Origin of the sequence: Pseudomonas sp. PDM22 (genome assembly GCF_014851965.1) — a bacterium.
GTDB lineage: Bacteria > Pseudomonadota > Gammaproteobacteria > Pseudomonadales > Pseudomonadaceae > Pseudomonas.
Map to the genome: position 1 here is coordinate 561789 of NZ_JACVAR010000003.1, position 54717 is coordinate 616505.

58 protein-coding genes (2 of these 58 running past the window's edge) are annotated in these 54717 nt (G+C 67.1%); 31 read left to right on the plus strand and 27 right to left on the minus strand.

Annotated features, from left to right (window positions below):
- From IB255_RS13535 to IB255_RS13555, 5 genes are all read left to right on the plus strand, one after another.
- Window positions 1-101 carry the 3' portion of a DUF1127 domain-containing protein gene (locus tag IB255_RS13535; protein ID WP_081518913.1) on the plus strand. Its footprint begins 97 nt before the window's first position, so only the last 101 of its 198 coding nucleotides appear in the window; the start codon falls outside the window, past its left edge; it ends in the stop codon at window positions 99-101.
- Between the two features lie 94 nt (window positions 102-195).
- A complete protein-coding gene (locus IB255_RS13540; protein ID WP_081518914.1) occupies window positions 196-516 on the plus strand; it encodes a DUF2388 domain-containing protein in 321 nt (106 codons plus the stop codon).
- A 106-nt stretch (window positions 517-622) separates the two neighbouring features.
- Window positions 623-916, plus strand: a complete 294-nt coding sequence (locus IB255_RS13545; protein WP_081518915.1) for a DUF2388 domain-containing protein — start codon at window positions 623-625, stop codon at window positions 914-916.
- 37 nt (window positions 917-953) lie between these two features.
- On the plus strand, window positions 954-1289 hold the full coding sequence (locus tag IB255_RS13550) for a DUF2388 domain-containing protein (protein WP_017517696.1): 336 nt from the start codon (window positions 954-956) through the stop codon (window positions 1287-1289).
- Complete coding sequence (locus tag IB255_RS13555; protein ID WP_081518916.1) at window positions 1286-3244, plus strand: DUF4105 domain-containing protein; 1959 nt, start codon at window positions 1286-1288, stop codon at window positions 3242-3244. The genes IB255_RS13550 and IB255_RS13555 overlap by 4 nt, the downstream gene beginning before the upstream one ends.
- Window positions 3245-3374: 130 nt before the next feature.
- Here IB255_RS13555 and IB255_RS13560 read toward each other — a convergent pair whose 3' ends face one another.
- From IB255_RS13560 to IB255_RS13580, 5 genes are all read right to left on the minus strand, one after another.
- A complete protein-coding gene (locus IB255_RS13560) occupies window positions 3375-3776 on the minus strand; it encodes a GFA family protein (protein WP_081519183.1) in 402 nt (133 codons plus the stop codon).
- Between the two features lie 15 nt (window positions 3777-3791).
- Window positions 3792-4511 (minus strand): phytanoyl-CoA dioxygenase family protein, encoded by a 720-nt coding sequence (locus tag IB255_RS13565; protein WP_081518917.1) that lies wholly within the window; start codon window positions 4509-4511, stop codon window positions 3792-3794.
- The gene (locus IB255_RS13570) at window positions 4508-5431 is read right to left on the minus strand and encodes a LysR family transcriptional regulator (RefSeq protein WP_081518918.1); all 924 of its coding nucleotides are present in this window, start codon (window positions 5429-5431) and stop codon (window positions 4508-4510) included. The genes IB255_RS13565 and IB255_RS13570 overlap by 4 nt, the downstream gene beginning before the upstream one ends.
- A gap of 75 nt (window positions 5432-5506) precedes the next feature.
- Window positions 5507-6463: an agmatinase gene (gene speB / locus IB255_RS13575; RefSeq protein WP_081518919.1), complete on the minus strand. Its 957-nt coding sequence runs from the start codon at window positions 6461-6463 to the stop codon at window positions 5507-5509.
- A 25-nt stretch (window positions 6464-6488) separates the two neighbouring features.
- Window positions 6489-7874 (minus strand): sodium:solute symporter, encoded by a 1386-nt coding sequence (locus IB255_RS13580; protein WP_081518920.1) that lies wholly within the window; start codon window positions 7872-7874, stop codon window positions 6489-6491.
- A gap of 261 nt (window positions 7875-8135) precedes the next feature.
- Between IB255_RS13580 and IB255_RS13585 the strand changes: the two genes are divergently transcribed.
- Both IB255_RS13585 and IB255_RS13590 read left to right on the plus strand, forming a co-directional pair.
- Window positions 8136-8363 (plus strand): CopG family ribbon-helix-helix protein, encoded by a 228-nt coding sequence (locus IB255_RS13585; protein ID WP_045213580.1) that lies wholly within the window; start codon window positions 8136-8138, stop codon window positions 8361-8363.
- Window positions 8360-8641, plus strand: coding sequence for a type II toxin-antitoxin system RelE/ParE family toxin (locus IB255_RS13590; protein ID WP_081518921.1), 282 nt, complete (start codon window positions 8360-8362; stop codon window positions 8639-8641). The genes IB255_RS13585 and IB255_RS13590 overlap by 4 nt, the downstream gene beginning before the upstream one ends.
- Window positions 8642-8885: 244 nt before the next feature.
- Here IB255_RS13590 and IB255_RS13595 read toward each other — a convergent pair whose 3' ends face one another.
- Window positions 8886-9173: a DUF2218 domain-containing protein gene (locus tag IB255_RS13595; RefSeq protein WP_081518922.1), complete on the minus strand. Its 288-nt coding sequence runs from the start codon at window positions 9171-9173 to the stop codon at window positions 8886-8888.
- Between the two features lie 97 nt (window positions 9174-9270).
- Between IB255_RS13595 and IB255_RS13600 the strand changes: the two genes are divergently transcribed.
- Window positions 9271-10188, plus strand: coding sequence for a LysR family transcriptional regulator (locus IB255_RS13600; RefSeq protein WP_081518923.1), 918 nt, complete (start codon window positions 9271-9273; stop codon window positions 10186-10188).
- 56 nt (window positions 10189-10244) lie between these two features.
- Window positions 10245-10700, plus strand: coding sequence for a GNAT family N-acetyltransferase (locus IB255_RS13605; protein ID WP_081518924.1), 456 nt, complete (start codon window positions 10245-10247; stop codon window positions 10698-10700).
- A 1-nt stretch (window position 10701) separates the two neighbouring features.
- Here the strand turns inward: IB255_RS13605 and IB255_RS13610 are convergent, their stop codons facing one another.
- On the minus strand, window positions 10702-11652 hold the full coding sequence (locus IB255_RS13610; RefSeq protein WP_081518925.1) for an alpha/beta fold hydrolase: 951 nt from the start codon (window positions 11650-11652) through the stop codon (window positions 10702-10704).
- A gap of 180 nt (window positions 11653-11832) precedes the next feature.
- Between IB255_RS13610 and IB255_RS13615 the strand changes: the two genes are divergently transcribed.
- The 4 genes from IB255_RS13615 to IB255_RS13630 all read left to right on the plus strand — a co-directional run bounded on the left by IB255_RS13615 (window position 11833) and on the right by IB255_RS13630 (window position 16687).
- Entirely contained in the window at window positions 11833-12117 is a 285-nt protein-coding gene (locus tag IB255_RS13615; RefSeq protein ID WP_081518926.1) for a hypothetical protein, read from the plus strand.
- A gap of 135 nt (window positions 12118-12252) precedes the next feature.
- Entirely contained in the window at window positions 12253-14346 is a 2094-nt protein-coding gene (locus IB255_RS13620) for a 3-hydroxyacyl-CoA dehydrogenase NAD-binding domain-containing protein (protein WP_081518927.1), read from the plus strand.
- A 9-nt stretch (window positions 14347-14355) separates the two neighbouring features.
- Window positions 14356-15546, plus strand: a complete 1191-nt coding sequence (locus IB255_RS13625; RefSeq protein WP_081518928.1) for an acyl-CoA dehydrogenase family protein — start codon at window positions 14356-14358, stop codon at window positions 15544-15546.
- A gap of 10 nt (window positions 15547-15556) precedes the next feature.
- Window positions 15557-16687 (plus strand): acyl-CoA dehydrogenase family protein, encoded by a 1131-nt coding sequence (locus IB255_RS13630; RefSeq protein ID WP_081518929.1) that lies wholly within the window; start codon window positions 15557-15559, stop codon window positions 16685-16687.
- Window positions 16688-17157: 470 nt separating this feature from the next.
- Here IB255_RS13630 and IB255_RS13635 read toward each other — a convergent pair whose 3' ends face one another.
- A complete protein-coding gene (locus tag IB255_RS13635; RefSeq protein ID WP_081518930.1) occupies window positions 17158-17943 on the minus strand; it encodes an IclR family transcriptional regulator in 786 nt (261 codons plus the stop codon).
- Window positions 17944-18153: 210 nt separating this feature from the next.
- On the opposite strand from IB255_RS13635, the gene IB255_RS13640 reads away from it, so the two are divergent.
- On the plus strand, window positions 18154-19785 hold the full coding sequence (locus IB255_RS13640) for an AMP-binding protein (protein WP_081518931.1): 1632 nt from the start codon (window positions 18154-18156) through the stop codon (window positions 19783-19785).
- A 47-nt stretch (window positions 19786-19832) separates the two neighbouring features.
- The gene (locus IB255_RS13645; protein ID WP_081519184.1) at window positions 19833-21356 is read left to right on the plus strand and encodes a 3-hydroxyacyl-CoA dehydrogenase; all 1524 of its coding nucleotides are present in this window, start codon (window positions 19833-19835) and stop codon (window positions 21354-21356) included.
- Window positions 21357-21552: 196 nt separating this feature from the next.
- On the opposite strand, the gene IB255_RS13650 is transcribed toward IB255_RS13645, so the two are convergent.
- Entirely contained in the window at window positions 21553-22644 is a 1092-nt protein-coding gene (locus IB255_RS13650; RefSeq protein ID WP_081518932.1) for an aminopeptidase, read from the minus strand.
- A 65-nt stretch (window positions 22645-22709) separates the two neighbouring features.
- Between IB255_RS13650 and IB255_RS13655 the strand changes: the two genes are divergently transcribed.
- On the plus strand, window positions 22710-23126 hold the full coding sequence (locus tag IB255_RS13655) for a hypothetical protein (RefSeq protein WP_081518933.1): 417 nt from the start codon (window positions 22710-22712) through the stop codon (window positions 23124-23126).
- A gap of 43 nt (window positions 23127-23169) precedes the next feature.
- Entirely contained in the window at window positions 23170-23610 is a 441-nt protein-coding gene (locus tag IB255_RS13660) for a hypothetical protein (protein WP_081518934.1), read from the plus strand.
- 121 nt (window positions 23611-23731) lie between these two features.
- Here the strand turns inward: IB255_RS13660 and IB255_RS13665 are convergent, their stop codons facing one another.
- From IB255_RS13665 to IB255_RS13685, 5 genes are all read right to left on the minus strand, one after another.
- Window positions 23732-23968 (minus strand): DUF1161 domain-containing protein, encoded by a 237-nt coding sequence (locus IB255_RS13665; protein WP_045213615.1) that lies wholly within the window; start codon window positions 23966-23968, stop codon window positions 23732-23734.
- A 91-nt stretch (window positions 23969-24059) separates the two neighbouring features.
- On the minus strand, window positions 24060-24482 hold the full coding sequence (locus IB255_RS13670) for an OsmC family protein (protein ID WP_081518935.1): 423 nt from the start codon (window positions 24480-24482) through the stop codon (window positions 24060-24062).
- Window positions 24483-24611: 129 nt separating this feature from the next.
- The gene (locus tag IB255_RS13675) at window positions 24612-24833 is read right to left on the minus strand and encodes a DUF1161 domain-containing protein (protein WP_081518936.1); all 222 of its coding nucleotides are present in this window, start codon (window positions 24831-24833) and stop codon (window positions 24612-24614) included.
- A gap of 162 nt (window positions 24834-24995) precedes the next feature.
- Window positions 24996-25211 (minus strand): dodecin, encoded by a 216-nt coding sequence (locus IB255_RS13680; protein ID WP_017518905.1) that lies wholly within the window; start codon window positions 25209-25211, stop codon window positions 24996-24998.
- 100 nt (window positions 25212-25311) lie between these two features.
- Window positions 25312-26208 carry a LysR family transcriptional regulator gene (locus IB255_RS13685; protein ID WP_081518937.1) on the minus strand — a complete coding sequence of 299 codons (897 nt, stop codon included), beginning with the start codon at window positions 26206-26208 and terminating at the stop codon, window positions 25312-25314.
- A 219-nt stretch (window positions 26209-26427) separates the two neighbouring features.
- On the opposite strand from IB255_RS13685, the gene trpB reads away from it, so the two are divergent.
- Window positions 26428-27636, plus strand: a complete 1209-nt coding sequence (gene trpB / locus IB255_RS13690) for a tryptophan synthase subunit beta (RefSeq protein ID WP_081518938.1) — start codon at window positions 26428-26430, stop codon at window positions 27634-27636.
- Entirely contained in the window at window positions 27633-28439 is an 807-nt protein-coding gene (trpA, locus tag IB255_RS13695; protein WP_081518939.1) for a tryptophan synthase subunit alpha, read from the plus strand. The genes trpB and trpA overlap by 4 nt, the downstream gene beginning before the upstream one ends.
- Before the next feature lie 187 nt (window positions 28440-28626).
- Here trpA and IB255_RS13700 read toward each other — a convergent pair whose 3' ends face one another.
- Window positions 28627-30135: a YdgA family protein gene (locus tag IB255_RS13700; protein ID WP_081518940.1), complete on the minus strand. Its 1509-nt coding sequence runs from the start codon at window positions 30133-30135 to the stop codon at window positions 28627-28629.
- 191 nt (window positions 30136-30326) lie between these two features.
- Here IB255_RS13700 and IB255_RS13705 point away from each other — a divergent pair, with 191 nt between their 5' ends.
- The gene (locus IB255_RS13705; protein ID WP_081518941.1) at window positions 30327-30713 is read left to right on the plus strand and encodes a VOC family protein; all 387 of its coding nucleotides are present in this window, start codon (window positions 30327-30329) and stop codon (window positions 30711-30713) included.
- Between the two features lie 201 nt (window positions 30714-30914).
- Here IB255_RS13705 and IB255_RS13710 read toward each other — a convergent pair whose 3' ends face one another.
- Window positions 30915-31856 (minus strand): AraC family transcriptional regulator, encoded by a 942-nt coding sequence (locus tag IB255_RS13710; protein ID WP_081518942.1) that lies wholly within the window; start codon window positions 31854-31856, stop codon window positions 30915-30917.
- A gap of 322 nt (window positions 31857-32178) precedes the next feature.
- Here IB255_RS13710 and IB255_RS13715 point away from each other — a divergent pair, with 322 nt between their 5' ends.
- Window positions 32179-32496, plus strand: a complete 318-nt coding sequence (locus IB255_RS13715; protein ID WP_081518943.1) for an antibiotic biosynthesis monooxygenase family protein — start codon at window positions 32179-32181, stop codon at window positions 32494-32496.
- Between the two features lie 58 nt (window positions 32497-32554).
- On the opposite strand, the gene IB255_RS13720 is transcribed toward IB255_RS13715, so the two are convergent.
- From IB255_RS13720 to IB255_RS13740, 5 genes are all read right to left on the minus strand, one after another.
- Entirely contained in the window at window positions 32555-34939 is a 2385-nt protein-coding gene (locus IB255_RS13720; protein ID WP_081518944.1) for a TonB-dependent receptor, read from the minus strand.
- A 340-nt stretch (window positions 34940-35279) separates the two neighbouring features.
- Window positions 35280-36212, minus strand: a complete 933-nt coding sequence (locus IB255_RS13725; RefSeq protein ID WP_081518945.1) for a FecR family protein — start codon at window positions 36210-36212, stop codon at window positions 35280-35282.
- Window positions 36209-36730 carry a sigma-70 family RNA polymerase sigma factor gene (locus IB255_RS13730; RefSeq protein WP_081518946.1) on the minus strand — a complete coding sequence of 174 codons (522 nt, stop codon included), beginning with the start codon at window positions 36728-36730 and terminating at the stop codon, window positions 36209-36211. Before IB255_RS13730 ends, IB255_RS13725 begins: the two co-directional genes overlap by 4 nt.
- 103 nt (window positions 36731-36833) lie before the next feature.
- Window positions 36834-37166, minus strand: coding sequence for a DOPA 4,5-dioxygenase family protein (locus tag IB255_RS13735; protein ID WP_081518947.1), 333 nt, complete (start codon window positions 37164-37166; stop codon window positions 36834-36836).
- Window positions 37163-38059, minus strand: coding sequence for a choline sulfate utilization transcriptional regulator (locus IB255_RS13740; protein WP_081518948.1), 897 nt, complete (start codon window positions 38057-38059; stop codon window positions 37163-37165). The genes IB255_RS13735 and IB255_RS13740 overlap by 4 nt, the downstream gene beginning before the upstream one ends.
- A gap of 129 nt (window positions 38060-38188) precedes the next feature.
- Between IB255_RS13740 and betC the strand changes: the two genes are divergently transcribed.
- The 3 genes from betC to IB255_RS13755 are packed head-to-tail and all read left to right on the plus strand — an operon-like array spanning window position 38189 to window position 42242.
- Window positions 38189-39706, plus strand: coding sequence for a choline-sulfatase (gene betC / locus IB255_RS13745; RefSeq protein WP_081518949.1), 1518 nt, complete (start codon window positions 38189-38191; stop codon window positions 39704-39706).
- Window positions 39707-39736: 30 nt separating this feature from the next.
- Window positions 39737-40675 (plus strand): choline ABC transporter substrate-binding protein, encoded by a 939-nt coding sequence (locus tag IB255_RS13750; RefSeq protein WP_081518950.1) that lies wholly within the window; start codon window positions 39737-39739, stop codon window positions 40673-40675.
- A gap of 7 nt (window positions 40676-40682) precedes the next feature.
- Window positions 40683-42242 (plus strand): SulP family inorganic anion transporter, encoded by a 1560-nt coding sequence (locus IB255_RS13755; protein ID WP_081518951.1) that lies wholly within the window; start codon window positions 40683-40685, stop codon window positions 42240-42242.
- Window positions 42243-42346: 104 nt separating this feature from the next.
- On the opposite strand, the gene aroE is transcribed toward IB255_RS13755, so the two are convergent.
- Complete coding sequence (gene aroE, locus IB255_RS13760) at window positions 42347-43168, minus strand: shikimate dehydrogenase (protein ID WP_081518952.1); 822 nt, start codon at window positions 43166-43168, stop codon at window positions 42347-42349.
- Between the two features lie 116 nt (window positions 43169-43284).
- Complete coding sequence (hemF, locus tag IB255_RS13765) at window positions 43285-44199, minus strand: oxygen-dependent coproporphyrinogen oxidase (protein ID WP_081518953.1); 915 nt, start codon at window positions 44197-44199, stop codon at window positions 43285-43287.
- A 182-nt stretch (window positions 44200-44381) separates the two neighbouring features.
- Between hemF and IB255_RS13770 the strand changes: the two genes are divergently transcribed.
- A complete protein-coding gene (locus IB255_RS13770; protein ID WP_081518954.1) occupies window positions 44382-45359 on the plus strand; it encodes an NADPH:quinone reductase in 978 nt (325 codons plus the stop codon).
- 37 nt (window positions 45360-45396) lie between these two features.
- Here the strand turns inward: IB255_RS13770 and IB255_RS13775 are convergent, their stop codons facing one another.
- The 3 genes from IB255_RS13775 to IB255_RS13785 all read right to left on the minus strand — a co-directional run bounded on the left by IB255_RS13775 (window position 45397) and on the right by IB255_RS13785 (window position 48241).
- Window positions 45397-45954 carry an L-threonylcarbamoyladenylate synthase gene (locus tag IB255_RS13775; RefSeq protein WP_081518955.1) on the minus strand — a complete coding sequence of 186 codons (558 nt, stop codon included), beginning with the start codon at window positions 45952-45954 and terminating at the stop codon, window positions 45397-45399.
- A 41-nt stretch (window positions 45955-45995) separates the two neighbouring features.
- Window positions 45996-47084, minus strand: coding sequence for a DNA-processing protein DprA (gene dprA / locus IB255_RS13780; RefSeq protein ID WP_192210490.1), 1089 nt, complete (start codon window positions 47082-47084; stop codon window positions 45996-45998).
- 131 nt (window positions 47085-47215) lie between these two features.
- Window positions 47216-48241 (minus strand): LysM peptidoglycan-binding domain-containing protein, encoded by a 1026-nt coding sequence (locus IB255_RS13785; protein WP_081518957.1) that lies wholly within the window; start codon window positions 48239-48241, stop codon window positions 47216-47218.
- A 137-nt stretch (window positions 48242-48378) separates the two neighbouring features.
- On the opposite strand from IB255_RS13785, the gene def reads away from it, so the two are divergent.
- The 6 genes from def (at window position 48379) to IB255_RS13815 (ending at window position 54649) form a co-directional block, all read left to right on the plus strand.
- A complete protein-coding gene (def, locus tag IB255_RS13790) occupies window positions 48379-48885 on the plus strand; it encodes a peptide deformylase (protein ID WP_045213670.1) in 507 nt (168 codons plus the stop codon).
- 54 nt (window positions 48886-48939) lie between these two features.
- Window positions 48940-49884 carry a methionyl-tRNA formyltransferase gene (gene fmt, locus IB255_RS13795; protein ID WP_081518958.1) on the plus strand — a complete coding sequence of 315 codons (945 nt, stop codon included), beginning with the start codon at window positions 48940-48942 and terminating at the stop codon, window positions 49882-49884.
- The gene (rsmB, locus tag IB255_RS13800) at window positions 49881-51191 is read left to right on the plus strand and encodes a 16S rRNA (cytosine(967)-C(5))-methyltransferase RsmB (RefSeq protein ID WP_081518959.1); all 1311 of its coding nucleotides are present in this window, start codon (window positions 49881-49883) and stop codon (window positions 51189-51191) included. The genes fmt and rsmB overlap by 4 nt, the downstream gene beginning before the upstream one ends.
- A 150-nt stretch (window positions 51192-51341) precedes the next feature.
- The gene (gene trkA, locus IB255_RS13805) at window positions 51342-52715 is read left to right on the plus strand and encodes a Trk system potassium transporter TrkA (RefSeq protein ID WP_017518880.1); all 1374 of its coding nucleotides are present in this window, start codon (window positions 51342-51344) and stop codon (window positions 52713-52715) included.
- 127 nt (window positions 52716-52842) lie between these two features.
- On the plus strand, window positions 52843-54294 hold the full coding sequence (locus IB255_RS13810) for a TrkH family potassium uptake protein (RefSeq protein WP_081518960.1): 1452 nt from the start codon (window positions 52843-52845) through the stop codon (window positions 54292-54294).
- A gap of 37 nt (window positions 54295-54331) precedes the next feature.
- Window positions 54332-54649 carry a tetratricopeptide repeat protein gene (locus tag IB255_RS13815; RefSeq protein ID WP_081518961.1) on the plus strand — a complete coding sequence of 106 codons (318 nt, stop codon included), beginning with the start codon at window positions 54332-54334 and terminating at the stop codon, window positions 54647-54649.
- A 56-nt stretch (window positions 54650-54705) separates the two neighbouring features.
- Here the strand turns inward: IB255_RS13815 and IB255_RS13820 are convergent, their stop codons facing one another.
- Window positions 54706-54717: the 3' portion of an aspartate aminotransferase family protein gene (locus IB255_RS13820; RefSeq protein WP_081518962.1), read on the minus strand. It continues 1368 nt past the right edge of the window; only the last 12 of its 1380 coding nucleotides appear in the window; its start codon lies off the right edge, out of view — the gene reads right to left on this strand; it ends in the stop codon at window positions 54706-54708.

Consider the following 54717-nt stretch of genomic DNA (forward strand, 5'->3'; position numbering starts at 1 on the left):
CCCGCCGCCAGCTCGCCGAGCTGACCAGCCTGCAGCTGGCCGACCTGGGCATCAGCCCCAGCGAACGCGTGAGAGAAATCTCGAAACCATTCTGGCGCTGAATGCTGGTGACACCGGTCAGTCTTGGCTAGTCTGAGCACAGTTAGAGTGGCCGCCCCGGCCACCTTTGCTTGGTCTTATTCCGGAGCCACTCCAATGAAGAACAGCCTTCGCCTGATCGCTGCCGCCGCCCTGATCGGTTGCGCCACCGGTGCCTACGCCACCAGTTTCGTCTACACCACCGACCTGTCGGTGCGCGCCACCGGCGCCACCTCCGACGGCACCTCGGACCTGAGCAACTCCTTCAAGGACGACAAGATCGTCCTCGAAGCCCGTGACGACGCAGCCACCTTCGTCGCCAGCCAGGGCCAGATCCGCGGCGCACACCTGGAAGCCGCCCTCGCCCACATCCGCAGCAAACTGCCGACCCTGGCCGCCAATGACCAGCAGCTGGCCCAGGCCATCCTGACCATCTGATCGGCTGAACCCTCCGCGCCGGGCGCTCCGCCCGGCGCTCTGCGCTGGCTCTCGCCCGCGCATTCCGTTAGCCTTGGCGGCCGTGCTTTCTCGATTGTCCAAGCCCATGCGTACCCTGCTGTTCCTGCTGCCGCTGCTGACCTGTTCGCTGCCCGCCTGGGCATTCGACCAGACCACCCAGTTTCCGGTCGCGACCAGCTACGCCACCAGCCAGGTCACCAGCGCGCCCTTCGACAACAAACTGCTGCGCGGCGCCCGCGACGACGCGGCGCAGTTCGTTGCCACCGATGGAGCCCTGCGCGGTGCCCGCCTGGAGGCTGCGCTGCACTGGCTGCGTCAGCGGCATCCGGAGCTGGCGGCGAACGATCGGGAACTGGCCGAAGCAATTCTTGCCAAATAAGTCGTGAGCAGCTCCCGCTGCCCTTTCGGAGACATCCATGCGCCTCAGCTCGCTTTCCAAGAGCCCCCTGATCCTCGGCCTCCTGCTTGCCGCCTGCGCCTCCACCGCCCAGGCCCAATCGGTGGTCCGCGTGTTCAACATCACCACCAACGCCTTCGCCCGCAGCATCGACTTCACCTCGGACACCACCACCTCCGTGCGTGACATGAAAGTCGTCCGCGAAGCCCGTGACGATGCCGCCAGCTACGTTGGCAGCGACGGCGCGATCCGTGGTGCGCAACTGGAAGCCGCGTTCAAGGTACTGCGCGAGCAGGTGCCGCAGGCTCGCGAAGCCTCCGACCAGGACCTGGCCGAAGCCATCCTCGCTCTGTGAGACTCCGGGCTGGCCGCTGGCTGGCGGCCCTGGCACTGATAGTCGCCGCCAGCAGCCACGCCTCGCTCCGCCTGGAGCTGGAAGCCGACGGCCTGAACGCCGCCCAGCGCCAGGCCAGCCAGCAACTGCTGGACGAAGCCCTGCACACCCTGCCGGACAGCTTCGTGCAGCGCCTGGACCGCAGCGTCGAAGTGCAATGGCGCGACGACCTGCCCAGCAATGGCATGGGCCGCACCCTGCGCCCTGGCGCCATCGCCCTGAATACCCGCTATCTCGGCCCGCTCACCGACGGCAGCGCCGCCACCGAGCAGACCGGCCGCACCCACGGCACCCTGCGCCGCGAACTGCTGGCGACCCTGCTCCATGAGCTGACCCACCTCTACGACCGCGCGCGCCTCTGGGATACCGACGAAGGCCGGGTGATCCGTCGCTGCACGATGCGCGACAAGAGCCTGGGTCGCGTCGGCGCACCGGACGATTGCCGTGGCCAGACCGGCCGCCGCTTCAGCCTCTCGGACGACCCGCGCCTGCTCGACCTCGCCGGCTGGCCGCAATACGCCGGCAAACATGGCGAGCGCGAACAGCACAACCGTTTCCTGCTGCGCAGCCCGGACCGCTACGAGCTGACCAACCCGCGCGAGTATGTCGCGGTGAACATGGAGTACTTCCTCCTCGACCGCAGCTTCGCCTGCCGCCGACCGGCGCTGTACCGCTACTACGCGGAACGCTTCGGCGAGCGCCCGCACGACGAATGCTCGACGCAGTACGCCTACCTCAACGCCGGCCGCGACTTCGGCCGCCAGCCGTTGGGGTATCTCGACCCGGAGCGTGTCTACGAGGTCGACTACCTGATCGCCGAGGCCAACAACGAGATCGCCAGCCGCTGGGGCCACACCATGCTGCGCCTGGTGGTCTGCGCGCCAGGGCGCCCGCGCGGCCCGGCCTGCCGCCTGGACCTCGACCAGCACCTGGTGCTGTCCTACCGCGCCTTCGTCGGCGATCTGCAGCTCTCCAGCTGGGACGGCCTGACCGGCGCCTACCCCTCGCGCCTGTTCGTGCTGCCGCTGTCCCAGGTGATCGAGGAATACACCAAGGTCGAGCTGCGCAGCCTCGCCTCGATTCCGCTCAAGCTCAGCCGCGACGAGGTCGCCAGCCTGGTGGAGCGCTCGGCGCAGAGCCACTGGAGCTACGACGGCAACTACTACTTCCTGTCCAACAACTGCGCGGTGGAGACGCTCAAGCTGCTACGCAGCGGCATCCAGCGCCAGAGCCTGCAGAGCATGGACAGCATCACGCCCTACGGCGTACTCGGCCTGCTGGAGAACAAGGGTATCGCCGACGCCAGCGTGCTGGACAACCCCAAGGAAGCGCTGCGCCTGGGCTATCGCTTCGACTCCTTCCGCGACCGCTACCAGGCCATGTTCGATGTGCTGAAGCAGCGCATGAACGTCCCGCAGGACAAGGTCGAGGACTGGCTCGCCCTACCCGCCGTCGAGCGCCGCCCGTGGTTCGACAAGGCCGACCTGCGCTCGAGCGCCGCCCTGCTGCTGCTCGAACAGGCCTCGCTGCGCCGCCAGCTACTGCTGGCCCAGGACGAACTCAAGCGCCTGTACCTGAGCAACCCGGACGCCATGCAGAGCAAGCCGGACCTCGCCGCGGCCGGCAAGACCTTGCAGCAGATCCTCGACGACAGCGGCTTCCTCAGCCGCCCGGCCGAGCTGCTCGACGGCGGCTACGGCCTGCCCCAGGCGCCGGAGACGGCAACCCTGGAGAAACAGACGCAGCAGCGCCAGCAGCGCCTGCGCCAGCTCAGCGACAACCTCGACCGCGAAGTCCGCGCCTTGCTGACACCGGTACGCCGCGACGAACTGGCCGCGCTGGAAGCCAATACCAAGCAGATCGGCGCGCACCTGCGCGAGCTGCACAAGGCGTCGGGCGGACTGGAGCTGCCCTGAGACTCCGTGACTGCCCTTGTAGGATGGTGTGGAGCGCAGCGATACCCATCAATCCGCCGCGCCGACCGCATGGGTATCGCTGCGCTCCACCCATCCTACGAAGCGTCACCCTGACGTCGGTGCAGCAGCGTTAAAGCTTCTCTTCCCACTCCTCTTCCAACTGCTCGTCCAAGTGTATCCAGGGCAGCCGGCTCTTCACCCAGATATGCCGGTCCGGCAGCACCGTCGCCACCTCGTCCAGCGTCGCCGTCGTGAGGTCGAGGGTCTCCGGTGCCTGGTCGGTGAACAGCGCCAGCTGCGCGCCGCAGCGACTGCAGAAGTAGCGGATGCAGGACGCCGAGGAGCGATACTCGGCCGGCGTCCCGAGGGTCCAGCGGAAGCTGTCCAGAGGCACCGTGGCCCAGGTGGTGACGATACCGCCGGTGGTGCGCCGGCAGATCGAGCAATGGCAATGGGCGACGTCCGTCAGCGCGGCATCGCACTCGTAGCGCAGCTGGCCGCAATGGCAGCCGCCGGCATGTACAGCCTTCATCAGTGAGTCTCCCATTCAGTCGTACTCGGCCTCTTCGTGATCGCCCAGCAGCCGGCGTTGTCGCGGTGTGCAGGCGGCGAGCACCTCGGGGTTGAAGGTCCAGTCCAGGTAGGGTGAGAACTTCTGCGCAACCATCCGGCGCCCATAGTGCACCTGCAGCAGGTAGCGTGTGCGCTCGCTCAGGTTGCAGCTTCCGGCGTGCCACAAGTCGCTGCGAAACAGCAGGCAATCGCCCGCGCGGCAGAGCACCGGCTCGGCCGTCCTGCCCGCCCATTCGCGCTCGTCCGGTGCCGGCGCGCGGCCGGCGCGATGGCTGCCGGGGATCACCCAGGTGGGGCACAGCGCATCATCGATGTCATCGAGATAGATCTGCGCCGTGCAGATGAACATTGGCAGTTCCAGGTCCGCTCCCGGCAGCGCGACAGGCAGGTAGTCCTGGTGCATTTCCGCGCCGATGAAGCCGGGATGGCAGCGCCAGGCGGTCTGGCCGACCACATGGCAGTCCGCGCCCAGCGCGGCTTCCGCCAGCTCGATCAACCCCGGTGGATCGAGAAAGGGCAGCCAGCTCGGAGAGCGGTTGAACACGCACTTGTAGTGATCCACCAGCCCTTCGTAGTCCCAGTGCAGCGGGCGCAGGTCGTCGATCAGCGTACGCACTTCGGCCACCTGTTCGGCATCCAGCAGACCGTGCAGCAGGACGAAACCGTCCTCGCGCAATGCCTGCACGTCGCTCACGCCGGCGCCCCGCTACCCAGTTCGGCCTGGGCGCGCTCCAGAGCGTCGAGGAAGGCCCCCAGCACCTCGCCCGGCTCGGCCCCCTGGCGGGTCACGCAATGGAACTCCGAGACATAGGCCAGCTGCGCCGGGCGGATCGCCCGCAGGCGATCCTGTGCGACCCATTGCGCCGCGTAGTGCGTGGGCAGGTAGCCGATGAAGGTGCCACTGAACACCAGGTTGGCGATGGCCTCCATGCTGTAGGCGTTGGTGGCGCGGCTGAAGACCAGTCCGTGGGGCCGGCGGCTTTCGGTCATGTAGCCGCGGCCGACGTATTCGGCCGCGCAGATCTGCTCCAGGGAAGGCTCGTCCTGCGCACGCGCGAAGAACGGGTGCCCCTGCGCGCAATAGAGGTTCTGCTCCTCGCGGAACAGCAACTGGTAGCAAAGCCCCGACAAGCGATGATGGAAGGCGCCGATGGCCAGTTGCAGGCGCTCCTCCAGCACCGCGTTCTCTAGCTCGTCCGGGCGCTGGGTGTGCAGGTTCAGGCGCACTCGCGGATGCCCCTCGCGGAACAGCCGGAGCGCCAGCGGCAGCGGCCAGCAGTGCTGGCCGAGCACACCGTCGACGCAGCCCAGGTGCAGCACTTCGCGGTCGCGGCCGCCGAGGCCGGTCACCTGTTCGCGGAAGCGTTCGATATCGACGAACAACCCGAGCGCCGCCTCGTACAGCTGCTGCCCTTCCTCGGTAAGCTGGAAGCCGCTGCTGCCGCGTCGGCACAGCGAATAGCCCAGGCGCAGTTCAAGGTCGCGCACCAGCACGCTCAGCCGCGACAGGCTGGTGTTCAGGCGTACCTGGGCGGCGGTGAAGCCGCCCGCCTCGACGATGGTGCAGAAGGTGCGCAGCAGGCGCAGGTCGATATCGGAAAGATTGCCCAGCATGGGAGTTCTCGTGGCGGCGGGCGCAGGCCTTTCGTTATAGCGCCGAGCGCGCCGCCCCGTGAACCCCCAGGGTGGTCAACGGCGTGCGGCGACCGAATCTGCGAGCACGCAGAGCAGCTCGAACATCATGGTGGCGCCCACCAGCGCGGTCGCCCCGCCCTGGTCGAACGGCGGCGAAACCTCCACCACATCGGCGCCGATCAGGTTCAACCCCTGCAGACCGCGGATCATATGCTGCGCCTCCAGCGTGGTCATGCCACCGATCTCCGGCGTGCCGGTACCGGGCGCGTAGGCCGGGTCGAGCACGTCGACGTCGAAGGTCACGTAGGTCGGCCCCTGCCCCACCACCCGGCGCACTTCGGCCAGCGTGGCGGCAACGCCCAGGTCGGCGAACTCTTCCATGTGGATCACGCGAATGCCTTGTTCAAGGGCGAACGCTTCGTCGTCGGCGTCGTAGATCGAACCGCGAATACCGATCTGCACCGTGCGTTTCGGGTCCAGCAAGCCTTCCTCGATGGCACGGCGGAACGGCGTGCCGTGGGTGTAGGGGTTGTCGCCGAAGTAGCGGTCGTTGGTGTCGGAGTGGGCATCGAAGTGCACCATGCCGATGGGTCGCTCGGCGGCCAGCGCGCGGAAGATCGGCAGGGTCACCAGGTGATCGCCGCCCACCGACAGCGGAACGGTGCCGGCGGCATGGATGCGCCGGTAGAAGCCCTCGATCTGCTTGAGCGAATCGAGCAGGTCGATGGGGTTCACCGGAGCGTCGCCGATATCGCCGATGCGCAGCAGGTCATAGGGTGCGATATGGCTGACGTGGTGCACCTTGCGCATCAGGCTCGACTGGTTGCGCACCTCGCGCGGGCCGTGACGGGCGCCGGCGCGGTTGGTGGTGCCGCCATCCCAGGGCACGCCGAGCAGGGCGATATCCACCTGCGCCGGGTCCTCGAAGATCGGCAGGCGCATGAAGCTGGGGATGCCGGCGAAGCGTGGGATCTGCGCGGCATCCAGGGGTTGCGGGAAGTCATGGGGCATGGGGCGTCTCCTGTCTGATTGAGGTTCAGTCGGCCTGCGCCTGCAGGCTGGCGGCGGGTGCTCCGGCGAGGCTGACCACCACGAAGGTGACCAGGCTGGCGAGCAGGCCGTAGGCGATGGGGGTATTGGCGAGCACGCCGTCGATGGCCATGAAGGCGACCACCACCAGGCAGCCGACCACGATGCTGGCCATGGCTCCGCGTGCGGAAGCACGACGCCACAGCAGGGCGCCGAGGATGGGCACGAGCAGGCCGCCGACCAGCAGGTTGTAGGCGATGCTCAGGGCCCCGATGACGTCGTTCACCAGGCATGCCAGAGCCAGCATCACCACGCCCATCATCAAGGTGAACAGGCGGCTCTCACGCAGGCCGTTGGGCGCGCCAGGGCGCAGGAAGCGCGCATAGATGTCCTCCTGGAACACCGTGGCGGCCGCCAGCAGGCAGCCCGAGGCGGTGGACATGATGGCCGACAGCGCCGCCGCGACCACCAGCCCGCGCAGGCCTGGCTGGAGCACCTGGCGGGTGACTTCGGCGTAGGCGTTTTCCGGCACTGCCAGGTTGGGCAGCAGAACGTGGGCGGCGGCGCCGATCAGTGCACAGGCCAGGCCGTATAGCATGCAGTAGACGCCCGCGCCGAGGCCGGCGTAGCGCACCACCTTCTCGCTGCGCGCGGTGAACACGCGCTGCCAGATGTCCTGGCCGATGAGCGCGCCGAAGAAGTACAGCAGGAAGTAGGTCAGGATGGTGTCCAGGCCGATGTGGCCGAGTTCGAAGAAGCCCGCTGGCAGCACTTCCTGCATGCGCGACAGGCCGCCCGCCTCGTGGATCGACAGCGGCAGCAGCACGGCGAAGATGCCGAGGGTCTTGATCACGAACTGGATGATGTCGGTGAGGGTCAGCGACCACATGCCGCCGATCACCGAATAGACGATGACGATGCCGCCGCCGCAGAGGATCGCCGGGATGCGCGGGATTTCGAAGACCACCTCGGTCACCGAGCCGATGGCAATAGTCGCGGTGACCGCCACCATCAGGTCGTAGGCGACCATCACGATGCCGCCGATCAGCCGCGACGACGCCTGGTAGCGCTGCTCGAGGATCTGCGTGACGGTGTAGACCTTCAGCCTCGCGATCTGCCGCGAGAACACCAGGCTGAGGACGATGATCCCCAGGCCCAGCATGAACACCAGCCACAGGCCGGACAGCCCGTAGAGGTAACCCAGCTTCACGGTGCCGATGGTGGACGCGCCACCGAGCACCACCGCAGCCATGGTGCCCAGGTAGAGCCCCGGGCCGAGGCGACGCCCGGCGACAAGGAAGTCGTTCTGGTTGCGCGCCTTGCGCATTCCGTACCAGCCCAGGGCAAGCATGCCCAGGGCGTAGACCAGCATGATCAGGTAATCGAGCAGCATGGCGGGGGGCTCCTGTTGTTGTTGTGTGGGAATCAGGCCTTCGCCCCGCCAGCCTGATGCCCCTCGCCCCGCCGACAAATCCCCGAAGCCGGAAGCCAACTTTCGCCGCCACGAAAGTACTGCTCCAGCCCGCATCCACAGGCCTTCAGGCGCCCTTCCGGCGCCCGAAGCGAAAAACTTCTCCTTCCTCAAGTGCTTGATTCGTATACGTATGTTATCGTTGTAAACACTGTATACAGCGTAAACGGAGCTGTTCAAAAAGTGACCACCGTTGTCTCGTTCCGCGCCGATGATGCCCTCGTGGCGGCGCTGGACCAGCTGGCCCGCGCCACCCACCGGGATCGGCCCTACCACCTGCGCCAGGCGCTGGCGCAGTACCTGGAGCGCCAGAGCTGGCATGTGGCGGCCATCGATGAGGGAGTGGCGGACGCCGATGCCGGCCACCTGCTGGAGCACGCGGCCATCGAAGCCAAGTGGGGCTTGGCGTGAGCCTGCAGTGGACGCACAAGGCCGCCGCCGACCTGGATGCCATCTACGACCACTACGTCGTGCTGATCGGCCCGGAGAAGGCGCTGCGGGCCATCCAGGACATCGTCGAGCAGGTCAGCCCGCTGGCGAACCTGGAGCAAAGCAGCAGCGGTGTGCCCAGCGAGGTGCCCGGCGTGCGCGAATTGCTGGTCGAGCGCTGGCCGTACCAGGCCGCTTTCCGGGTAAAGGGGCGTTCTGTGCAGATTTTGCGCATCGACCGTGTGGATAACTCGGGGTAAAAGTGGCCACACGGTTACAAGATGTTTCAAAGTATTGACTTTGGAGTTTGGTTAAAAAGCATTCAAACGAACTAATGCCAATATCTCTGCCTATTTAGCGACCCTTCTTGAGTCCATGTATTTTCAGTGACCGACAACAGCGATCACGGTCACGAATCCTCAGCGACGCCTGGCTTTTTCCAAGCGACAAAAAACCCGGCCTTGGCCGGGTTTTTTCGTTTTTGCGCTTTTTTCGCCAGCGCTGTCAGGCGGCTTGCCAGTTCACCGGCAGCTGGCCTTCTTTCCAGGCGAAACGGTCGAGGTGGCTGACCACCACGTTCTGCAGGCGCTCGAGGCCTTCCGCATCGGCAGACTCGGCGTCCATCAGCAGCGCCTGCGGGGTCGCGTGCAGACGGCAGGTGCCGAAATCGAAGGGCAGCACGCCACGGTCGTCGGTCAGTTCGACCGGCAGCTTGTGGGCGAAGTGGTTGCACAGGCGCTTGAGGTAGCGCGCGGCATCGGGGGTAGGGACGGTGGCACGGCTCGAAGGCATCTTTTCTCTTCTCCATTTTGGGAGATGACATCCTAGGCGCCGGCAATCCAGGGAAAAACCCGCTATTTTGCCTTTCACTCTTTAGCGGAGCTTCACAATGGACAATCTTCGCGGCATGGCGGTGTTCGCCACCGTGGTCGCGCGCGGCTCCATGGCCGCCGCGGCCGAAGCGCTGGGCATGACGCCTTCGGCGGTCAGCCAGCAGATCCGCAAGCTCGAAGCCCACGCCCAGGTCACGTTGCTGCACCGCACCACGCGCAAGCTGACGCTGACCGAGGCCGGCGAAGCCTTTTACCGCAGTTGCGCGCAGATGCTCGCCATCGCCGAGGAGGCCGAGCAGCGCCTGGGCGAATGGCGCGAGGCACCGGTGGGCGAACTGCGCCTGGCCGCGCCGGTGGGCTTCTCCGGCAAACTGATCACCGAGGCGCTGCGTCCGCTGCTGGAGAATCATCGCCAGCTGCGCCTGCAGCTGTTCTTCCACGACGAACAGATCGACCTGATCGAGCAGCGCATCGACCTCGCCATCCGCGTCGGCACGCTGTCCGACTCCAGCCTGGTGGCAAGGCACCTGGCGGAGTGGAACAACGTCATCTGCGCCGCTCCCGCGTACCTGCGGCGCATGCCGGCCATCGACCATCCGCAGCAGCTGCAGGGCGTGGACTGGCTCTCGCTGAACACCGTGGCGCACCAGGCCTACCTGAACTTCAGCGGGCCGGACGGGGAGAGCTGCAAGCTGCGGCTGGAGGCGCGCGTGGCGGCCAACAGCATGATCGCCCTGCGCCAGTTCACCCTCGACGGCCTCGGGGTTTCCGCCCAGCCGGAGCCGGAGGTCCGCGAGGCGCTGGAGGAGGGCAGGCTGGTGCGGCTGCTGCCGGAGTGGACGCTGCCGCCGTTCGGCATCTATGCCGTCACTCCGCGCCGGGATGCCCAGCCGGCCAAGGTGAAGGTCGCCATCGAAGCGCTGCGCCGGCACCTCGGCGGCTCGACCACGCTGCGCTTCCACGCGCCGGTCTGAGGCGCGCTACCATGCCGCTCTGAAGACGCCACCTTGATGATCGGAGTGAACACCTCATGGCCCTGAACTGGACCTGCAAGCACCACCGCGACCTGACCAAGGAAGAGCTCTACGCCATCCTTCAGCTGCGCACCGAAGTCTTCGTGGTCGAACAGAAGTGCCCCTACCAGGAAGTGGATGGCCTGGACCTGCTTGGCGATACCTGCCACCTGATGGTGGAAGAGCAGGGCAAGCTGATCGGCTACCTGCGCCTGCTCGACCCGCAACGCCACGACGGCGACGTGGTGATCGGTCGCGTGGTGATCGCCCCGCAGGGCCGCGGCACTGGCCTGGGCCACCAGCTCATGGAGCAGGCGCTGCAGGCCATCGCCCAGCGCTGGCCGGGGCTGCCGGTATACCTCTCGGCCCAGGCGCACCTGCAGGGCTACTACGGTCGCTATGGCTTCACGCCGGTGACCGAGGTCTACCTGGAGGACGATATCCCGCACATCGGCATGCGCCGCGACGCCTGACTCAGGCCGGGTAATGCCGGCCGAGGAAGTCCCCCAGCAGCGCGTTCACCCGCTCCGGCTGCTGGCTCTGGATCCAGTGGCCGCAGTTCTCCAGCACATGCTGTTCGAGGTTGGGCACGTGCTCGGGCATGCGCTGCACGGTGTAGGCCTCGAAACGGCCGACCGGGTCACGGTCACCGATCAGGAACAGCGTCGGCTGCTCGACCTTGCGCCCGGCCAGCGGCTCGGTGCGTTGCCAGCTGCGCTCGAAGTTGCGGTACCAGTTCAGCGCGCCGTGGAAACCCCGGCCCTCGAAGGTCCGCACGTACCACTGGAAGTCCTCTTCGCTGCACCAGGCCGGGTGCGCCGGCGGCGGTGGCAGGCCGTCGAACAGGCGGCCGTCGGGGGACTGATCCGGCGCCAGGCGCACGTTGTCACCCAGGAAGTGGCGCAGGCTCAGCGCGATGTCCGCATCCAGCTCGGCCTCGGCGCGGCCGGGCTGCTGGAAGTAGAGGATGTAGAAGAACTTGCCAGCGAACACCTCGCGCATGATCTCCACGGGCGGGCGCTTCGCGCGGCCGGCGAAGGGCACCGAGAGCGTCGCCAGCACCTCCACGCGCTGCGGCTCCAGCAGCGCCAGGTGCCACGCCACCGGCGCGCCCCAGTCATGCCCGACCATTGCCACGCGCTCATGTCCCAGCGCATCCATGGCGCCCTGGATGTCCGCGCAGAGCGTCAGCACGTCGTAGGCGTCCACTTCTTGTGGCGCGCTGCTCTGGCCGTAGCCGCGCATTTCCGGGACGAACACGCGGTAGCCGGAAGCGGCGAGGGCGCGCATCTGGTGCTGCCAGGAATGCCAGCACTCGGGAAAGCCGTGCAGCATCCACACTGGCTTGCCGTCCGCCGGCCCACAGCTGTAGAGGCTGAGCTGGATGCCGTTGACCGCCAGCAACTGGTGTTCGAACTCGTTCATGGCGCGCTCTCCCGCAGATGATGAGCTTCACTATGCCAAGCCCGGCGTGCCAGCCGAACCCTATTCACCAGGCGAATGAAGGGGTCTTTCCAGCCGACAAAACGGCCACCCGGCGAAGCGGCGCTGGAAACCGCGGATAATGCCGGCGCTGCCACCGATCCCGCTCCAGGAAGGACTCCCATGAGAAGCCAGCCCACCGCCCAGCTCTGCCCGGAACTCGACGCCATCCTGCGGGCCGAACTGCGCGCCGGCAACCAGCTCGGCGAAGGTCCCGTACGCACCGACTGGCCGCAGCCCGGCTCGATCTACGCAGCCCTGCGCGACAGCCTGAGAACCCGCGCGCTGGGCCAATCCGGCCCCGTCCGCCACTCGATCTGCCGCGACCCGCACTACGGCTGGAACGATGAATGCTACTGCGAGGTGCACGGCGACCTGCTGGTCGCGGGAAGCACGCAGCGGCCCTGATTTTGCCTGCCGGGAAGCAACCGGGTGCTCAGCGGCCCCGCCGAAAAGGACTTGCAATCCGACAATAAAAAACAGCATCGTATTCTGCACAGCGAAACATCATTCCGTTAAAACAACGATAAAACGGAGTTCAGCATGTCAGAAGTGGTACAGCTCGAACGCCGGGGCGAGATAGCCCTGGTGACGGTCGACAACCCACCGGTGAACGCCCTCGGACACGCCGTCCGCGCCGGGCTGCTCGCCGCCTTCCAGCAGGCCGAGGCCGATCCGCAGGTACGCGCGGTGGTGCTGGTCTGCGCCGGGCGCACCTTCATGGCCGGCGCCGATATCCGTGAGTTCGGCAAGCCGCCGCAGGCGCCGTCCCTGCCCGAGGTGGTCGATATCCTTGAAGGCGCCAGCAAGCCCAGCGTTGCCGTGATCCACGGCACCGCCCTGGGCGGCGGCCTGGAAGTCGCCCTGGCCTGCCACTACCGCATCGCCCGCCGCGACGCCCAGGTCGGCCTGCCGGAAGTGAAGCTCGGCCTGCTGCCCGGCGCCGGAGGCACCCAGCGCCTGCCGCGTCTCGCGGGTGTGGAAAAAGCCCTCGAGATGATCGTCTCCGGCGCGCCGATCCGCGCGCCGCAGGCCCTCGAATTCAACGTCGTCGACGAACTGTTCGACGGCGAACTGATCGACGCCGGACTCGCCTTCGCCCAGCGCCTGCTGGCGGACGGCAAAGGGCCGCGCCGCACCGGCGAGCGCAACGAGCGCGTGCAGGAAAGCGGCCTCGCCGAGCTGATCGCCCACAAGCGCGGCGAAGTGCAGAAGCGCCTGCCCGGCCAGTTCTCACCGCAGCGCTGCATCGACGCGGTGGAAGCGGCGACGCAATTGCCGCTGCGCGAAGGCCTGGGGCGCGAGCGCGAGCTGTTCATGCAATGCATGGAATCCCCGCAGCGCGCCGCGCTGATCCACGCCTTCTTCGCCGAGCGCGAAGCCGCCAAGGTCGACGGGCTGGCCGCCGACGTGCAGCCACGGGACATCCGGCGCGCCGCGGTCATCGGTGGCGGCACCATGGGTGTCGGCATCGTGCTGTGCTTTGCCAACGCCGGCATCCCGGTGCAACTGCTGGAAGTGAATGACGAAGCCCTGCAACGCGGCCTCGACCGCGCCCGCAGCCTGTACGCCGCCAGTGTGGCGCGCGGCAGCCTGGGCGCTGAAGAGATGGAGCGGCGCCTGGGCCTGATCAGCGGCGTGCTCGACTACGCCGCGCTGGGCGATGCCGACGTGGTGGTCGAAGCCGTCTTCGAAAGCCTGGAGGTGAAGCGCCAGGTCTTCGAACAACTGGACGCCCACTGCAAGCCCGGCGCGATCCTCGCCAGCAACACCTCGTCGCTGGACCTCGACGAGATCGCCGCCTTCACGAAGCGTCCGCAGGACGTGGTCGGCCTGCACTTCTTCAGCCCGGCCAACGTCATGCGCCTGCTCGAAGTGGTGCGCGGCAAGGCCACCTCGGACACCGTGCTGGCCACCGCCATGCAGCTGGGCAAGCGCCTGAAGAAGGTTTCGGTGGTGGTCGGCGTGTGCGACGGTTTCGTCGGCAACCGCATGATCTTCCAGTACGGCCGCCAGGCCGAATTCCTCCTGGAGGAGGGCGCCACACCTGCGCAGGTGGACCGCGCACTGCGCAGCTTCGGCATGGCCATGGGGCCGCTGGCGGTACGCGACCTGTCCGGGCTCGACATCAGCCACGCGATCCGCTCGCGCCAGCGACCGAACCTCAGGCCCGGCCAGACACTGCCCACAGTGCTCGACCACCTGATCGCCGCTGGCATGCTTGGGCAGAAGACCGGCACCGGCTTCTACCAGTACGGCGAGGGCGGTCGCGCCGCTCAGGACAACCCGGCGCTGCCGGCCATGCTGGAACAGGCCGCCGCCGACCGTGGCATCACCCGCGCGTCGGTCGCTGATGAAGAAATACTCGAGCGCTGCCTCTACGCGCTGATCAACGAGGCCGCCAACATCCTCGACGAAGGCATCGCCCAGCGCGCCAGCGACGTCGATGTGATCTTCCTCAACGGCTACGGCTTCCCCGCCTGGCGCGGCGGCCCGCTGTTCTACGCCGACAGCGTCGGCCTTGCGCAAGTGCTCGAACGAATCCGCGAGTTCCACCAGCGCCTCGGCGCCTGGTGGCAACCCGCACCGCTGCTCGAACGCCTGGTGGCCGAAGGCCGCCGCTTTGCCGATCTTTGAGGACCCACCATGGACATCCACTTCACCCCCGACGAACTGGCGTTCCGCGATGAAGTCCGCCGCTTCCTCGACAGCCAGTTGCCCAAGGACATCGCCAGCAAGGTGCGCCTGGGCAAACACCTGAACAAGGGCGACCACCAGCGCTGGCAGCGCTTGCTCGCCGAGCAGGGCTGGTACGCCACGCACTGGCCGGAAGCCTTCGGCGGCACCGGCTGGAACGCCGTGCAGAAGCACATCTTCGAAGAGGAATGCGCCGCCTTCGGCGCGCCGCGCACCATCCCCTTCGGCGTCAACATGGTCGCCCCGGTGATCATCAGGTTCGGCACGCCCGAGCAGCAGGCGCACTACCTGCCGCGCATCCTCGACGGCACCGACTGGTGGTGCCAGGGCTACTCCGAGCCGGGCGCCGGCTCCGACCTCGCTTCGCTGAAGACCCGCGCCGTGCGCGACGGCGACCATTACGTGGTGAACGGCCAGAAGACCTGGACCACCCTCGGCCAGCACGCCGACTGGATCTTCTGCCTGGTGCGCACCGACCCCGAGGCGCAGCAGCAGCGCGGCATCAGCTTCCTGCTGATCGACATGCAGACCCCCGGCATCACCGTGTGCCCGATCATCACCCTGGACGGCGAGCACGAGGTCAACGAGGTGTTCTTCGACAACGTGCGCGTGCCGGTGGAGAACCTGGTCGGCCGCGAGAATGAAGGCTGGACCTGCGCCAAGTACCTGCTGACCTACGAGCGCACCGGGCTGGCCGGCATCGGCGCGTCGAAGGCGGTGCTCGCGCACCTGAAGCAGGTCGCCAGCCGCGAGCTGTGCGACGGCAAGCCGATGCTCGAAGACCCGCTGTTCCGCGCCCAGGTGGCGGAGGTGGAGATGCAGCTGATGGCCATCGAGATGAGCACCCTGCGCATCCTCGCCGCCGCCCGCGAAGGCGGCGTGCCGGGCGCGGAAAGCTCGATCCTGAAAGTGAAGGGCACCGAGATCCGCCAGGCGATCAGCCACCTGCTGCGCAAGGTGCTCGGCCCCTACGCGCTGCCCTTCATCGAGGACGAATTCGAACTGGGCAGCCAGGCGCTGCATGCGGATTACTCGGCCGCGCCGGCCAGCCAGTATTTCAACCTGCGCAAGCTGTCGATCTTCGGCGGCTCCAACGAAATCCAGAAGAACATCGTCTCCAAGATGATTCTCGAGCTGTGAGGCCAGGACCATGGACTTCAAACTGAGCGAAGAGCAGCAAATGCTGCAGGACACCGCGGCCCGCCTGGTCCGCGACGCTTACCCATTCGACAAGCGCGAAGGCTTCAGCAAAAGCACGCTGGGTTACAGCGCCGACTTCTGGCGCCAGCTCGGCGAGCTGGGGCTGATCTCGGTGTCGCTGCCGGAAAGCCATGGCGGCTTTGGCGGCGGCGTGGAAAGCATGCTGGTGCTCACCGAGCTGGGCCGTGGTCTGTGCCTGGAGCCTTACCTGCAATCGGTAGTGCACGGCGGTGGGCTGATCGCCCAGCTGGGCAGCGCCGCGCAGCAGGACCACTGGCTGCCGCGCGTCGCCAGCGGCGAAGCGCAGCTGGCGGTCGCGCTGGAAGAACCCCAGAGCCACTACCAGCTGCACGACGTGCAGACCCGTGCGGAGCAAACCGGTAACGGCTGGAAGCTGAGCGGACGCAAAGCGGTGGTGATCGGCGGGCAGAGCGCCACAGCGATCCTGGTCTCGGCGCGGGTGTCCGGTAATGCGCGGGACGAGGCGGGCATCGGCCTGTTCCTGATCAATCCGCAGCAGGCGGGCGTAAGCCGCCGCGACTACCCGACAGTGGACGGCCAGCGCGCCTGCGAGCTGTTCCTCGACGGCGCCATCGGCGAGGCCATTGGCACGCCGGGCGAGGCGCTACCGGCGCTGCGTTATCAACAGGGCCGCGCCATCGCCGCGCAGTGCGCCGAAGCCCTCGGCAGTCTGCAGGAAGCCTGCGCGCTGACCCTGGACTACCTGAAGACGCGCAAGCAGTTCGGCACCCCCATCGGCAAGTTCCAGGTGCTGCAGCACCGCATGGTGGACATGCGCAGCGAACTGGAACAGGCCACCAGCATGGCGATCCTCGCCGCCTGCGTCGCCGACCAGCCCGACAGCGCCGAGCGCAGCCGCACCCTGGCCGCCGCCAAGTTCATCGTTACCCGCGCGGCGCGCTTCGTGGCCGAGCAGGCGATCCAGCTGCACGGCGGCATCGGCATGACCTGGGAATACGTGCTGGCGCACCACGCCAAGCGCCTGGTGATGCTCAGCCACCAGCTGGGGGACGACGATCATCACCTGAAGGTTTATGCGAGGCTCATGGAAGTCGCGTGAGAGAAACCTCGAAGTGAACCGCCATTGCTCTTGAAGTCTTCCAGAGCGATATCCGAGCACTCCGGACCGCCCCTTTCAGGAGGCCTCGTTGAATTGGAGTTTCAGGGGTTGAGCGACATGGATGTCGCGAGAGCCACGATGGGCCAGGGATGGCCCTTCGTGGGGGGACGCCTAGTTCGTGCCCCTGAAACTTCGATTCAACGAGGGTATTTTTCGCCTAGGCGAAAAACCGGATGGAGGGGCAAGACCTTTGCCTACTTTGGGTCTTTCCAAAGTGGGTCGCCCGAGGGGGCGAAACAAAATGCTCGCGCGCACGCCGAAGCGACGCGGGAAACAAGGCGTGAGGCTGACACATCGCGGACGGAGTCCGCTCCTGCGTGAGCGCATGACGCCGTCATTCAGATAGAGCACCGAGTCAGCCGCGATGGATATCGCGGAGAAGCTCCGCTCCTACAAAAGCTTGCGGACGATCAGGCCCCGAGGCTCTCGATATCGCGCGCCAGAATCTCCAGCTCATGCGCCAACGACCCGCGCAGCGTTTCCTCGCTGAGCTGGAACGACGGCGCCCCGCAGGTCAGCGCCATCAGCCCGCCGTCGGCCAGGCGCAGCGGTACGCCGGCAGCGCGCACGTTGCGGTCCCAGTCGCCCAGGGACAGGCAGAAACCATGCTGGCGGAACTCCTCGAAGGACGCTTCCAGCGAGGCACGCATGACCGACCAATCGCCTTCGTGGCGCTCCTGCAGGGCCGACAGCAGGTGCTCACGCTCCTGCTCCGGGGTCGCGGCGAGGTACGCGCGGCCGGCAGCGGTGGTCGCCAGCGGCAGGCGCACGCCGGCGTCCATGCGCAGGGAGGTAGCTTCCGGAGGACGGCAGTTTTCCACGTAGATCATCGACAGCCAGTCGCGGCAGGTCAGGCCGACCGTGGTGTTGGTGCGACGGGCGAAGGCGTCCATGTACGGCTTCGCCAGCTGGCGTACGCGCAGGTTGGAGACATAGGCGTAACCCAGCGCCAGCACGCCGGAATCCAGCTGGTATTTCTCGTGCTGCTGCGAGTAGCAGAGGTAGCCGAGTTGGGTGAGGGTGTAGGTCATGCGCGACACCGTCGCCTTGGGCAGGCCGGTGATCCGCGAGATTTCCTGGTTGCCGAGCACCACCGAGCCATGGGTGAAGGCGCGCAGCACGTCCAGTCCGCGGGCGAGGGCCTCGACGTACTTGCGGTCCTTGGGGTTGCTGCTGTCTTCGACTTCGTCGCTCATGGGGCCTCGGCGGGGGATTGCAGTTGCGGCGCCACGCGCGGCGCGGGCGAACGATAGCAGATCGCCCAGGCGCCACGCAGCGGTCCGCGTGTGCTCGTTGCGCCGGGCTAGCCTATCGCATACCATCGATTTCGACACGATGTTTCGCTGTGCAGAACAACAATTCGAATCCAGAGCCACTACAGGCTCGAAAAAGAAACGGAGAAGTCGATGTCTGCTCAACCCTCCGGTCACGTGGCCCGCGAGCTCGCCCGTCACGCCTACCAGAATCTCCACGACCTGCTGCGCGATGCCTGCCGCCAATTCCCCCAGCGCCTGGCGTTCTCCTGCGGCGACAGCCACCTGAGCTTCGCCGAGCTGGAGCGCCAGGCCGACGCCTTCGCCCGCTACCTTCGCCACCACGCCGGCCTGCAAGCCGGCGACCGCCTGGCGCTGATGCTGCCCAACTCCCTGCAGTACCCCATTGCCACCTTCGGCGCGCTGAAGGCAGGCGTGGTGCTGGTGAACACCAACCCGCAATACACCGCCAGCGAGCTGCGCCATCAACTGGCCGACTCCGGCGCCAGCGCCGTGCTGCTGCTCGACCGCCTGCTGCCGCTGCTGCGCGGCGTGCAGGCTCACAGCGACATCCGCCAGGTGCTGCTGACCTCCATCGACGACATCGAGCGCCCACAGTTCGACAGCGACGAGGCCGACTGCACGCGCTTCCAGCAGGCCCTGCGCCTGGGTGCCGAGGCACCGCCGGTGGAGGCCGAGCCGGGCCTGGATCGCCTCGCGCTGCTGCAGTACACCGGCGGCACCACGGGCGTCTCCAAGGGCGCGATGCTCAGCCACCGCTGCCTGATCGCCAACGTCATCCAGACCCTGGAACTGTTCCTGCGCCCCGGCCTGCTGGAGCCGGCCACCGATGTGCGCATCGCGCCGCTGCCGCTCTACCACATCATGGCCTTCGCCACGAACTGCCTGTCCTCGGTGGGCATGGGCCTGCACACGGTGTTCATCCGCGACGGCCGCAACCTCGACGAGATCATCGGCGCGATGCGCCGCTATCCCTTCACCCTGATGAGCGGGATCAACACCCTGTTCGTCGGCCTGATGAACCACGCGGACTTCCCCAGCATCGACTTCAGCCACCTGAAGTGGGTGACCTCCGGCGGCGCGCCGCTGAACCGCGAAGTCGGCCGGCGCTGGGAAGCGCTGACCGGCGCGCCGGTGCGCGAAGGTTTCGGGCTCACCGAGGCCTCGCCGGTGGTCTCCACCGGCACGCTGCTGAGCCCGTACCGCGAGGGCTACGTCGGCCAGGCGCTGGTGGATACCGAGCTGCGCACCGTGGACGAGGAGGGCAACGACACCGGCCCCGACCAGCCCGGCGAACTCTGGCTGCGCGGCCCACAGGTCATGCAGGGCTACTGGCAACGCCCGGAGGAGAGCGCCCAGGTGCTCACCACCGACGGCTGGCTGAAGACCGGCGACATCGCCGAGCTGGACGCCGACGGCATGCTGAAGATCGTCGACCGCAAGAAGGACATGATCCTGGTCTCGGGCTTCAATGTGTTCCCCAACGAGGTGGAAGACGCGGTGATGCGCCACCCCGGCGTGCGCGAGTGCGTGGCCATCGGCGTGCCGGACGAACGCAAGGGCGAATCGGTGAAGCTGTTCGTCAGCCTCAAGGACGAGACGCTGGCGCCGGCGCAGATCATCGCCCACTGCCGCGAGCACCTCACCGGCTACAAGGTGCCGAGCTTCGTCGAGGTGCTCGACGAGCTGCCCAAGACCAGTGTCGGCAAGCTGCTGCGCCGACAACTGCGTGACCTGGAACTGGCCAAAAGGACCACCGCGTGAGCACAGCGTCTATGGTTGAAGCAGGTGCGCACGACGAGACCCGCAGCATGACCGAGTCCTTCCACCGTATTGGCGTGATCGGCGCCGGGGCCATGGGCCGCGGCATCGCCCAGCTGTTCGCCAGCGCAGGCAGGACGGTACGCCTGTACGACAGCAACCCGCAGACCGTGGAGCAGGCCCTGGCCTTCAACCGCGAGCTGCTGGAGCGCGCGGTGGCCAAGGGCAAGCTCGCCGCGGACGGCCTCGACGCGACGATGCAGCGTTTGCTGCCGACCCACAGCCTGGACGAGCTGGCCGACTGCGACCTGCTGATCGAGGCCATCATCGAGGACCTCGGCGCCAAGCAGGCGCTGCTCGCCGAGCTGGAAAAACGCGTGGCGCCGGATGCCGTGCTGGCGAGCAACACCTCGTCGCTCTCGGTCACCCGCATCGCCGCTCGCTGCCAGCACCCGGAGCGGGTCGCCGGCTTCCACTTCTTCAACCCGGTAACGCTGATGCGCATCGTCGAGGTGGTGCGCGGCCAACGCACCAGCGAGTCGGTGGTGCGCCGCCTGAGTCGGCTGGCGGAGCAGGCCGGGCACTACCCGGCGGTGTCGCCGGACAGCCCCGGCTTCATCGTCAATCACGCCGGCCGCGCCTTCAGCACCGAAGCCCTGCGCATCCTCGGCGAAGGCATCGCCAGCCCGGCACAGATCGACCGCATCCTGCGCGACGGCGTGGGCTTCCGCATGGGGCCCTTCGAGCTGCTCGACCTGACCGGCCTGGACGTGTCCCACGCGGTGATGGAGTCGCTCTACCAGCAGTTCTACCAGGACCCGCGCTACACGCCGTCGCCGCTGGCCGCGCAGCGCGTCGCCGGCGGCTTGCTGGGGCGCAAGAGCGGCGAGGGCTTCTACCGCTACCGCGACGGCCAGGCCGTGCGCGAGCCCGAGGAACAGCACGAAACCGTGTTGCTCAATCGCCCGTACTGGCTCGACAGCCAGGACCCGGAGCTACGCCACCGCGTGGCGGCGATCCTTACCTTGGGCGGCGTGGTGCTGGAGACCGGCGAAGCACCGTCGTCCCGCGCCATCTGCCTGGTCACCCCGCTGGGTGTGGATGCCAGCACGCGCATCGACGCCCTCGGCCTGCCGCCGGAGCGCAGCCTGGCGCTGGAGACCTTCACCGAACTGGACCGCCGCCGCGTGCTGATGCGCCAGCCGGCGCTCGACCCCAAGCTCGAAGCCCAGGCGCGCCAGGCGCTGGGCAGCGACGGCGTGCCGGTGGAAGTGATCAATGATTCGCCCGGCTTCATCAGCCAGCGGGTGGTCGCCGGTATCGTCAACCTCGGCGGCGAGATCGCCCAGCGCGGTATCGCCACACCAGTGACGCTGGACCGCGCGGTGCAACTGGCGCTGGGTTATCCCCTGGGGCCACTGGCCTTCGGCGAGCACTACGGCGCGGCGCGCATCCTCACCATTCTTCAGGGCCTGCAGGTCTGCTACGGCGAGGCGCGCTACCGGCCCAGCCCGTGGCTGCGCCGCCGCGTGCAGCTGGATTTGCCGCTGCACAGCCCGGACAGGGCGGAGTGACGTTCTTCAACCTGCCGGAGCGCGCCATGCGCGCGATCGCAGGCATGGGCTAGGCGCCTCCGCCCGTCCTACGCGGAGGCGCCGGCGCTGGGCGATTCGCGAGCAAGCTCGCTCTTACGAAAAGCTGCATCACGCTGGCCTGTAGGAGCGAGCTGGACGCCTGGTTACTGCTCGCGAACGAGCCCCGGCGAAGGACTCACCGGAAGCTGACGAACTCCCCGGCCTTCAGCTTCTCCAGCGCCGCCTTGCGCTCTGCCGGCGGCAACACCCCGAGCTTTTCCACCCGTGCATAGAACGCCGGCCAGTTGCCGCCGACCTGGGCGAACAGCGCGGCGAAGGCCGGCACCCACTGGTCGTAGAGGCCGAAGGGCAACAGCTTGGCGTTGTTCAGCGGAGCGTTGACCCAGGCGTCGAAGGGCGCCTTGCCGCCCCAGTCCTCATCGCGCATCCGCGCGTAGTCGCGGCGCAGGCGCTCGAATTCGGCCTGCTTGCCGGCGCGTTTCTCGGCGTCGCTGCGTGGGCTGGCGTAAAGCGCCTGCAGGCGCTCGCGGGTATCGAGCACCAGCTCGGTAAAGCGCTTGCGTTGCTCGGCCAGCAACGGCGCTTCATCCGGCAGATGGCGCGCCTCACGCCAGCGGCGACCGCCCTCGGCCTCGACGAAGGAGGCGTAGGACTCGTTGAACGCCGTATCGCCGGGCAGGTAGAACTTCTGGTGCGCCAGCTCGTGGAAGATCGTCTCGGCCAGACGCTGGTCGCCCCAGCGCAACATGCTGCTGAGGATCGGGTCGTCGAACCAGCCAAGGGTCGAATAGGCCTCCACGCCACCGACATAGACGTCCAGCCCCTGTTCCTTGAGGCGTTTGGCCTCGGCCTGCGCCCCCTGGTCGCCGTAGTAGCCGCGGTAGGCCACGCAGCCGGCGATGGGGAAGCAGTGGGTCAGCGGCTGCAGCGACAGCTCCGGCGTGGCAAACACGTTCCACACCACGTTGGGCCGGTGGATATCGGCATACAGGCGGTAGCTCTGGTTGTCCGGCAGGCCCAGTTCGGCGCTGGCGAAGGCGCGGGCTTCCTGGGACAGCTCGAGACGCTGGCGCAAGGCGGGGTCGCGGGTCGGGTCGGCGACCACTTCGGCCACAGGCTCGCGGGCGGCGAGCAGGCGCAACTGGCCGTCCGCCAGCTGGCCGTAATACCCCACGGTGGAACAACCGCTCAGCGCCCAGATGGCCAGGCAGGGAACCCAGCGGCACAGGCGGCTGTCGAGTGTCGGGATAAGAAGGCGGAAGGGCATGCGCGGAACATAGCACAGGGCCTGGTCCGCTCGCTGCCGCCCCCTCGACCCAGGAGCCACCCCCGATGCGCGCCCTCCTCATACCTGCCGGCCTGCTCGCCCTGAGCGGCTGTTCGATGCTGATGCCCCAGCCGGACCCGAACCGCGCCTGGGTCGACCTGGACACCAATAGCCAGAGCGACCTGGCGGCCATGGAAGTGGACAACAAGGAATGGGCCAGCACCCGTTACTTCGAGGTCGACCCGGGCTCGCACGAGTTGCGCGTGCGCTTCCAGTTCCAGGTCGAGCCGGTGGACATTGGCCCGGTGGACGAGGCGTTGTGGCGCGACTGCGAAATGACAGTGCAGTACAAGGAATTCAGCGCCGGCCAGCGCTATCGCCTGGAGACCGGCAGCATCGGCTTCCGCCCCTGGGCCAAGCTCTACGACGCCCAGGGCGGCGAAATCGCCCGCGGCCGCGAACGGGGCTGCGCCAAGGCCTGAGCGGGGTATGCTGTGGGGTGAATCCATCCCACGGTGAGCCTCCATGCGCCCGCGTCATCTCCCCGGTCTCCTACCCCTGGGCATCGCCCTGCTCGCCGGCTGCGCCAGCCCGCTGCCGGCCCACGACCCGCAGATGGCCTGGATCGACCTCTACACCACGCCGGGCAAGACGCTGATGGCCGAGCGCCTGGATGGCCAGTCGGTGAACGACGGCCGCTTCTACCAGGTGACGCCGGGACGCCACGAGCTGGTGGTGCGCTTCCAGTACGAAGTCTCCAGCGGCGGCGGCATGGGCCAGATGACCGACCCTTCGGAGCTGACCTGCCGGGTCAAGGTGACCTACGACGACTTCGCCGCCGGCCAGCGCTATCGACTGGAGCTGCGCCCGCAATTGCGCAGCGCACTGGCGCTGCTGACGGACGCCAATGGCAAGCTGGTGGCGAAGACGGATTTCCAGGGCGCGGTGCGCTGCGGGCCGTTCTAGATCAAAGGCATTCGCCGCCGCTCTGCTCGGGCTCTCCCTGTAGGACGGGCGGGGGCGCCTAGCCCATGCCCGCGATCGCGCGCATGGCGCGCTCCTGCAATCGAGCACCCGCGCGCAGGACTCAGCCGTCGTTCTTCTGGTAGATGATCCGCCGCTGTCCGTTGTCGCAGGTGCCGACCACCATGTTCGGGTCCTTCACCTCGGCCTTGTCCACGATCTCCAGGGTGTAGGAGGTCACCCCGGCGGCCTGGATCTTGGTCTCGATCTCGGCCTTGAGCTCCTCGCAGGGCTTCACCGCCGCCCAGCTCGCGCCGCTCGCCAGCAGTACCGCCACGCCCGTCGCCACGGCCCACTTCATCGTCGTCATCACAGTCCCTCGTCATAGCCCCACTGCGGGGCACCCTATCCTAACGGTGGACCGCAACCGCCGGACAGAGTGCCCCGCAGGCTCATTCGAGGCTGGCGTCGAGGGTGATGCGCGCGTTCAGCACCCGCGAGACCGGGCAGCCGGCCTTGGCCTTGTCGGCGATGGCCTGGAAGGTCTGCGCGTCGGTGCCCGGCACCTTCGCCTTCAGCGTCAGGTGCACAGCGGTGATGGTGAAGCCGTCGGCGAGCTTTTCCAGGCTGACCTCGGCCTTCGTATCGATACTCTCGGCCGTCAGGCCGGCCTCGCCGAGCATCATCGACAGCGCCATGGAAAAGCAGCCGGCGTGAGCTGCACCGATCAGTTCTTCCGGGTTGGTCCCCGGCGCGTCCTCGAAGCGGGTGTTGAAGCCATAAGGCTGGGACTTGAGCGCACCGCTCTCGGTGGAGATCGTGCCCTTGCCGTCCTTCAGACCGCCCTGCCAGTGGGCCGATGCCGATTTCTTCATGTCGCGTCCTCCGCGTGGGTTGCAGTCAGGACTTTCGAGGCCCGTCCGCACCAGCGGGTTCAGCTTTTTGCAAACCATGAAAAAGGCCGGGCCCCTCGCGGAGCCCGGCCTCGTTTCACATCCAGGCGTTTACTTGGAGTAGACGATTTCCTTGGTGCCGCCTTCGCAGGTGCCGACGACTTGCTTGCCGCCCGCGCTGCCCTTGTCGACGACCTCCAGGCTGTACGAAGCAACGCCCTTGGCCTTGAGCTTCGCATCGATTTCCGACTTCAGCTCTTCGCACGGCTTGCCGGCGGCAAAGACGTTGCCAGCCAGGGCGAAGACCCCCACAGCGATCAGGAACTTCTTCATCGGTAACGCTCCCTCGTCGTTCACAGAAAAGGCCCGAACGGGCCGGAAAACCGGGCTACCCCGGTACGCACGACCACGCGCCTCGCCAACATGGCAGCAGCACGTGACAGAAGAGCCGCGTGACAAACGGCCCTCGACAAACAGGCTCGAGCCGCAGGCGATCTAGCTGTTGGCGATGCGGAAGCCGACCTTGATGGTCACCTGGTAGTGCCCCACCGCGCCGTTCTCGATGTGCCCGCGAGTGTCCACCACCTCGAACCACTCCAGGAAGTCGATGCTCTTGGCCGCTTCGGCCAGCGCGTTGTTGATCGCATCCTCGATGCTGGTGCGCGAGGAGCCGACCAGCTCGATCTTCTTGTAGGTGTGGTGATTGGACATTGCCTCTCTCCTGGGTCTGGCGGCGCACAGGCAGAATGCCAGCGCGCCCAATGGACAGTAGTAGAGGGGTGGACCGACGGCAAACGGGGCGGTTCAGACTTTACGCCCGGCCGTTCAGCTCCGTCTGCAGCCAGCGCGCCAGGCGTTCGGCGCGCGGGTCTGCACGGCGCTCGGGGACCCACAGTGCCAGCCGCGCCGTGGTTTCAACGAAGCCCCAGGGTGCGGCGAGGCGGCCGGCGGCGAGGTCGTCGGCCACCAGTTGCTGCGGCGCGATGGCCACGCCAAGGCCAGCCACGGCGGCTTCGAGCAGGTAGTAGAGGTGCTCGAAACCCTGGCCGAGCTTCAGCCGCGTCGGCTCCAGGCCATGGCGAGCGGCCCACTCTGGCCAGGCCTGCGGGCGCGAGACGGTGTGCAGCAGCGACTCACCCAGCAGCGCCCCGGCGGGTGCCGCGCGCAGTTGCTCGAAGCGCGGGGAGCGCGGGCTGAGCACCGGGCCGATGCTTTCCACCGCCAGCTCCAGCACGCGCATGTCCGTCGGCCAGGGCGGCGTGGCGAAGCACAGAGTGGCGTCGAGGCCGCCACGGCGCGGGTCGAGGTCGCCGTCACTGGCGGAAAGTTGCAGCCGCAGGTCCGGCAGGTCACGGTTCAGACGGTCCAGGCGCGGGATGAACCAGCGCGCCAGCAGGCTGCCGGGGCAGCCGAGGACGAAGGGCGCATCGCCGCCGGCCTGGCGGCGCAGTTCGGCGCTGACGCTGCGCAGGCGCTCGAAGGAATCGCTGGCCACCTCGCTCAGGCGAACACCGGCATCGGTGAGTTTTACGCCGCGACCTTCCTTGATGAAAAGGGTCACGCCCAGCTCGTCTTCGAGCAGACGAATCTGCCGGCTGATCGCCCCGTGGGTGACGCTCAGCTCGTCAGCCGCTGCGCTCATGCCGCGCAGACGGGCTGCAGCCTCGAAGGCGCGCAGGGCGTTGAGCGGTGGAAGGTCTCGGCTCATGGCGCACTATCCGTGAGTTTTCCTGACAGGTTGCGGCGATCTTATCGCTTTTCCCCGTCATCACACAGCCGTATCCTGAGCAGCACTTGCAGGAGCATCAGCCAACTCGCTGCGCGGTCGACCCACCAGGGCGGATAACGCTGGCGCGTTAAGCGCCCTACGAAAATTCACGCGGCAGTGCCCAGTGCCTTGCCGCCAAGAGACCCAAGGAGCCTTCCCATGTCCACACTGCGCACCGGTCCAGACGCCAAGGGCCTGTTCGGCCACTTTGGCGGCCAGTACGTCGCCGAGACCCTGATGCCGCTGATCCACGACCTGGCCCGCGAGTACGAGAAGGCCAAGGAAGATCCGGAGTTCCAGAAAGAGCTCGCCTACTTCCAGAGCGACTACGTCGGCCGTCCGAGCCCGCTGTACTTCGCCGAGCGCCTGACCGAGCACTGCGGCGGCGCGAAGATCTACCTCAAGCGCGAAGAGCTGAACCACACCGGCGCGCACAAGATCAACAACTGCATCGGCCAGATCCTGCTGGCCAAGCGCATGGGCAAGAAACGCATCATCGCCGAGACCGGCGCCGGCATGCACGGCGTGGCGACCGCCACCGTGGCCGCACGCTTCGGCATGGAATGCGTGATCTTCATGGGCACCACCGACATCGATCGCCAGCAGGCCAACGTGTTCCGCATGAAACTGCTGGGCGCCGAGGTGATCCCGGTCACCGCCGGCACCGGCACCCTGAAGGACGCGATGAACGAAGCGCTGCGCGACTGGGTCACCAACGTGCACAACACCTTCTACCTGATCGGCACCGTGGCCGGCCCGCACCCGTACCCGGCGATGGTCCGCGATTTCCAGGCGGTAATCGGCAAGGAAACCCGTGAGCAGCTGGCCGCGAAGGAAGGCCGCCTGCCCGATTCGCTGGTCGCCTGCATCGGCGGCGGCTCCAACGCCATGGGCCTGTTCCACCCGTTCCTCGATGATGCCAGCGTGCAGATCATCGGCGTCGAAGCCGCCGGCCACGGCATCGAGACCGGCAAGCATGCGGCCAGCCTGAACGGTGGCGTGCCAGGCGTGCTGCACGGCAACCGCACCTTCCTGCTGCAGGACGAGGATGGCCAGATCATCGACGCGCACTCCATTTCCGCCGGCCTGGACTACCCCGGCATCGGCCCGGAACACGCCTGGTTGCATGACATCGGCCGCGTCGAGTACACCTCGATCACCGACCACGAGGCGCTGGAAGCCTTCCACCAGTGCTGCCGCCTGGAAGGCATCATCCCCGCACTGGAGTCCTCCCACGCGCTGGCCGAGGTCTTCAAGCGCGCGCCGAACCTGCCCAAGGACCACATCATGGTGGTGAACCTGTCCGGTCGTGGCGACAAGGACATGCAGACCGTCATGCACCACATGCAACAGGAGCCGCAAGCATGAGCCGCCTGCAGACCCGCTTCGCCGAACTCAAAGAGCAGAACCGCGCCGCCCTGGTGACCTTCATCACCGCTGGCGATCCGGGCTACTCGACCTCGCTGGACATCCTCAAGGGCCTGCCCGAAGCCGGCGCCGACGTGATCGAGCTGGGCATGCCGTTCACCGACCCGATGGCTGACGGCCCGGCGATCCAGCTGGCCAACATCCGCGCCCTGGGCAACGGCCAGAACCTGGTCAAGACGCTGAAGATGGTCCGCGAATTCCGCCAGGACAACAGCACCACGCCGCTGGTGCTGATGGGCTACTTCAACCCGATCCACTACTACGGCGTGGACAAGTTCATCGCCGATGCGAAAGAGGCCGGCGTCGACGGCCTGATCGTGGTGGACCTGCCGCCGGAGCACAACGAAGACCTCTGCGACCCGGCCCAGGCCGCCGGCCTGGACTTCATCCGCCTGACCACGCCGACCACCGACGACCAGCGCCTGCCGACCGTGCTCAACGGCAGCTCGGGCTTCGTCTACTACGTCTCGGTGGCCGGCGTGACCGGCGCCGGCGCGGCGACCCTGGACCATGTCGAAGAAGCCGTGGCGCGCCTGCGTCGCCACACCGACCTGCCGGTCTCCATCGGCTTCGGCATCCGCACCCCGGAACACGCGGCGAGCATCGCCCGCCTGGCCGATGGCGTGGTGGTGGGCTCGGCGCTGATCGACAAGATCGCCGAAGCCACCAGCTCCGCCGACGCGGTGCAGAGCGTGCTCGGCCTGTGCCGTCAGTTGGCCGAAGGCGTGCGCAACGCCCGCTGAGGGTTGCCATCAGGCTTTACGTAGGATGGCGTGGAGCGCAGCGATACCCATCGATTCCGTGCGAACACAGCATGGGTATCGCTGCGCTCCACCCATCCTACGAACTGCGTCACCTGGAATATCCGCTCCTGCAGGGAGCACAAAAAAGCCCGGCGAATGCCGGGCTTTTTTTCGTTTCGGGCGAAGCTTATTCCACGCCTTCTTCCTGCGGCTCTTCTTCCGCGCCAGCAGCGCCGCCGCCCAGGCCCAGGCCTTGCGCGGAGCCCATGGCGAAGGCCATGAATTCGGGCACACTCATGTCCTTGCCGTTGAACTTCACCTGGTCGTTGGCGTAGGCCAGCGAGCTGGACAGCGCGTTGCCGTCGAGCACCGCCCACTGCGAGTTCAGGGCCATGCCGCTGAACAGGTCGGTCATGGCATCGGACTGCTGCTTGAGCGCCACCGGATCGACGCTGCCGGCCGCCTCGCCACCCAGCGAACCCTGCAGGGCGACGATGTCGCCGATCACCGCCTTGTCCACTTTCAGGTCGGCCTTGAGCGCGGCCAGGATGCTGCGGGCCATCTCGTCAGGCGTGGCAGCCGCGGCGTCGGGCTTGCGCAGGTCGACCGACAGCGAAGCCTTGGCCACGCCATGGCTGGTCTGCAGCGACAGCTCGTCCAGCGACAGCACCGGCGAGCCTTCCAGCAGGGCCAGGCCGAGGCGCTTGAACTCCTCTTCCTGCTGCGGGGTCAGCTCGGTGCTTTCCAGGCTGTCCAGCGCCATCTTGTTGTAGGACTCCTTGAAGGTCTTGAGCACGCCTTCGTCGAGGTTGCGCAGGCTCAGGTCGAGCTTCACGCCGCCGATTTCCTGACCCTGCACCACGACCTTGCCGATGCGGTAGGAAACGCTCTGATCCAGACCCTTGCCGCCCTGCTTGAGGACTTCCTCGACCACGGCTTCGCGCAGTTCGACTTCCGGCGCGCCCGGCGACTTGATGTTCAGGCTCTTGATGGTGGCGGAGCTGGGACCCAGGGCGAAGCCATTGGCGTTTTCCTTCTTGTCGCCCTGCAGGCCCAGATCACGCAGCTGCACGCGCGCCGGCTGGCCGGTGTTCTCGTCGGTGAAGTCCAGGTCGACCTCGGCGAGGTTGCCCACGGCGCTCACGTCCTTCTTGTCGCCGGACACGCTGAAGGCCAGCTTGATCGGCGACAGGCGCAGCTTGTCGCTGTCCTTGGCGAATTCCAGGGGCGCGGTTTCGACGTTGCCTTCCTGCTTCTGGTCGTAGTGGATGGTCAGGTCGCCGGACAGCGGCGCCTTGCCGCCGGCGGCGGTGAACAGCGGGGCGGTGAGTTCGTTCTGCTCGAGGGCGAAGTGACTCTGCGCCATGACCGGCGCCAGCTTGCCGGCCGCCAGGCGCGAGGCCGGGAAGGGGCCGTGTTCCAGGTGGTCGGTGAAGACCAGGGTCTGCGGCTGCTCGCCTTCCTTGCCGGCGAAGGTCAGGTTGTAGCGCGCGGTGCTGGAGAACAGGCCGCGCTGGATGTCCACCAGGGTCAGGTAAGCGCCCAGGCCGGGGGCTTCCTGCTTGAACAGTTCGTTGGCTTCGGTGATGCCGCGGTTCACTTCCTGCTCGACGCGGCTGCCGGTGTACCAGGCGCCGGCAACGGCGGCGCCGACGATGGCAACGGGAATGGCGATGGCCAGGGCGGTCTTTTTCATGCTGAGTCCTTTCAGGTGCGGCCGTACGGGGGACATCCTGTCGACCGTTTATGGGAGTGGGCGGCGGGATGCTAGCAGGCGCACTGCCATCACTCCAGCTTGTCAGCTGGAACCTTTTCACAGCGCCAGCATTGACCGACGGGGCACGGCTGTCAGGATAGAACGCTCCGACTCACCGGAAAGAACTGCCCATGGCCCTGTTGCAAAGCCTCCATCACGTCGCCCTGATCTGCTCGGACTACCCCCGTTCCAAGCACTTCTACACCCAGGTGCTGGGCCTGAAGGTGGTGGCCGAGACCTACCGCACCGCCCGCGACTCCTGGAAGCTGGACCTGGAACTGGGCGACGCGCGGCTGGAGCTGTTTTCCTTCCCCGGCGCACCGACGCGACCGTCCTACCCGGAGGCGCAGGGGCTGCGCCACCTGGCGTTCGCCGTGGACGACCTGGAAAGCGCCGTGGCCCACCTGCAGAGCCACGGCATAGCCTGTGAGCCGATCCGCGACGACGAGCTGACCGGCAAGCGCTTCACCTTCTTCGCCGACCCGGATGACCTGCCGCTGGAGCTTTACGAGCGCTGATGCCTGGCTTCAGGTGCCTGGGCATGCCCTCACCCTAACCCTCTCCCAGAGGGAGAGGGGACTGTCCCGAGCGCTCTGAAAACTCGGTGCTCGCCGACTGACTCCGCCGTCTCGCTGCACGCCAAACGGCCCCCTCTCCCTGAGGGAGAGGGCTGGGGTGAGGGGGAAAACCAGCGCACCGATGCAGAACGGGACACGCACTCAGGCCGGTACCGCCTCGCTGCCCAGGGCCCCGCGCAGGCTCGCCAGATCGCGCAGCGGCGGCGCGCCGAACAGGCGGCTGTATTCGCGGCTGAACTGCGACGGACTTTCATAGCCGACACGGTGCCCGGCCACCGCCACCTCCAGTCCTTCCGACAGCATCAGCCGCCGGGCTTCCTGCAGGCGCAGCTGCTTCTGGTACTGCAGCGGGCTGAGCGCGGTCACTTCCTTGAAGCGGTGGTGCAGGGTGGACACGCTGAGGTTCACCTCGCGAGCCAGGTCCTCGATGCGCAGCGACTTGTCATAGTTGCGGTTGAGCCACTCGATGGCGCGGGTGACGCGGTGGGTCTGGCTGTCGGTCATCGCCAGGTCGTGCAGCAGGTGGCCCTGCGGGCCGCGCAGCAGGCGGTAGAGGATTTCGCGGACGAACAGCGGGGCCAGCATCTCGATGTCGCGCGGGGTGTCCAGCAGACGCATCAGGCGCAGCAAGGCATCGAGCACGGTGCAATCCAGGCGCTGCAGGTAGATGCCCCGGCTGGCCGGGCGCGGCGCGGTGCCGGCAAGGCCGGCCTCGGCGATCAGCCGGGTCAGCTCGCCGGGGTCGATGTCCAGGCGGATGGACAGGTAGGGCCTGTCCGGCGAGGCCTCGATGACCTGGCCGGAGACCGGCAGCGTCACCGACACCACCAGCAGGTTGAGTTCGTCGTAGCGATAGACCTCGCTGCCCAGGCGCACTTCCTTGCAGCCCTGAGCGATCACGCACAGGGCCGGGCGGTAGAGCGTCGGCATACGGCCTTCGTTGGGGCAGTCGCCGCGCGCGACCAGCAGCGAATCGATGGCGGTTTCGAAGAGACCTTCACCCTGGCAGTGACGCTGGATGATGTCGGCCAGCTCCTGGCGGCCGGCGGCGATGGGATCAAAGGCGGGAACGGACTGGGACATGCACAGGACCTCCAGTGGCGGCGCACGAAGCTTACGCCCACGACGCATGCGCGCGTGTGACAGTAAGGCAGCCGCTGGAGGATCAGGCAAGCAATCGGCAGGAATGGACAAGCGATCCCGGCATCGGGTCGCGCACCGTGGCGGTGCAAGGGCCGGAAATGGCGCGGAAACACCCGGTTTCAGACTGCGACGAATGTCCCGCAGGATCAGGCAAGAAGGTGACAGCATCCGGATAACGCCCGGTGCTGGCCGCGCCGTAAGCTTCCTGTCAGTCGTCCGAGGAGCCACCTCGGGCTTCTTCCTGGAACGCGGAGGACAGGACATGCACTGGCAAACCCCCATCGAACACGAATTGCAGATCCACCCCCGGCTCGGGCACGAGGCGGAACTGGGCGCATTGATCGACAACCTGGTCGACGGCGCCCGCCGCGCGCCGGGATGCCTGCGCTGCCAGTTGGTAGCCGGCGAGAACGGCCAGCCGTGGCTGCTACAGGGCAGCTGGAAGGACGAGGAAGCGCTGCTGGACTACTTCGCCACGCCCTCGTTGCAGCTGCTCGGCGAAGTGCTTTTATGCCACTGCCGAAGCCTCAGCGGCGGCATAGTGGAAACCCTCGATCAGGCCACCGGAAAGGTGGCCTGAGTCTTTTCAGGTAGAGAGATTTGGGTAGAGAGCTTTCTGGCTCTGAATTTCCAGGCCCTCAGTATTCCAGGCTCCAGCCCAGGGTGAAGGTACGCCCGCGACCCTGGTAGTCATACAGATAGGCCGGCCCGTAGGTCGGCGAATAGAACAGCGCGGCGCGCTGGCCCCAGACAGTGCTGTACTGCTTGTCCAGCAGGTTCTGGATACCGGCGCTGAAGGTGCCGAAACCGGTCTTCTGCTCGCCCATCAGGTCGAAGGTGGTGTAGCCGTCGATCTCGTGGTCCGCATCGTCCTTCAGGTTGAAGGCGTGCTGGCCCTGCAGGCGGGCACTGCGGGTGCCGTCGCTCCAGCCGACGAACGCGGTGGACTTGGACAGCGACGCATAGCGCGCATCGCGCTTGATCCAGTCACCGTCGGCATCCTCTTCCTCCGAGCGCACCAGGTGCAGCGTGGTGCCGCCCTGCCAGCCATTCTCGAAGTAGCGGGTGACCGCGCCCTCGAAGCCGAAGTCGCGGCTTTTCTGGTCCTGCACGTCGATGGTCAGGGTCGCCTGGTCGGTGGTGATGATCTTGTCCGACCAGATGTAATACACCGCCGCCTGGGTCTGCCACTGCATGTCGCTGTAGCGCCAGCCGGTCTCGACCTGGCGGCTCTTGATGCCGGCCAGCGGGTTGTCGTCCACCGACAGGCCGGCCTTGCCGTAGTACTTGGCCGGGTCAGGCAGGTCGAAGCCTTCGCTGTAGTTGGTCCAGACCTGATGGCCGTTCTTGAAGTCGTAGATCGCGCCGAGGTTGAACAGGTTGACCTGGTAGTCGTTGCTGCCGCCGGGCACGCCTTTGAAATCGTCCACCTCCACGTCCATCTTCTGGTGGCGGGCGCCGCCGGAAATGGTCAGGTTGTCGGTGGCCTTCCAGTCCAGCTGGCCGTATACCGACAGGCCGTCGACGATGTAGCTGGGGTAGCGCGGCGCACTGCTGGCGGTTTCCAGGTCCAGGCCGCCACTCTCGGAAGACAGGCGCTGGTCGAAGACCTTCTGCTCGGCGTTGAAGCGTTCGTGGTCGAAGTCCACGCCGTAGGTGAACTTCAGCGAATCCCACTGCTTGCTGAAGAGTCCCTTCAGGCCGCTGACCTCGAAGTTCTGCTGCGAGGCGGCGAAGTACACGCCCTTCGAGCCGGTAGGCTTGCCGGTGTTGTAGTAGGGGAAGGGATAGAAGTTGTCGTCTTCCTTGCGGTAGTACGCCTGCAGATAGAAGTCCTGGTCCAGCAGGTTGCTGTGGTGGTAGTTGGCGTTGAGCAGCACGCGGCGGGTGCGCGGCTCGAGGTCGGTGTCCATGCCGCTGCGGATCTGCGCATCTTCCAGGTCCGAGGGCGCCTGGTACTTCAGGTTGGGAAAGTAGATGCCGGTGCTGCCATCGTTGCCCGAGTCGTAGTACTGCGCCAGCAAGTCGAGGCTCTGCTCATCGGTGAACTGCGCGGTGAGGTTGCCCATCACGTCGACGGTGCGGTTGTACTGCAGGTCGGTCTGGGTGTTGTCGATGAAAATCTGGTTGCCGGCGCCGTCGTAGAAGGCTTCGTTCTTCTCCGCCGAGACGCCCAGGCGGCCGACCACGCTGTCATTGCCACCGCTGATGGATTGCGCGGCGCGGGTCGAGAGGTCGTCGCTGTTGTTGAAGCCACTGCTGGCGCCCAGTTGTGTTTCGAAGCGGGTATCGCCGGCCGCGCCCTTCTTGGTGATGATGTTGATGATGCCGCCGGTGGCGCCGCCGCCGTAGATGGCGCTGGCGCCGGAGAGCACTTCGATGCGCTCGACGTTGAACGGCGAGATGCTGTCGAACTGGCGCGACAGGCCGCGCGAGCTGTTCTGGCTGACGCCGTCGATCATCACCAGCACGTTGCGCCCGCGCATGTTCTGGCCGTAGTTGGTGCGGCCTTCCGGCGCCAGGTCAAGGCCGGGGACCAGCTTGCCGACGGCTTCCTTGAGGCTCACGCCGGTGTCCAGCTGCTCGCGCAGCTGGGTCTGGTCCACCACCCAGACGGTGCCGGGGATCGAGCTGATCTCGGTGGGCGTGCGCGCCGCCACGCTGATCTGCATCGGTGCCAGGCTCAGGGCCGCGGAATCGTCCTTCTCGCGCTTGAGCAGCACGGTGCGCTCGTCGGTGAAACGCCAGCTCACGCCGCTGCCGGACAGCAGCTGGTTCAGAGCCTCCTCGGTGCTGTAGGTACCGTCCAGCCCTTCGCTCTGCAGGCCCTGGATGTCCTCGGAATTGAACAGCAGGTGCAGCCCGGCCTGGTCGGCGAACTGGGTCAGCGCGCTGTCCAGGCTACGCGGTGCGATGTGCAACTCGACGGCGGCGGAGCCGGCCGCGTGGGCCAGGGGAGCGGCGGCGCCGAGCAGGGAAGCCAGCAACAGCGCGCGGTGCAGCGGGGAAGGACGGTAATGCATGCGGGTGAAATCCGTTCTTGTGTGGGCAGGGTCGCGTAGTGAGAATTTTTCGCGTTCCTGCCTACGACGAAACGGCCGGGCAAACCTTGCAGTGCTAAATGCAAAAAATTTTCATTTTCCTGTGTGAGCAGGCGGGAATCGCTCTCGCAGGGCGAATGAAGCGGCACGCTTCATTCGCCGATACCGCCGCGGGCACGGGCTAGGCGCCCCCGCCCGTCCTACAGGGTGCGGCCGAACTTTCCGGCGGACCGTAGGATGGCGTGGAGCGAAGCGATACCCATCAATCCCGTGCGCGACCAGCATGGGTATCGCTCCGCTCCACTCATCCTACGAAGAGCTATCAGGCCTTCGGGGCGGGGCGGATCAGTACCAGCCAGGGCAGGTGGGTAACGCTCACCGGCTGCAACCGCTCCAGGGTCTTGAGCAGGGCGCCGGGGTCCTGCAGGTCGAACACGCCGCTGACCTTGTGCTGGCGCAGCGCGCTGTCGGTCAGCACGATGCGGCCGGGCACGTAGCGCTCCAGTTCATCGAGCACCTCGCCCAGCGGGCGCTGGTTGAAGATCAGCTTGCCGCGCTGCCAGGCACTGGCGCTGGACAGGTCCAGCGGCTGCACCGGTTCGGGCGCGGCGCTGTCGCGGTAGCTCAGGCGCTCGCCAGCGGAAAGCCGCACCGGCTCGCTGCCGGCGCTGTTCACCTGGACCACCCCTTCGGTCACGTCCACGCGCACCTGCGGCCCGCGGCTGTCGACATCGAAGCGCGTACCCACGGCGCGCACTTCGCCGCCCCTGGCCTCGACGATGAATGGCCGCGACGGGTCCTTGGCCACCTCGAACAACGCCTCGCCGCCATGCAGGCGCAGGCGCCGCTGCTGCGGGCTGAAGTCGACGGACAACGCACTGTCGCTGTTCAGCCAGACGCGGCTGCCGTCGGCCAGCTCCAGCATCCGCCGCTCGCCGGTGCGGGTGGCGTAATCGGAGTACAACCCGGCCAGCGGCTCGGGCAGGGCGATGGTCAACGCAATGGCCGCAACGCACGCAGCTGTGGCCAGCGCCAGCAAACGACGGGGGCGCCGCGCACGCTGGCGATAGCGCTGGGCGCTACGGGTTTCCGGCAAGGCGCCCCACAGGGCTTCGGCCTCGCGGGCGGCGAGTTCGTGCTCCGCGCTCTGCCCGCGCCAGCGCAGGAAGTCCATGCGCTCAGCGGCCCCGGCGCTGCCCGAATGCAGCTGCACCAGGCGCTCGATGGCCTCGTCGGAAAGGTCCACGCGGCTCATGGCGTGCCCTCCTGACGCTGCGCCCAGTCGCGGCAATGACGCATGGCCTGAACGATGTACTTGCCCACCATGCTCTCGGAAACCCCCAGGCGCTGGGCGATCTGCGCGTGGGTGAGGCCGTCGAGGCGGTTCATCAGCAGCGCCTCGCGGGCGTTCGTCGGCAACTGGTCGAGGGCGGCGTCCAGATGTTCCAGCGCCTCATGGGCGAGCAGGCGGTGCTCCAGCCCGGACGCGGGATCGCTCAGGTCGTTGGCGGCGGTTTCGTCGACATGCAGCTCCGCCAGCCGGCCCTCGCGGCGCAGGTTGTCGATGGCGATGTTGCCGGCCACCCGGAACAGGTAGGCGCGCGGGTCCTGCACTTCGGTTTCGGCGGGGTGGTCGGCCAGGCGCAGCCAGGTGTCCTGGGCAACGTCGGCCGCGCGCTGGTTGTCCCCCAGCCTGCGGGCGAGGAAGCGCATCAGGTCCGCGTAGTGCGCCTGGAAGCTCTGCAGCAGGGAGGAGGAGGCGAAGCGCCGCATGATGGCCGAAATACCCTGGAAAATCGGCCAACGTCTGTCAGGCCGATACGAAGGGTGGGCAGCATACACCGAATCGAGAATTATTATCGAATGCAAAAAAGTGTCAGCTCGTGAACTGCGAGAGGTCCAGCGGCCGCACGGCGCCCAGCCACATGGCGTAGTCGCGGTGATCACGCAGGTCGTTGCCGGTATTGGGGTGGATCAGGATCACCAGACCCTCGCGGTTCAGCGCCAGCCACGGCACCAGGGTGGCGAAGGTGGCGTTGTCGAAAGCCAGCTGGCAGCTCCAGTCCGGGTGCGGGCCGACCGGCCGCTCGTGGACGCGGCCCATTTTCGCGCCGAAGCGCCGCGCGGCCTCCTCACACAGCGCGCGGGCGCGCTCGATGCTGCCGGCGTCGAAATAGACGTGGGCGTGGAAGTCCTGAATCTCGCTCATCGGTCCTGCTCCAGTTCCGCCTGCAGCCAGTCGACGAAACGCTGCACCAGGCGCATCCGCCGCTTGCGCTCGGGCAGCACGGCGTAATAGCCGAAGCGCGATTGCAGCGATCCGGCGATGGGTCGGCACAGTAACCCCTGTTCCAGCAGTTCGTCGACCAGATGCCGCCAGCCGATGGCCACGCCCTGCCCGGCGATGGCCGCCTGCACCAGCAGGGTGTAGTTGTCGAAACGCAGCCCGGCCGGGGCTGGTGCGCCGTCGATGCCCAGCGCGCGATAGACACCGCCCCAGTCGAACCAGCGGCTGGAGGCCTCGGGCTTGAGGTGCAGCAGCGGCAATTCGGTGAGTGCCTGGGGCGACAGCGGCAGCTCGCGGCCCTCGAGCAAGCGTGGACTGCACACCGGGAAGACCTCCTCGCTGAACAGGCGCAACGCCTCGCCATGCTTGAAGCGCCCGTCGCCGAAGGCGATGGCCACGTCGATGTCGCTGCGCAGGGCAATCGGGCTACGGTCGCTGCTGATCAGCCCGACGTCCAGCTCCGGATGCGCCTGGCGGAAGCGCGGCAGGCGCGGCATCAGCCAGTACGCGGCGAAGGCGAAATCGGTGGCGACCTGCAGTACCTCGTGGGGATGCTTCGCGGTGACCGCGGCGATACCGGCGTCGATGCTCTCCAACCCGACCTGAACGTGCTGCTGCAGCACCTGTCCGCTTTCGGTGAGGGCAATGCCCCGGTGAATGCGGTCGAACAGGCGCACGGCGAGGAGCTTCTCCAGGCGCTTGATCTGCTGGCTGACCGCCGGCTGGGTGGTGCCCAGCTCGCCGGCGGCGGCGGTGAAGCTGAGCAGCCGCGCGGCGGACTCGAACACGCGCAGCAGTTCCAGCGGCACGCTCATGGCTTGCTCTCGCATAAGCAGGTGTTATCCGAAGCATGCCGCGCCATGCGCTTTACCCCTAATCCAGCAGCCAACAGACTCGTACCGCACAGCATCCCATAACAGCGCCAACAGGATAAGCCCAACGCCATGAAGCGCCAGCGCCCGAACATCCTCTTCATCATGGCCGACCAGATGGCCGCGCCGCTCCTGCCCTTCTACGACGCCCAGTCGCCCATCAAGCTGCCCAACCTCTCGCGCCTCGCCGGTGAAGGCGTGGTCTTCGACTCGGCCTACTGCAACAGCCCGCTCTGCGCGCCCTCGCGCTTCACCCTGGTGAGCGGCCAACTGCCGACGAAGATCGGCGCCTGGGACAACGCCGCCGACTTTGCCGCCGACATCCCCACCTACGCGCACTACCTGCGCCGCCTCGGCTACCGCACCGCGCTGTCGGGCAAGATGCACTTCTGCGGTCCGGACCAGCTGCACGGCTACGAAGAACGCCTGACCAGCGACATCTACCCCGCCGACTACGGCTGGGCGGTGAACTGGGACGAGCCGGACGTGCGCCCGAGCTGGTACCACAACATGTCCTCGGTACTGCAGGCCGGCCCGTGCGTGCGCACCAACCAGCTCGACTTCGACGAGGAGGTGGTGTTCAAGGCGCGCCAGTACCTCTACGACCACGTGCGCGAACACCCCGAGCAGCCGTTCTGCCTCACCGTGTCCATGACCCACCCGCACGACCCCTACACCATCCCGCGCGAGTACTGGGACCTGTACCGCGACGAGGACATCCCGCTGCCCTCGGTACAGATCGCCCAGGACGAGCAGGACCCGCACTCCCGGCGCCTGCTCAAGGTGATCGACCTGTGGAGCCAGGAGATGCCCGAAGAGAAGGTGCGCGCCGCCCGCCGCGCCTACTTCGGCGCGTGCAGCTATGTCGACGCGCAGATCGGCGCGCTGCTGCGCACCCTGGAGGATTGCGGCTTGTCCGATGACACCCTGATCGTGTTCTCCGGCGACCACGGCGACATGCTTGGCGAGCGCGGCCTCTGGTACAAGATGCACTGGTTCGAGATGGCCGCCCGCGTGCCGCTGCTGGTGCATGCGCCCAAGCGTTTCGCCGCGCATCGGGTCAGCCAGTCGGTGTCCACCGTCGACCTGCTGCCGACCCTCGTCGAGCTGGCCGGCGGGCAGATCGAGCCCGGCGTCGATCTCGACGGCCGCTCACTGCTACCGCACTTGCAAGGCACTGGCGGCCACGACGAAGTGATCGGCGAATACACCGCCGAAGGCACCGTCAGCCCGCTGATGATGATCCGCCGCGGCGACTTCAAGTTCATCTACTCCGAGCAGGACCCTTGCCTGCTGTTCGACGTCGCCAACGATCCGCGCGAGCTGCAGAACCTCATGGATTCGCCGGCCCACGCCAACCTGGTACGCGACCTGCTGGGTGAAGCCCGCGCGCGCTGGGATGTGCCCGCCATCACCCGGCAGGTACTGGCCAGCCAGCGCCGCCGCCGGCTGGTGGCCGACGCGCTGACCCACGGCACGCTGAAAAGCTGGGATCACCAGCCCCTGGTCGACGCCAGCCAGCAGTACATGCGCAACCACATCGACCTCGACGATCTGGAGCGCCGCGCCCGCTATCCGCAACCGAAATAACAACCACAACACGCCGAAGGGGAAGGGAGCATGACCAAGCGCACCGTACGACAAGCATCCGCACTATTGCTGGCCAGCGCACTGGCGCTGGGCGGCCCGCTGGCCCGGGCCGAAGATGAAGCCTGCAGTACGGTGAAGCTGGCCGACCCGGGCTGGACCGACATCGCCGTCACCAATGGCATCGCCGCTTTCCTCCTCGAAGGACTGGGCTACAAGGTGAAGATCGACACCCTGTCGGTGCCCATCACCTACGGCGGCCTGCGCGACGGCCAGGTCGACGCCTTCCTCGGCAACTGGATGCCGGCGCAGCAGGGCTTCCACGACCAGTTCATCGCCAGCCAGCAGGTCACCCAGCTGGCGAAGAACCTGCAGGGCACCGAATTCACCCTGGCGGTGCCGACCTACGTGTGGAACGCCGGGGTGAAGACCTTCGACGACCTCGACAAGCACGCCGACCAGTTCAACAGGAAGGTCTACGGCATCGGCTCCGGCGCGCCGGCCAACCAGTCGATCCAGAAAATGATCAGCGGCGATGAGTTCGGCCTGGGCGACTGGAAGCTGGTGGAATCCAGCGAACAGGCGATGCTCGCCGAGGTCGGCCGCGCGGTGAAGCGCGAGCGCTGGGTGGTGTTCCTCGGCTGGACACCGCACCCGATGAACGTGAAGTACGACATGAAGTACCTCACCGGCGGCGAGAAATACTTCGGCAGCACCGGCAGCGTGTTCACCGTGACCCGCAACGGCTACACCGAGCAATGCCCGAACAGCGGCAAGCTGCTGGCCAACCTGTCCTTCGACCTGAAGATGGAGAACGCCATCATGGCCGAAGTGCTGGAGAAGAACGTGAAGAACCCCGACGCGGTGAAAGCCTGGATCAAGGCCAACCCGCAGAGCCTCGACACCTGGCTGCAGGGCGTGAAGACCCGCGACGGCGGCGACGCGCTGGCCGCCGTGAAGGCCAAGCTGTAGGCCGTCGATGGAGCGCCTGATCCGCCTGCTGCCGTTCCTCGCCTGGCTGCCCCAGGTCAGCGCGCGCGACCTGCGCCGCGACCTGGGAGTCGGACTCTCCGGCGCGGTGCTCGCCCTGCCGCAGTCCATGGCCTACGCACTGATCGCCGGACTGCCGGCGGAGTACGGGCTCTACGCGGCGATGCTGCCGGTGCTGATCGCCTGTCTATGGGGTTCGTCGAAACACATGGTCGGCGGGCCGACGGCGGCGATCTCGGTGGTGCTGTTCACCGCCATCACCCCGCTGGCGCCGCCGGGCAGCGCGCAGTTCATCCAGTACGCGCTGCTGCTGACCTTCCTCGCCGGGCTGTTCCAGTGGCTGCTGGGGATGCTGCGTTTCGGCGTGCTGGTGAACTTCGTCTCGCACTCGGTGCTGCTCGGCTTCACCTGTGGCGCCGCACTGGTGATCGTGATCGGCCAGTTGCCGTACCTGCTCGGCATCAGTGCAGCGGGGCAGGCCACCGCGCTGACCAGCGCCGCCGCGCTCTGGTGGAAGCTGTCGCAGTTCCACGGGCCATCGCTGCTGGTGGGACTGTTCAGCCTGGTGCTGAGCCTGATCGTCAAACGCCTGTGGCGGCGCGGGCCGGCATTGCTGGTCGGCCTGTTCGGCGCTGGCGCGCTGGTCTGGGCGATGCCGACGACCTTTGCCGAGGTGGCCAGGGTGGCAGCCTTCCGCAGCGCGCTGCCACCGTTCAGCGCATTGTCGTTCGACCTCTCCGCCATCGCCCAGTTGCTCCCCGCCGCCGTGGCCTGCGGTATGCTCGGGCTGGTCACCAGCCTGTCGATTGCCCGCGCCCTGGCGGCGCGCTCGCACCAGGCGCTGGACGCCAACCAGGAAGTGCGCGCGCAGGGGCTGTCCAACCTGATCGGGCCGTGGCTGTCCGGCACACTGTCCGCCGGCTCCTTCACCCGTTCCGGACTGAACCAGGATGCCGGGGCACGCACGCCGCTGGCCGGGGTCTTCTCGGCGCTGTGGGTCGCGCTGCTGGCAGTGGCCGGCGCCGGCCTGATCACCCATATCCCGCTGCCGGCGATGGCCGCCGGCATCCTGCTGATCTGCTGGAACCTGATCGATCGCCCCGCGCTGCGCGCACTGTGGAAAGGCAGCCGAGCGGAATCCCTGGTGATGCTGCTGACCCTCGCCGCCACCCTGCTGCTGCCGCTGCAGAACTCCATCTACGCCGGCGTGCTGGCGTCGCTGTTCTTCTACCTCAAGCGCACCTCACAGCCGCGCGTGCAGCAGTGGGAGAAGGAGGACGAGGCCGTGTTGCGCATCGAAGGCTCGATCTTCTTCGGCGCCTGCGACTACCTGCAGAAACTGATGCAGCACAGCCGTGGCGAACGCCTGGTACTGGACGCCCACCACGTGAACTTCATCGACTTCGCCGGTGCGCAGATGCTCCAGCAGGAAGCCCGCCGCCTGGCCAGCGAAGGCCGCAGCCTGGTGCTGCGCAACGCCCGGCCACGGGTGCGCGCGGAGCTGGAAAGACAGATGGGGAAGGGCGGGGTGTTGCTGGTCGAGGAATAGAGCAGTGGCTCCGCCCCAGCGGAATGAACCCTGGGACTCCCTGTAGGAGCGGGCCATGCCCGCGATCGCACGCATGACGCGCTCCTGCAGGTGTGCAGCGATCGTCAGCCCCTGAGCTGACGGCGCAACTCCTCCAGCACCGGCGCCGAATCCGGGCGCACGCCGCGCCACAGCAGGAAGGCTTCCGCCGCCTGCTCGACCAGCATACCCAGCCCGTCGATGCAGCGCGCCGCACCGTGTTCGGCGGCCCAGCGGTTGAAGGCCGTCACGTCCTTGCCGTACATCATGTCGTAGCAGACGGTATGCCCCGGCTTGATCAGCGAAGGATCGATGGGCGGCAGCTCGCCGGCCAGGGAGGCCGAGGTGCCGTTGACGATCAGGTCGAAGGGCTCGGCGCGCAGGTCGAAGCCGCCACCGCTCACCGGGCCCAGGTCCTTGAAGGCTTCCGCCAGCTGTTCGGCCTTGGCCGCCGTGCGGTTGGCAATGACGATGCAGGCCGGCTGCTGGCCGAGGAAAGGTTCGAGGATGCCGCGTACCGCACCACCGGCACCCAGCACCAGGATGCGCGCACCACGCAGGGCGACGCCGTGGTTCACCGTGAGGTCGCGGGTTAGCCCGGCGCCATCGGTGTTGTCGCCCAGCAGCCCGCCGCTTTCAAGCTTCTTCAAGGTATTCACCGCACCCGCCCGGCGCGCGCGCTCGCTCAGCTCGGTGGCCAGGCGGCAGGCGTCTTCCTTGAACGGCACGGTGACGTTACCACCCAGGCCCTCGGCGAAGAACTCGCGGGCGTTCCCGGCGAAGTCGTCCAGCGGCGCCAGTCGCGTGTCATAGCTCAGCGCCTGGCCGGTCTGCTCGGCGAACAGACGGTGGATCTGCGGCGACTTGCTGTGGCCGATGGGGTTGCCGAAGACGCAGTAGCGGTCCATTCAGAATCCTGGGACAAAAATGGTGGAAAGGCTCGGGATTGCCGGGTTTCTACCAGCGTACCCACCCTGTAGGAGCGAGCCCATGGGGCGCTCCTGCAGGTTCGCGAGAGTTCGACTCAGGCCTGCGCCAGCCAGTCCCGATCGGTGAGGAAGTACTCGGTCAGGCGCGCCTCTTCGCTGCCCGGCTCGGGTTTCCAGTCGTAGCCCCAGCGCACCTGCGGCGGCAGCGACATGAGGATCGACTCGGTGCGCCCGCCCGACTGCAGGCCGAACAGGGTGCCGCGGTCGTAGACCAGGTTGAACTCGACGTAGCGGCCGCGGCGGAAAGCCTGGAATTCACGCTGCTGCTCGGTGTAGGGGGTGTCCTTGCGCTTGCGCACGATGGGCAGGTAGGCGTCGATATAGGCATCGCCGATGGCACGCAGGAAGGCGAAGCTGGTGTCGAAGTCCCACTGGTTCAGGTCGTCGAAGAACAGGCCGCCGACACCGCGCGGTTCGTTGCGGTGCTTGATGTGGAAGTAGCGGTCGCACCATTCCTTGTAGCGCGGGTAGACGTCCTCGCCGAAGGGCGCGCAGGCGTCGCGGGCGACCTGGTGCCAGAGCACACAGTCTTCCTCATGGGCGTAGTAGGGCGTCAGGTCGAAGCCGCCGCCGAACCACCAGACCGCTTCCTCGCCTTCCTTCTCGGCGATGAAGAAGCGCACGTTGGCGTGGGAGGTCGGCACGTGGGGGTTGGTCGGGTGGATCACCAGCGACACGCCCAGCGCCTGGAAGCCGCGCCCGGCGAGTTCCGGACGGTGCGCGCTGGCACTCGGCGGCAAGCCGGCGCCGAACACGTGGGAGAAGTTCACGCCGCCCTTCTCGATCAGCGCGCCGTCGCCGATCACCCGCGTTCGACCACCACCGCCCGCCGGGCGCTGCCAGGCGTCCTCGACGAAACGAGCGCTGCCGTCCTCGGCTTCGAGTGCGGCGCAGATGCGGTCTTGCAGGTCGAGCAGGTAGGCCTTCACGGCCTCGATGCGGTCGGTCACGAGAATCACCTTGGAGCGGGAAAGCCACGCGTGGCACGGGCCGGAGCGGGGTTCAGGTACGAAAACGGGGGCAAGCATACCATCGGAGCTGGCAAAGCTGGTCTTGACGCCCGTCATGCGTGCGGCTTGGATGAAAGTCTTTTCCCCGGCGAGGCAGAGCCTCGCGCCCTCAGGAGAGCGACATGGCCAAGCGTGTTCAATTCGCCAAGACCGGCGGCCCGGAAGTCCTCGAAATCGTCGACTACACCCCGGCCGAGCCGGGCCCGAACGAGGTGCGGGTGCGCAACCGCGCCATCGGCCTGAACTTCATCGACACCTACTACCGCAGCGGCCTGTACCCCGCGCCGAGCATGCCCTCCGGGGTCGGCACCGAAGGCGCCGGCGAGGTGGAGGCAGTGGGTAGCGCGGTGACCAACGTGAAGGTCGGCGACCGCGTCGGCTACGCCACCGGCCCGCTGGGCGCCTACAGCGAGCAGCACACGCTGCCGGCGGCCAGCGTGGTGAAGCTGCCGGATGCGATCACCTTCGAGCAGGCCGCCGCAGTCATGCTCAAGGGCCTGACCGTGCAGTACCTGCTGCGCCAGACCTACAACGTGCAACCGGGCCAGACCATCCTCTGGCACGCGGCGGCCGGCGGCGTCGGGCTGATCGCCTGCCAGTGGGCGAAGGCCGTCGGCGCGCACCTGATCGGCACCGTGAGCTCCGCCGCCAAGGCGGAGCTGGCGAAATCCCACGGCGCCTGGGCAACCATCGACTACAGCCACGAGAACGTGGTCGAGCGCGTGCTCGCACTCACCGACGGCAGGAAGTGCCCGGTGGTCTACGACTCGGTGGGCAAGGACACCTGGCTGACCTCGCTGGACTGCACCGCCCAGCGTGGCCTGGTGGTGAGTTTCGGCAACGCCTCCGGCCCGGTGGACGGGGTGAACCTGGGCATCCTGTCGCAGAAGGGCTCGCTCTACGTCACCCGGCCGACGCTGTTCGGCTATGCCAGTACGCCGGAGCGCCTGCAGGCCATGGCCGACGACCTGTTCGGCATGATCACCAGCGGCAAGGTAAAAGTGGAAATCAACCAGCGCTTCGCCCTGGCCGAGGCGGCCAAGGCGCAAACCGAGCTGGCGGCGCGGCGCACCACCGGGTCGACCATCCTGCTGCCGTAAGGAATGTATCCGTAGGCAGGACGGGGCCCTTACAGAGTCAGGAGGGCCTGACGGTCTCGCCGGTACGCAGATCGCGGATCAGGCTCGGATTACGGCGCCCGCCCAGGGCGCCACCGAGCACACCATCCAGCTCGCCACGGAAATACTGCTCGACGCGCAGGCGGCTGCGCGCGGCAGGGCGGCCGGCGGGGTTGGCAGAGGTGGAGATCAGCGGGCCGGTGAAGCGGCACAGTTCGCGTACCAGCGGGTGGTCGGTGACGCGCAGGGCGACGGTCTCGTGCTCGCCGGTTACCCACTCGGGCAGGCGCCCCTGGTGCGGCACCAGCCAGGTATTCGGGCCGGGCCAGCTGTTGGCGAGCTTGTCCTGCCAGGCTTCGGGCAGGTCTTCGAGGAGGAAGTCGAACTGGCGGATGTCGCCGGCCACCACGATCATGCCCTTTTCCACTGGGCGCGCCTTGATCGCCAGCAGGCGGTACACGGCGTCGGCGCTCCACGGGTCGCAGCCCAGGCCCCAGACGGCTTCGGTCGGGTAAGCGATCACACCGCCGTCGCGCACGACCTGGGCCATGCGCTGGGTACGCCAGTTGCTGTACATCGTGAAGTCCTCGGATCTGCGATGCGCGGCAGTTTACGTGCTCAGGGGGCTCGATGCACCCAGACGCCGGCCTCGCAGGCCACCCGCCCGTCCAGCTCCAGCTCGGTGAGTTCCGCCAGCAGCTGCGGCAGCTGCAGGCCGCTACGCAACGCCAGCTGCTCGCTGCTTTGCGGTGCCGCGCGCAGCAGGTCGACCAGTGGGTGAGGCGGCAAGGCTGGCGCGACCTCTACTGTCGGCGCAGCGTGCGTCCACCCCTGCAAGCCTTCGAGGATGTGCTCGACCGTTTCCACCAGCATCGCTCCCTGGCGGATCAGCTCGTGGCAGCCACGCGCGCCGGGATGATGGATGGAGCCGGGAATCGCATAGACCTCGCGGCCCTGCTCTGCAGCCAGCCGCGCCGTGATCAGCGACCCGGCTTCCACCACCAGGGTGCCCAGTGACAGGCCACTGATGATCCGGTTGCGCCGCGGGAAGTTCGAAGCCTGGGGTGCGCAGTCCAGCGGCAGTTCGGAGATCACCGCGCCGCCCTGCTCGACGATGCGTTTCGCCAGCCCGAGGTGGCGACGCGGGTAGAGGTGCTCCAGGCCCGTGCCCAGCACCGCCACCGTCTTTCCTGCGGCCTCCAGCGCCCCCTCATGGGCTGCACCGTCGATACCCAGCGCCAGCCCGCTGGTGATCACGAAGCCACCGCCGGCCAGGCTGCGGGCGAAAGCCCGCGCGGTATCCAGGCCCGGCTTGCTGGCCCGACGGCTGCCGACCATCGCCAGTTGCGGGCGTTCCAGCAGCCCCGGATCGCCGGCCAGGAACAACAGTGGCGGTGCATCATCCAGCTCGGCGAGCAGAGCGGGGTAACCGGGGGCGTCCCACATGACCAGATGATGCTCCGGCGCCTCCAGCCAGCGCAGCGCCTGCGCCGCCTGTTCACGGATGGAAGCATCGCGGCGTGGCTCTGCGCAGACGGCGGGCAACCCCAGGGAGCGCCAGGCAGCCGCGGGCGCACTCATCGCGGCGGAAGCCGAGCCGAAGGCCCTCAGCAGGCGGCGAAAGCGCCGGGGGCCCAACTCAGGCAGGCCGTGCAGGCGAAGCCGTGCTTCGAGTTCGGACGGGGAAAGAGTCGGGTCTTGGGGCATGGCGCAGTCCTGGGCGTGGGGCAGAAGCCCGGACTATGCCGCGCCAGCCGTAGCCCCCGCTGTCGGACCCTTCCGGATCGCGCCCACAAAAAACCCCGCCGGAGCGGGGTTTTCTACAGGTCATGCGCGCATCATGGATTCTGAACGCGGTCGTTGACCTCGAGCGAACGGGTGGCGGTCAGCACCAGGCCGTAGCTCAGGCGGTTGTAGGTGCGGAAGATCATCACCAGGCCCGAGCGCTCGTCCGGGATCTTCACCATGTCTTCGGTGACGCGGTCGCGCACGGTTTCGCCGAGCTTGTAGATCGCCAGAACGTTGCCTTCGGCCAGACCATCGCGGGCGCCCTTGTCGATGGTCACCACGTCGTACTTGCCGATCTGCGTCACCCCGCGCGGCACATCGATGATGGTGCCCTTGATCGGGGTGCTTGGCTCGCTGGGCATGAAGGTAGACGTGATCGCGCGCTCCTCGGTGGGGAACAGGCGGTCGCCCGAACGGACTTCCTGGGTGGTACGGGTCAGGTTCAGGGTAGCGATATCGCTTTCCTTCGCCGTGACGTTGGCGCTGCCGACGTCCATGGCGTCGACGCCCAGGACTTCGTTGGTTTCCGGGTCAGTGTAGACCTTGGCCTGGCGGAAGATGCCGTAGCTGCCCTCTTCGGACAGCGAGTTGCCGCGAGCGTACGCGCGGTCGCCGGCGCCGCTGATCACGCTTTCGGCGTCACCCGCAACCACATAGGGGGCGTTGGCGAATTCGTCAGAGCTGTCGACGATGCGGTTGGACAGCAGGAAGGCGTTGATCTTGTCCAGCGGGATAGTCGGGATCGCCTCGGCGATCGGGGTGCTGCGTACCCGCGGCGACAGCTTGATGGTCCCGCGCGATTCGCCGCGGTTGAGCATCAGGCGTGGCTGGCCGTCGATGTAAGTGAGGCTCAGCACGTCACCCGGATAGATCAGGTGCGGGTTCTGAATCTGCGGATTCACCTGCCAGATTTCCGGCCACTTCCACGGCTTGCTGAGGAACTTGCCGGAGATGTCCCAGAGGGTGTCGCCCTTCACTACGGTATAGCGATCCGGATGGCCTTCCTTGAGCTGCACGGCAGCCTGCGCCACCCCGCCTGCGGCGAGCAGCAGCAGGGCGAGTAGTGTTTTCCTCATGCGGTGAATCCCTTTATTATGTGTACACATGAAACGCCTGGAAGCCGCCCCTACCGCGCTTTCCAGCGTTTTTCGATGCTGCTCAGCATATTAGCAGCCGATTTTGACTTTATTCCACAAGTGCATCACAAACGTATATGGCCATTCTGAACATTCTCGAATTCCCCGATCCGCGCCTGCGGACCATCGCCAAGCCCGTCACGGTCTTCGATGACGCCCTGCGAACGCTGATCGACGACATGTTCGAGACCATGTACGAGGCGCCGGGTATTGGCCTGGCCGCCACGCAGATCAACGTGCACAAGCGCGTCGTGGTGATGGACCTGTCCGAGGACAAGTCCGAACCCCGGGTCTACATCAACCCCGAGTTCGAATTCCTCACCGAGGAAATGGACCAGTACCAGGAAGGCTGCCTGTCGGTGCCCGGCTTCTACGAAAATGTAGACCGTCCGCAGAAAGTGCGGATCAAGGCCCAGGACCGCGATGGCAATCCGTTCGAGGAAGAGGCCGAAGGCCTGCTCGCCGTGTGCATCCAGCACGAGTGCGATCACCTCAACGGCAAGCTGTTCGTCGACTACCTGTCCAACCTCAAGCGCGACCGCATCCGCAAGAAGCTGGAAAAGCAGCACCGGCAACAGGCGTGACCCCATCCCCCAAAGGCTTGCCCCGGCAAGCCTTTTGTTTTTTGTGAGCCCCCAATGAGCCAAGCACTGCGCATCGTCTTCGCCGGCACCCCGGAATTCGCCGCCGAACACCTCAAGGCCCTGCTCGATACTCCCCATGAGATCGTCGCCGTCTACACCCAGCCGGATCGCCCGGCGGGCCGCGGCCAGAAGCTGATGCCCAGCCCGGTCAAGCAGCTTGCCCTGGAGAACGGCCTGCCGGTGTTGCAGCCGCCGACCCTGCGCGACCCCGCTGCCCAGGCGGAGCTGGCCGCGCTCAAGCCGGACCTGATGGTGGTGGTGGCCTACGGGCTGATCCTGCCGCAGCTGGTGCTGGATATCCCGCGCCTGGGCTGCATCAACAGCCACGCCTCCCTGCTGCCCCGCTGGCGCGGCGCCGCGCCTATCCAGCGCGCGGTGGAAGCCGGCGACGCCCAGAGCGGCGTGACCGTAATGCAGATGGAAGCGGGCCTGGACACCGGGCCGATGCTGCTCAAGGTCAGCACGCCGATTTCCGCCGATGACACCGGCGGCAGCCTGCATGACCGTCTCGCCGAGCTCGGCCCGAAGGCCGTGGTCGAGGCCATCGCCGGCCTCGCCGCCGGCACGCTCAAGGGCGAGGTGCAGGACGACGCCCTGGCCACCTACGCGCACAAGCTGAACAAGGAAGAGGCGCGCATCGACTGGTCGCGCCCGGCCGACGAGCTGGAGCGCCGCATCCGCGCCTTCACGCCCTGGCCGGTCTGCCACACCACACTCGGCGAAGCCGCGCTGAAAGTGCTCGGCGCCAAGCCGGCAGAAGGCAAGGGCGAGCCCGGCAAGATCCTCGACGCCAGCCGCGAAGGTCTGCTGGTCGCCTGCGGTGAAGGCGCGCTGCTGCTGACCCGCCTGCAACTGCCCGGCGGCAAGCCGCTGGCCTTCGCCGACCTGTTCAACAGCCGTCGCGAGCAGTTCGCGCCAGGACAGGTGCTGGGCGCATGAGTACCAATCCCCGTCTGGCAGCCGCCCGCGCGCTGGCCGCCGTGCTCGCCGGCCGCGCCTCGCTGGGCAGCTCGCTGCCGACCCAGCTGGAAAACGTCGAGCCGCGCGACCGTGGCCTGGTGCAGGAGCTGGCCTTCGGCAGCGCCCGCTGGCAGCCGCGCCTGTCCACCCTCGCTGCACGCCTGCTGCAGAAGCCGTTCAAGGCCGGCGACCGTGACGTCGAGGCCCTGCTGCTGGTCGGTCTGTACCAGCTGCTCTACACCCGTATTCCCCCGCACGCGGCGATCGGCGAGACCGTCGGCTGCGCGGACAAGCTGAAGAAGCCCTGGGCCAAGGGCCTGCTCAACGCCGTGCTGCGCCGCGCCCAGCGCGAGAGCGAAAGCCTGCTGGCCGAGGTCGACAAGGACCCGGCCGCGCGCCTGGCGCACCCGCGCTGGCTGCAGAAGGCCCTGAAGAAGTCCTGGCCGGAACAGTTCGAAGCGATCTGCGCCGCCAACAACGCGCACCCGCCAATGACCCTGCGGGTGAACCGCCGCCATGGCAGTCGCGATGACTATCTGGAAGAGCTGAACCGCGTCGGCTTCGAAGCGACCGCCTGCGCGTTCAGCCGCGACGGCATCAATCTTGTGCAGCCGTGCGACGTGCGCGAGCTGCCCGGCTTCGCCGAAGGCCGCGTCAGCGTGCAGGACGAGGCCGCGCAACTGGCTGCCGACCTGCTGGAGCTAGCGCCGAACCAGCGCGTGCTGGACGCCTGCTGCGCCCCCGGCGGCAAGACCTGCCACCTGATGGAAGCCGAGCCGGCGCTGGCTGGCGTGGTGGCCGTGGACCTGGAAGAAAGCCGCCTGGTGCGCGTACGGGAGAACCTTGCCCGCCTGCAGCTTTCGGCCGAACTGTTCGCCGCCGACGCCCGCGATACAGCCAAGTGGTGGGACGGCAAGGCGTTCCAGCGCATCCTGCTGGACGCACCGTGCTCCGCCACCGGTGTGATCCGCCGGCACCCGGACATCAAGCTGACCCGCACCGCCGAGGACATCGAGGCGCTGGCACAGCTGCAAGGCGAACTGCTCGACGCGCTGTGGGCGACCCTCGAAGTCGGCGGCGTGCTGGTCTATGCGACCTGCTCGGTGATGCCGCAGGAGAACAGCGAGCAGATCTCTGCGTTCCTCGGTCGCACCCCCGGTGCCCGCGAGCTGGACCTGCCCGGACGGTGGGGCGTCAAGCAACCCCATGGCCGCCAGCTGCTGCCGCAGGACGGCGGGCATGACGGCTTCTATTATGCCAAGCTCATCAAGATCTCGGCGCGCTAAGCAACACGGGCTGCTGCGCGTCGACGATACGTCGTCAGAGCACGGTTTCGAATGCTCATTTACATTCGTAAACTCCGCTTCCAAACCGCACTCTTCCTAGTCTCGTTCTAGCTCGCAATCCCTCCGCTAAGGAGTCAACAAAGAGCTCTCATGAAAATCATCATCCTCGGTGCCGGCCAGGTCGGCGGCACTCTGGCCGAGCACCTCGCCAGCGAAGCCAACGACATCACGGTCGTCGATACCGACGGCGAACGCCTGCGCGACCTCAACGACCGCCTGGACATCCGCACCGTCCACGGCAAGGCCTCGTTCCCCACCGTGCTGCGCCAGGCCGGCGCCGACGACGCCGACATGCTGGTGGCGGTGACCAACAGCGACGAGGTGAACATGGTGGCCTGCCAGGTCGCCTACACCCTGTTCAACACTCCCACCCGCATCGCCCGCGTGCGCGAGGCGGCGTACCTGACCCGCGCCGGGCTGTTCGACAACGAGGCGATCCCGGTCGACGTGCTGATCAGCCCCGAACAGGTGGTGACCAACTACATCAAGCGCCTGGTGGAGTACCCCGGCGCCCTGCAGGTGATCGACTTCGCCGAGGGCAAGGCACAGCTGGTGGGCATCCGCGCCTACTACGGCGGCCCACTGGTGGGGCAGGAGCTGCGCCAGCTGCGTGAGCACATGCCCAACGCCGATACCCGCGTGGCGGCGATCTACCGGCGCAACCGGCCGATCATTCCCCAGGGCGACACGGTGATCGAGGCCGACGACGAGGTCTTCTTCATTGCCGCCAAGGCCCACATCCGTGCCGTGATGGGCGAGATGCGCCGGCTCGAGGACAGCTACAAGCGGATCATCATCGCCGGCGGCGGTAACATCGGCGAGCGCCTGGCCGAGGCCATCGAGAGCCGCTACCAGGTGAAGATCATCGAGATGAACCCGGCCCGCTGCCGGCACCTGTCCGACAGCCTGGACAGCTCCATCGTGCTGCAGGGCAGCGCCTCGGACCGCGACCTGCTGCTGGAGGAGAACATCGGCGACACCGACCTGTTCCTCGCCCTGACCAACGACGACGAGGCCAACATCATGTCCTCGCTGCTGGCCAAGCGCCTGGGCGCGCGCAAGGTGATGACGCTGATCAACAACCCCGCCTACGTCGACCTGGTGCAGGGCGGCGAGATCGACATCGCCATCAGCCCGCAGCTGGCCACCATCGGCACCCTGCTGACCCACGTGCGTCGCGGCGACATCGAGAGCGTGCACTCCCTGCGCCGCGGCGCCGCCGAAGCCATCGAAGTGGTCGCCCACGGCGACGCCAAGTCGAGCAAGGTGATCGGCCGCAAGATCAACGAGGTGCAGTTGCCACCGGGCACTACGATCGGCGCGGTGATCCGCGACGACGACGTGCTGATCGCCCACGGCGAGACGAAGATCGAATCCGGCGACCACGTGATCCTCTTCGTGGTGGACAAGAAGCGCATCCGCGACGTCGAGCGGCTGTTCCAGGCCGGCCTGACCTTCTTCTGATCCTGGGGTGGGCCACCCTTGGGTGGCCCGCCAGATCAATCCGAGGCGGTTTCAGACAGGTCCTACTGCGCCAACCCGCTTCCCTTGTCACCCTGCGCGGCCTGTTCCAGCTTGCCTGCCTCCGGTCATGCGCTACTCCTCCATCGGTCGAATCCTCGGCGTGCTGCTGATGCTGTTCAGCGCCACGCACCTGCCGCCGCTGCTCGTGGACCTTCATTACGCCGAGCACTCCTGGCAGCCCTTCGCGCTGTCGTTCCTGGTCACGCTGCTGACCGGCTTCGCCATCTGGTGGCCGTGCCGTCGGCACAAGCAGGATTTGCGCATCCGCGACGGCTACCTGGTAACGGCGCTGTTCTGGATCGTGCTGGGCTCGTTCGGCGCCTTGCCTTTCGCCCTGTCGGACGCGCCGCACATGGGTGTGGTCGATTCGCTGTTCGAGTCCTTCTCCGGCCTCAGCACCACCGGCGCCACCGTGCTCACCGGGCTCGATACGCTGCCGCACGCGATCCTCTACTACCGCCAGCAGCTGCAATGGCTGGGCGGCATGGGCATCGTGGTGCTGGCCGTGGCGGTGATGCCGATGCTGGGCATCGGCGGCATGCAGCTGTACCGCGCGGAAATGCCCGGCCCGCTGAAGGACCACAAGCTCTCGCCGCGCATCGCCGATACCGCCAAGACCCTGTGGTTCCTCTACTGCGGCCTGACCCTGGCCTGCGCGCTGGCCTACTGGGCGGCCGGCATGAACCTGTTCGACGCGGTCGGCCACAGCTTCTCGACCATCGCCATCGGTGGCTTTTCCACCCATGACGCCAGCATCGGTTACTTCGACAGCCCGCTGATCGAGCTGATCTGCATGACCTTCCTGGTGATTTCCGGGATCAACTTCAGCCTGCACTTCCTCGCCTGGCGCCAGCGCAGCCTGCGGCACTACCTGAAGGACACCGAGTGCCGGGCCTACCTCGGCATCCTGCTGGTGCTGTTCCTGATCACCGCGGCGACGCTGATCCTCAAGCACCACTACGACTCGCCGCTGCAGTCGATCCGCTACGCCGCGTTCATGGTCGTTTCGGTGGCGACCACCACCGGCTTCGGCCTGGCCGACTTCAGCAGCTGGCCGACCCTGCTGCCCTACCTGCTGCTCTACAGCACCTTCATCGGCGCCTGCGCCGGCTCCACCGGCGGCGGCATGAAGGTGATGCGCATGCTGCTGGTGTACCGCCAGGGCATGCGCGAATTCCTGCGCCTGCTGCATCCCAACGGGGTGTTCCTGGTGAAGCTGGGGCGGCGCACCGTGCCTGATCGCGTGGTGGAGTCGGTGTGGGCGTTCTTCTCGATCTACCTGCTCACCTTCGTCAGCCTGATGCTGGTGCTGCTGGCGCTGGGCGTGGATCAGCTCACCGCGTTCTCCACGCTTGCTTCCTGCCTGAACAACCTGGGCCCGGCACTGGGCGAGGCCGCAGTGCACTACGGCAGCCTGCCGGCCAGCGCCAAGCTGGTGCTGAGCCTGGCCATGGTGCTGGGGCGACTGGAGGTGTTCTCCCTGCTGATCCTGCTGACGCCCGCGTTCTGGCGCACTTGAATGAGGCACAATGGCGGCCTGCTGACGGAGGCTCGCCATGATCGACTCGCTGGAAAAGATGCTCGCCAAGGGCGTGGACAACTCGCTGCTGCGCTTCGGCCTGGGCAAGGGCTACCTGGACGCCGGCGACGCCGCCAGGGCCGCCGAGCACCTGCGCCGCTGCGTGCAGCAGGACCCGAAGTACTCCGCCGCCTGGAAGCTGCTGGGCAAGGCGCTGCAGACCCTGGGTGACCTGGATGGCGCGCGCACGGCCTGGACCGATGGTCTGGCCGCTGCACAAGCCCATGGCGACAAGCAGGCGGAGAAGGAAATGACGGTGTTCCTGCGCAAGCTGGATAAAGCCAGGGGCGCGTAACCGGAAAGGCGCCCACTGGACGCCTTTCGCGGGCATCGCCCGCTCCTGCAGGGCAGCTACAGAACTTC

Bases quoted from the DNA above. Each gene is read 5' to 3' on its own strand.
- IB255_RS13540 (WP_081518914.1), top strand. From the start codon at position 196: ATGAAGAACAGCCTTCGCCTGATCGCTGCCGCCGCCCTGATCGGTTGC.
- IB255_RS13545 (WP_081518915.1), top strand. From the start codon at position 623: ATGCGTACCCTGCTGTTCCTGCTGCCGCTGCTGACCTGTTCGCTGCCC.
- IB255_RS13550 (WP_017517696.1), top strand. From the start codon at position 954: ATGCGCCTCAGCTCGCTTTCCAAGAGCCCCCTGATCCTCGGCCTCCTG.
- IB255_RS13560 (WP_081519183.1), bottom strand. From the start codon at position 3,776: ATGAAGGCTGTACATGCCGGCGGCTGCCATTGCGGCCAGCTGCGCTAC.
- IB255_RS13570 (WP_081518918.1), bottom strand. From the start codon at position 5,431: ATGCTGGGCAATCTTTCCGATATCGACCTGCGCCTGCTGCGCACCTTC.
- speB (WP_081518919.1), bottom strand. From the start codon at position 6,463: ATGCCCCATGACTTCCCGCAACCCCTGGATGCCGCGCAGATCCCACGC.
- IB255_RS13580 (WP_081518920.1), bottom strand. From the start codon at position 7,874: ATGCTGCTCGATTACCTGATCATGCTGGTCTACGCCCTGGGCATGCTT.
- IB255_RS13595 (WP_081518922.1), bottom strand. From the start codon at position 9,173: ATGCCTTCGAGCCGTGCCACCGTCCCTACCCCCGATGCCGCGCGCTAC.
- IB255_RS13600 (WP_081518923.1), top strand. From the start codon at position 9,271: ATGGACAATCTTCGCGGCATGGCGGTGTTCGCCACCGTGGTCGCGCGC.
- IB255_RS13605 (WP_081518924.1), top strand. From the start codon at position 10,245: ATGGCCCTGAACTGGACCTGCAAGCACCACCGCGACCTGACCAAGGAA.
- IB255_RS13610 (WP_081518925.1), bottom strand. From the start codon at position 11,652: ATGAACGAGTTCGAACACCAGTTGCTGGCGGTCAACGGCATCCAGCTC.
- IB255_RS13615 (WP_081518926.1), top strand. From the start codon at position 11,833: ATGAGAAGCCAGCCCACCGCCCAGCTCTGCCCGGAACTCGACGCCATC.
- IB255_RS13620 (WP_081518927.1), top strand. From the start codon at position 12,253: ATGTCAGAAGTGGTACAGCTCGAACGCCGGGGCGAGATAGCCCTGGTG.
- IB255_RS13625 (WP_081518928.1), top strand. From the start codon at position 14,356: ATGGACATCCACTTCACCCCCGACGAACTGGCGTTCCGCGATGAAGTC.
- IB255_RS13630 (WP_081518929.1), top strand. From the start codon at position 15,557: ATGGACTTCAAACTGAGCGAAGAGCAGCAAATGCTGCAGGACACCGCG.
- IB255_RS13635 (WP_081518930.1), bottom strand. From the start codon at position 17,943: ATGAGCGACGAAGTCGAAGACAGCAGCAACCCCAAGGACCGCAAGTAC.
- IB255_RS13640 (WP_081518931.1), top strand. From the start codon at position 18,154: ATGTCTGCTCAACCCTCCGGTCACGTGGCCCGCGAGCTCGCCCGTCAC.
- IB255_RS13645 (WP_081519184.1), top strand. From the start codon at position 19,833: ATGACCGAGTCCTTCCACCGTATTGGCGTGATCGGCGCCGGGGCCATG.
- IB255_RS13650 (WP_081518932.1), bottom strand. From the start codon at position 22,644: ATGCCCTTCCGCCTTCTTATCCCGACACTCGACAGCCGCCTGTGCCGC.
- IB255_RS13655 (WP_081518933.1), top strand. From the start codon at position 22,710: ATGCGCGCCCTCCTCATACCTGCCGGCCTGCTCGCCCTGAGCGGCTGT.
- IB255_RS13660 (WP_081518934.1), top strand. From the start codon at position 23,170: ATGCGCCCGCGTCATCTCCCCGGTCTCCTACCCCTGGGCATCGCCCTG.
- IB255_RS13665 (WP_045213615.1), bottom strand. From the start codon at position 23,968: ATGAAGTGGGCCGTGGCGACGGGCGTGGCGGTACTGCTGGCGAGCGGC.
- IB255_RS13670 (WP_081518935.1), bottom strand. From the start codon at position 24,482: ATGAAGAAATCGGCATCGGCCCACTGGCAGGGCGGTCTGAAGGACGGC.
- IB255_RS13675 (WP_081518936.1), bottom strand. From the start codon at position 24,833: ATGAAGAAGTTCCTGATCGCTGTGGGGGTCTTCGCCCTGGCTGGCAAC.
- IB255_RS13680 (WP_017518905.1), bottom strand. From the start codon at position 25,211: ATGTCCAATCACCACACCTACAAGAAGATCGAGCTGGTCGGCTCCTCG.
- IB255_RS13685 (WP_081518937.1), bottom strand. From the start codon at position 26,208: ATGAGCCGAGACCTTCCACCGCTCAACGCCCTGCGCGCCTTCGAGGCT.
- trpB (WP_081518938.1), top strand. From the start codon at position 26,428: ATGTCCACACTGCGCACCGGTCCAGACGCCAAGGGCCTGTTCGGCCAC.
- trpA (WP_081518939.1), top strand. From the start codon at position 27,633: ATGAGCCGCCTGCAGACCCGCTTCGCCGAACTCAAAGAGCAGAACCGC.
- IB255_RS13700 (WP_081518940.1), bottom strand. From the start codon at position 30,135: ATGAAAAAGACCGCCCTGGCCATCGCCATTCCCGTTGCCATCGTCGGC.
- IB255_RS13705 (WP_081518941.1), top strand. From the start codon at position 30,327: ATGGCCCTGTTGCAAAGCCTCCATCACGTCGCCCTGATCTGCTCGGAC.
- IB255_RS13710 (WP_081518942.1), bottom strand. From the start codon at position 31,856: ATGTCCCAGTCCGTTCCCGCCTTTGATCCCATCGCCGCCGGCCGCCAG.
- IB255_RS13715 (WP_081518943.1), top strand. From the start codon at position 32,179: ATGCACTGGCAAACCCCCATCGAACACGAATTGCAGATCCACCCCCGG.
- IB255_RS13720 (WP_081518944.1), bottom strand. From the start codon at position 34,939: ATGCATTACCGTCCTTCCCCGCTGCACCGCGCGCTGTTGCTGGCTTCC.
- IB255_RS13725 (WP_081518945.1), bottom strand. From the start codon at position 36,212: ATGAGCCGCGTGGACCTTTCCGACGAGGCCATCGAGCGCCTGGTGCAG.
- IB255_RS13730 (WP_081518946.1), bottom strand. From the start codon at position 36,730: ATGCGGCGCTTCGCCTCCTCCTCCCTGCTGCAGAGCTTCCAGGCGCAC.
- IB255_RS13735 (WP_081518947.1), bottom strand. From the start codon at position 37,166: ATGAGCGAGATTCAGGACTTCCACGCCCACGTCTATTTCGACGCCGGC.
- IB255_RS13740 (WP_081518948.1), bottom strand. From the start codon at position 38,059: ATGAGCGTGCCGCTGGAACTGCTGCGCGTGTTCGAGTCCGCCGCGCGG.
- betC (WP_081518949.1), top strand. From the start codon at position 38,189: ATGAAGCGCCAGCGCCCGAACATCCTCTTCATCATGGCCGACCAGATG.
- IB255_RS13750 (WP_081518950.1), top strand. From the start codon at position 39,737: ATGACCAAGCGCACCGTACGACAAGCATCCGCACTATTGCTGGCCAGC.
- IB255_RS13755 (WP_081518951.1), top strand. From the start codon at position 40,683: ATGGAGCGCCTGATCCGCCTGCTGCCGTTCCTCGCCTGGCTGCCCCAG.
- aroE (WP_081518952.1), bottom strand. From the start codon at position 43,168: ATGGACCGCTACTGCGTCTTCGGCAACCCCATCGGCCACAGCAAGTCG.
- IB255_RS13770 (WP_081518954.1), top strand. From the start codon at position 44,382: ATGGCCAAGCGTGTTCAATTCGCCAAGACCGGCGGCCCGGAAGTCCTC.
- IB255_RS13775 (WP_081518955.1), bottom strand. From the start codon at position 45,954: ATGTACAGCAACTGGCGTACCCAGCGCATGGCCCAGGTCGTGCGCGAC.
- dprA (WP_192210490.1), bottom strand. From the start codon at position 47,084: ATGCCCCAAGACCCGACTCTTTCCCCGTCCGAACTCGAAGCACGGCTT.
- IB255_RS13785 (WP_081518957.1), bottom strand. From the start codon at position 48,241: ATGAGGAAAACACTACTCGCCCTGCTGCTGCTCGCCGCAGGCGGGGTG.
- def (WP_045213670.1), top strand. From the start codon at position 48,379: ATGGCCATTCTGAACATTCTCGAATTCCCCGATCCGCGCCTGCGGACC.
- fmt (WP_081518958.1), top strand. From the start codon at position 48,940: ATGAGCCAAGCACTGCGCATCGTCTTCGCCGGCACCCCGGAATTCGCC.
- rsmB (WP_081518959.1), top strand. From the start codon at position 49,881: ATGAGTACCAATCCCCGTCTGGCAGCCGCCCGCGCGCTGGCCGCCGTG.
- trkA (WP_017518880.1), top strand. From the start codon at position 51,342: ATGAAAATCATCATCCTCGGTGCCGGCCAGGTCGGCGGCACTCTGGCC.
- IB255_RS13810 (WP_081518960.1), top strand. From the start codon at position 52,843: ATGCGCTACTCCTCCATCGGTCGAATCCTCGGCGTGCTGCTGATGCTG.
- IB255_RS13815 (WP_081518961.1), top strand. From the start codon at position 54,332: ATGATCGACTCGCTGGAAAAGATGCTCGCCAAGGGCGTGGACAACTCG.